Genomic DNA, 55,349 nt, shown 5'->3' with positions numbered 1-55,349 from the left:
GCTTCCAGCGCGCGCACCAGCCAGGCCACGCCGTTGATGCGCTCGATGCCGTAGTCACCCGGGCGCAGCGGCATCGCGCCGCCGAAGGTGACGTGGGTGCGGATCTGCGGACGCTGCAGCCGCACCTTGACCGGCGGCGGCAGCATGGCCATCACGCCGGCGTCGTCGCGGTTGAGGATCATCAGGCCCTTGGCGCCGAAGATGCGCGCCTTCGCGGCCGCGTAGGCCGGCATGTCGCCATGCCAGTCGAGGTGGTCCTGCGTGAGGTTGAGCACGGTCGCGGCCGTGGGCTCGAAGCCCTGCACGCCGTCGAGCTGGAAGCTCGAGAGTTCGAGCACCCACACGTCGGGCAGCGTGCCGGCGTCGAGGTGCACGGCCAGCGTGTCGAGCAGCGTGGGGCCGATGTTGCCGGCCACGGCCACGGTCTTGCCCGCGCGCTCGACCAGCTGGCCGGTGAGCGAGGTGACGGTGGTCTTGCCGTTGGTGCCGGTGATCGCGAGCACGGCGGGCGTGTAGCCCTTGGGCGCTTCGGGCTCGGGTTCGGGCACGAGTTCGAGCTGTGGCGCGGCCTCTTCCTCGACCGCGGCCGACGCCGGGTTGGTGGCGGACAGCTCGGCGATCTTGGCGACGAACTCGGCGGCCTCGCGCGCCGCGGTGGGCACGTAGGGCTTGCCGGGGGTGGGCAGGCGGGAGACGGTGGCGGCGGGCGCGGGCGACTCGGCGGGCGTTTCGGCGGCGGCTGGTGCTGCGCCGTCTTCCGTGGCGGCGTCTTCCGTCGTGGCGCCTTCGGCGACGACGTCTTCGGTGGGCGGCGTCACCGGCACGCTCAGCGATGCGTCGCGCGGCATGGCTTCGGCCATGGCGGGCGGTGTGGCTTCAGCGGCTTCGGTCGGTTCGACGGGAGCGGCGGGTTCGACTTCTACGGCAGTCGCATCGACTGGCAGTGCGGCCTCGGTCGACTCAGCGGCCACGGCCTCCGTGGGTGCAACCGCCTCGGTCGCCTCAACAGCTTCGACGGGCGCGGCCTCTTCGGGCTCGCCTTCGACAACCGCAGCAGCCTCCGGCGCAGGCACTTCCGGCGTCTCGACCACCGCAGCCTCCGCCACAGGAACCTCTTCGCTCAGGGCCAGCTCGGCCTGGGCCGGCGTTTCAACGACAGGCTCGACCACGGCGGTTTCGACCGGCACTTCAGCTTCGGTTTCCACCACCGGCACCTCGACCGTCTGCAGATCGAGCAGCGCACGCGCGAACAGGTCCAGCTCACCGCCGACCACGAGGCCCACGGCCTTGGCGGCGTCGACGACCGGCGCCAGCGTCGCGGGCGACAGGCCCGGCGAGCGGTACACGGCGCGGATCGGCGTGCCTTCGACCAGCGCGGCCGTGAACGGCCCGCCGATGAAGGTGGCGTCGGGCAGTTCGGTCTGCAGCGTCGCGAGCGAGGCCGGTGCCTCGCGCGTGTCGGCCACGGTCACGACCGCGCCGTGGCGCGCGCACCAGCGCGCCATCGCCAGCCCGGACGCGCCGAGGCCGAGGATGAGAACGGGGAGGTCTTTCAGGTGCCGCATGGTTGTGTTGTTACCGCAGCTTCAGCGTCGACAGGCCGATGAGGCACAGCAGCATCGTGATGATCCAGAAGCGCACGACGACCTGCGTCTCGCGCCAGCCGCTCTTCTCGAAGTGGTGGTGCAGCGGCGCCATCTTGAGCACGCGCCGGCCTTCGCCATAACGCTTCTTCGTGTACTTGAAGTACATGACCTGCGCCATCACCGAGATCGCCTCGACCACGAAGATGCCGCCCATGATGAAGAACACGATCTCCTGGCGCACGATGACCGCGATGGTGCCCAGCGCGCCGCCCAGCGCCAGCGCGCCCACGTCGCCCATGAAGACCTGCGCCGGATGGGTGTTGAACCAGAGGAACGCGAGCCCCGCACCAGCCATGGCCGAGCAGAACACCAGCAGCTCGCCCGAACCCGGGATATTGGGGAACAGCAGGTACTTGGAGTACACCGCGCTGCCCGTGACGTAGGCGAACACGCCCAGCGCCGAGCCCACCATCACCACCGGCATGATCGCCAGGCCGTCCAGGCCGTCGGTCAGGTTCACGGCGTTGCTCGCGCCCACGATCACGAGGTACGTGAGGATCACGAAGCCGATGCCGCCCAGCGGGTAGCTGACTTCCTTGAAGAAAGGCACCAGCAGGTTGATCTTGGGCGGAAAGTCGAGGTCGAAGCCCGAGCGCACCCAGGCGTAGAACAGCTCGAGCACGCGCCAGTTGGAGCTCTCGGAAATGCTGAACAGCAGGTAGAAGCCGGCGAGCAGGCCGACCAGCGATTGCCAGAAATACTTCTCGCGCGAGCGCATGCCCTCGGGGTCCTTGCGCACCACCTTGCGCCAGTCGTCCACCCAGCCGATGGCGCCGAAGCCCATCGTGACCCACAGCACGATCCACACGAAGCGGTTCGAGAGGTCGAACCACAGCAAGGTGGCGAACGCAATGGCGAACAGCACGAGCACGCCGCCCATGGTGGGCGTGCCGCTCTTGGTCAGGTGCGTTTCCATGCCGTAGCCGCGGATCGGCTGGCCGATCTTGAGCGCGGCGAGGCGACGAATGACGTACGGGCCGGCCACCAGGCCGACGACGAGCGCGGTCAGCGCGGCCATCAGGGCGCGGAACGTGAGGTAGTTGAAAACGCGCAAGAACCCGAACTCGGGCGACAGCGTCTGCAGCCATTGGGCCAGGGACATCAGCATGGTGTGTTGCGCGGCTCATGCGTCATGACCGGCCTCCTTTTGTTGTTGTGCTTCGATCGCCTGCACCACGCGCTCCATCTTCATGAAGCGCGACCCCTTGACCAGCACGCTGCCCAGCTGCGGCAGGCGGGCGAGCACGGCCGCGCGGAGCGTGTCGAAATCGTCGAAATGGCGTCCATCGACACCATCGTTGTTGTTGAAAGCCGTCGCCGCATGCACGGTCTCGCCGCCCAGCGTGTAGACGGCGTCGAGGCCGCGCTGGCGCGCCCAGGCGCCGACCTCGGCGTGGAATTCCGGCGAGCGGTCGCCGACCTCGCCCATCTCGCCGAGCACCAGCAGGCGCGGCGCGGGCAGGCCGGTGAGCACGTCGATGGCGGCAATCACGGAATCGGGGTTGGCGTTGTAGCTGTCGTCGACCAGCGTGAGCGCGTGCCCGCCGGGCAGCACGACCTCGCTGGCGCGCGAACGGCCCTTGACCGGCTCGAAGGCCGACAGGCCCGCGGCGATGGTGTCGAGCGACACGCCGGCCGCCAGCGCGCAGGCGGTGGCGGCGAGCGCGTTGCCCACGTTGTGGCGGCCCGCGATGTGCAGGCGCGCGTCGAAGGCGCCCAGCGGCGTGCGCACGCGCACACTCCAGGCGCCCTGCTGCCATTCGGCGCTGTCGAGCGAGATGTCGGCGTCGGCGTGCTCGCCGAAGGTCAGGCAGCGGCGCGAACCGCTCTGGCGCGCCAGGTCGGTCCACAGCGAGGTGAAGGTGTCGCCGTAGGGAAACACGGCGGTGCCGTCGTCGGGCAGTTCAGCGAACACGGCGGCGTTCTCGATGGCGACCGCCTCGACGCTGGCCATGAACTCCTGGTGCTCGCGCTGCGCGTTGTTGACCAGCGCGATGGTCGGGCGCGACATGGCGGCCAGCCGCGCGATCTCGCCCGGGTGGTTCATGCCCAGTTCGAGCACCGCCAGCTGGTGCTGCGCGCGCAGGCGCAGCAGCGTGAGCGGCACGCCGATCTCGTTGTTGAAGTTACCGGCCGTAGCCAGCGCGCGGTCGGCGCGGAAGGCGGCGAGCACGGACGCGATCATCTGCGTGACCGTGGTCTTGCCGTTGCTGCCGGTGACGGCGATCAGCGGCAGCTGGAACTGCGCGCGCCAGCCGGCGCCCAGCGCACCGAGCGCGATGAGCGAGTCGGGCACTTCGAGGCCGGCAAGCCCTGCGGCTTCGAGGCCGCCGTGCGCAATGGCGGCCACGGCGCCCTGCTTCTTCGCGTCGGCCAGGAAGTCGTTGGCGTCGAAACGCTCGCCCTTGAGCGCGACGAACAGGTCGCCTGCGGCCAGGGTGCGGGTGTCGGTGTGGACGCGGGCGATCACGGTAGCCGGGTCGCCCACGAGGCGCGACCCCGGCACCCATTGCTGCGCCTGCGCCAGCGTGAGGTTGAGCGGGGTGGAGACGGGCGTCGCCATGGCGGTCATGCGGCACCCCGCTTCGCGAGCGCGTCGAGCGCGTGGGTCTTGTCGGAGAACGGCAGGCGCTGGCCGGCGATCTCCTGCCACTCTTCGTGGCCCTTGCCGGCGATCAGCACCACGTCTTGCGGGGCCGCCTGGGCAATGGTTTCGGCGATGGCGCGCGCACGGTCGACCTGCACGCGGGCCGCCTCGACGCGCGTGAAACCGCGCAGCGCCTGGCTGATGATCGCGTCGGGGTTCTCGTTGCGCGGGTTGTCGCTGGTGAGCACGACATGGTCGGCCTGCCGTTCGGCGACGGCCGCCATCAGCGGGCGCTTGATCGGGTCGCGGTTGCCGCCGCAGCCGAACACGCACCACAGCGCGCCGCCGCGTTGCCTGGCCAGCGGACGCAGGCCGGCGAGGGCCTTGTCGAGCGCGTCGGGCGTGTGGGCGTAGTCGACCACGGCCAGCGGCGCGCCGTCGGTGGGTTGCACGCGGTCCATGCGGCCCGGCACGCTGCTGAGGTGGGCGCAGGCGGCCACAGCCTGGGCGAGCGTGAGGCCCAGCGCGCGCAGGGTGCCGAGCACGCCAAGCAGGTTGGCGACGTTGTACTGGCCGATGAGCCCGGTCGCGAGCCGTTCGGCCGGCGCCGTGCTGCCGTGCTCGGCCACGGTGAACTGCAGGCCCTGGGCGTCGTAGCCGATGTCGCGCGCCACCAGCCGCGCGGGCTTGCCGCCGGCCGAGACGGTCCAGACGTCGAGCGCGCCGATGCCGGCGTCCAGCAGGTTGGCGCACAGGCTGGCGCCGTGCATGTCGTCGATGTTGATCACCGCGGCGCGCAGGCCGGGCCAGCGGAACAGCTCGGCCTTGGCCTGCCAGTAGGCGTCCATGCTGCCGTGGTAGTCGAGGTGGTCCTGCGTGAAATTGGTGAACACGGCGACCGCGATGCGGCAGCCGTCGAGCCGGCGCTCGGCAATGCCGATGGACGAAGCCTCGATGGCGCAGGCACCGAAGCCCTCGGTGACGAAGTCGCGCAGCGCGCGCTGCAGCATCACGGGGTCGGGCGTGGTCAGGCCGGTGTAGGTGAGTTCGGGCGGCACGCCGATGCCCAGCGTTCCGACCACGGCGCAGGGCGACGGCGCGCCGCGCTCGGTGGTGCCGTCGGGGCGCATGGCGCGCACGCCGCCGGCCGCGCGCAGCGTGGACAGCGATTCGGCCAGCCACCATGCGGTGGAGGTCTTGCCGTTGGTGCCGGTCACGGCCAGCAGGTCGAGCTGGGCCGAGGGGTTGTCGTAGAAGGCAGCGGCGATCGGGCCGGTGGCGGCCTTGAGGCCGGGGTAGCTCACGATGCGTTCATCGCCGTCAAAGCCGAAGGCGTCCACGCCCTCGTGCTCGACGAGGCAGGCCACGGCGCCCTGCGCCAGTGCGGCCGCCACGTGCTGGCGGCCGTCGGTGGCGGCACCGGGCCAGGCAATGAAGGCATCGCCCGGGCCGACCGCGCGGCTGTCGGCGAGCAGCGCGCCCTGCACGCGCTCCTTGAGCCAGAACGCGGCGGTGGTGGGGGAAGTGAGTGTCAGCATGTCAGAAGCTCTCGGGGACGTCCTGCGTCTGCACGAGGGGTTTGACCGCCAGATCGGGCGGGACGTTCATCATGCGCAGGGTCTGCTGCACGACTTCGCTGAACACCGGCGCCGCGGCGAGGCCGCCGAAATACTGGCCGTCGGTCGGCTCGTCGATCATCACCGCGACGATGATGCGCGGCTTCTCGATGGGCGCCATGCCGGTGAACCAGGCACGGTACTTGTTGCTGGCGTAGCCCTTGCCGACCTGCTTGTGGGCCGTGCCCGACTTGCCGCCGACCGAGTAGCCCACCGTCTGCGCGCGCGTGCCGGTGCCGCCCGGGCCGGCGGCCATCTGCAGCATCTTGCGCACCGCAAGCGCGTTGGAGGGCGAGAACACGCGCACGCCGACCGGCGGCTCGGTATTTTTCAGGATCGTGACCGGGATGATGGAGCCGTCGTGCGCGAACGAGGTGTACGAATGCGCCATCTGGAACAGCGACGCCGACAGACCGTAGCCGTAGGCCATGGTGGCCTGCTCGACCGGCTTCCAGGTCTTCCACGGACGCAGCCGGCCCGTCACGGCGCCGGGGAACTGGATCTGCGGCTTCTGGCCGTAGCCCAGCGCGGTGTAGGTGTCCCACATCTCGTGGGGCGTCATCTTCTGGGCGATCTTGAGCGCGCCCACGTTGCTCGACTTCTGGATCACGCCCTCCACCGTCAGCGAGCCGTAGTTGTGGGTGTCGCTGATGGTGAAGCCGCCCAGCTGGTAGCGACCGGGCGCGGTGTCGATGATGGTCGAGGGCTTCACGCGGCCGGCCTCCAGCGCCATCGCCACGGTGATGGGCTTCATGGTCGAGCCGGGCTCGAAGGTGTCGGTGAGCGCGCGGTTGCGCAGCTGCTCGCCGGTGAGGTTCTGGCGCTTGTCGGGCACGTAGCTCGGGTAGTTGGCCAGCGCCAGCACCTCGCCGGTGGTGCTGTCGAGCACCACCACGCTGCCGGCCTTGGCACGGCGCGCGGTGACGGCGTCGCGCAGCTTCTGGTAGGCGAAGAACTGCACCTTGCTGTCGACGCTGAGCTGGATGTCGCGGCCCTCGACCGGCGGCACCTGCTCGCCCACGCCTTCGACCACGCGGCCCAGCCGGTCCTTGATGACGCGGCGCGAACCGGCCTTGCCGGCCAGTTCCTTGTTGAACGCCAGCTCGATGCCTTCCTGGCCGTTGTCTTCCACGTTGGTGAAGCCCACCACGTGCGCCGCCGCCTCGCCCTCGGGGTACTGGCGTTTGTATTCCTTGCGCTGGTAGATGCCCTTGAGGTTGAGCGCGGCGATCTGCTTGGCGATGGGCTCGTCGACCTGGCGCTTGATCCAGACGAAGGTCTTGTCTTCGTCTTCGAGCTTCTTGTCGAAGTCCTTCTGCGGCATGCCGAGCAGCTTGGCCACCTGCTTGAGCTTGGCGCGCACCTCGGGGTCGTCGCGCTCCACGTCTTCGGGAATGGCCCAGATGCTGGGCGCCACCACGCTGGACGCCAGGATGAGCCCGTTGCGGTCGAGGATGCGCCCGCGGTTGGCCGGCAGCTCCAGCGTGCGGGCGAAGCGCACTTCGCCCTGGCGCTGGAAGAAGCTGTTGTTGAAGACCTGCACGTACGCGGCCCGCCCCGCCAGCATGACGAAGCCGAAGGCGATGCCGGCGACGATGAACTTGCTGCGCCACACCGGCGTCTTGCTCGCGAGCAAGGGGCTGGTGGTGTAGCGCACGCTGCGGTTGCCGCGGCTCATCGGGCGGGCCTCGCGGCGGTGCCGGGCTTGGGCGGCGTGGTCGGCGGCAGCGGTGCCACGGCCGGGATCACCGAGCCGTCGGGGCGAACGTACTGCGTGATGGCCGGCGAGGCCGTGCGCATCTGCAGCTGTTCCTTGGCCAGCTTCTCCACGCGCAGCGGCGTGGCCTGGGCGCGCTTTTCCACCTGCAGGCGGTCATGCTCGGTTTCGAGCTTGCGCGTCTCCTGCAGGGCGCGGTCGAACTCCGTGTAGAGCTGGCGCGACTGGTACTGGGTGTGCACAAGGTACAAAGCCGTCGCAATGACGGCCAGCAGAAGAAGCAGGTTGATGCGCGCCATGGCTACCCGGCCTCCGTGCGTTCGGCCACCCGGAGGATGGCGCTGCGCGAGCGCGGGTTGCCGCGCACCTCTTCTTCGGACGGCTTGATGCGCTCGAGCGCGTGCAGCTTCATCACCTTGGGCGCGGCGAAGGGCGCGCGGCGGTCGTAGACCTCCTTCGAGTGCTTGGCGATGAACTGCTTGACGATGCGGTCTTCGAGCGAATGGAAGCTGATCACCGCGAGGCGGCCGCCGGGCGCGAGCACCGACAGGCTGGCCTCTAGCGCTTGTTGCAGCTCCTCAAGCTCGGCGTTGATGAAAATCCGAAAAGCCTGAAATGTGCGCGTTGCAGGGTTCTGGCCCTGCTCGCGGGTTTTGACCGTGCCAGCCACGAGCTCGGCCAGTTCGGTGGTGGTTGAAATTGCGCCCCGTTCTTGTCTGCGAGCAACAATCGCCTTTGCAATCTGAACAGCAAACCGTTCTTCGCCATAGTCACGGATCACCTCTGCAATTTGTTGAAGTTCGGCCGTTGCCAGCCACTCGGCCACGCTCTCGCCGCGCGTGGTGTCCATGCGCATGTCGAGCGGACCGTCGAAACGGAAACTGAAACCGCGCACCGGGTTGTCGATCTGCGGCGAACTCACACCCAGGTCCATCAGCAAGCCGTTGACGCTGGCGTCGGGCAATTCGCCCAGCGAGCGGAATCCCTGGTGGCGGATAGAAAAACGCGCATCCGAGATGCGCGCTGCTTCGGCCACCGCTTCTGCATCCTTGTCGAATGCGATGAGCCTGCCTTCCGGCGCCAGCCGCGCGAGGATGGCGCGCGCATGTCCTCCGCGGCCGAAGGTGGCGTCCACGTACGTGCCCGTGGCTGCCGCGCTGCCGGAAAGAAGGGCTTCCACCGCCTCGTTCAACAAGACGGTCGTGTGGGTCAGGGGGGTGTTCACGGGGCTCCTCAGAACGCGAAGTCCTGAAACACATCCGGCATCTCGCCCTGGGTGGCCTCGGCCTCCTTGGCCTCGTAGGTGGCCTTGTCCCAGAGTTCGAAGTGGTTGCCCATGCCCAGCAACAGCGTCTCGCGGTTGATGCCGGTGGCGGCGCGCAGCTCGGGCGACACCAGCACGCGGCCGGTGCCGTCCATCTCGACGTCCATCGCGTTACCGAGGAAGACGCGCTTCCACCACTGCGCCGACATCGGCAGCGCAGCAATGCGTTCGCGGAATTTTTCCCATTCGGGACGGGGGAACACCATCAGGCATCCGTGCGGATGCTTGGTGATCGTGAGCTGGCCGCCTGCCGTGGCGCTCAGGACGTCGCGATGCCGGGTCGGCACGGAGAGCCGCCCCTTGGCATCCAGACTGAGCGATGAAGCGCCTTGAAACACGACCACGAAACCCCTGTGGTGGGAGGTGCCGCGACACCCGGAAGGGGCGTTGCCCGCACTTTTTCCCACTTAACTGCACTTTTTTCCACTGTAGCAGGAAACACTTGCGACGCAACTGGGGCTCGGGGGTATTTTTTGTAATGGAATCAACGACTTAGCGCCGATTTCCAAACCTGGAAATCGGCGAATTGTGTTGAAAATGAAGTACTTAGCTCACGCAGTGAAAGTGATGCGTGAAGGACGACCCCGTTACAGGGGCCGAGGGAGGCGGCTTCAGAGGATGAAGCGCGAAAGGTCTTCGTCGTGACTTAGTGCCGCGAGGCGCTCGTCGACATAAGCGGCATCGATGCGGACCGTCTGGCCCTCGATGCGGGTGGCATCGAAGCTTACCTCATCGAGCAGGCGCTCCATCACGGTCGAGAGACGGCGTGCACCGATGTTCTCGGTGCGCTCGTTCACCTCGAAGGCGATGGCCGCCAGCCGCGTGATGCCGTCGGGCGCGAAGTCGAGCGTCACGCCTTCGGTGGCCAGCAGCGCCTGGTACTGCTTCACGAGCGAGGCGCGGGTCTGCGTGAGGATGCTCTCGAAGTCCGACACCGAGAGCGATTGCAGCTCGACGCGGATCGGAAAGCGCCCCTGCAGCTCGGGAATGAGGTCGCTCGGCTTGCTCAGGTGGAACGCACCGCTCGCGATGAACAGCATGTGGTCGGTGCGCACCACGCCGTACTTGGTGGACACGGCCGTGCCCTCCACGAGCGGCAGCAGGTCGCGCTGCACGCCCTGGCGCGAGACATCGGAGCCCTGCGCTTCGCTGCGCGTGGCGACCTTGTCGATCTCGTCGATGAAGACGATGCCGTTCTGCTCGGCGTTGGCGATGGCCTGCGTGCGGATCTCGTCCTCGTTGACCAGCTTGGCGGCCTCTTCGTCGATCAAGAGGCGCATCGCCTCGGCGATCTTGAGCTTGCGCGTCTTGCGCTTGCCGCCGCCGAGCTGGCCGAACATGCCGCGCAGTTGCTCGGTCATTTCCTCCATGCCGGCCGGGCCCATGATCTCCAGCGGCGCACGCGTTTCGGCGAGGTCGAGTTCGATCTCCTTGTCGTCGAGCTGGTGCTCGCGCAGCTTCTTGCGGAAGGCCTGGCGCGTCGGGTTGGGGCTGTCGAGTGCGGGCGCAGCGCCATCGGCGCCGCGCGCCGGAGGCAGCAGCGCATCGAGGATGCGCTCCTCGGCCGCGTCTTCGGCACGGGCGCGCACCTTCACGCTTTCGGATTCGCGCGTCTGCTTGACGGCGATCTCGGCGAGGTCGCGAATGATGGAGTCGACATCCTTGCCCACGTAGCCCACCTCGGTGAACTTGGTGGCCTCGACCTTGATGAACGGCGCGTCGGCCAGACGGGCCAGGCGGCGGGCGATCTCGGTCTTGCCGACGCCCGTCGGGCCGATCATGAGGATGTTCTTGGGCGTGATCTCGTGGCGCAGCTTCTCGTCGACCTTCTGGCGGCGCCAGCGGTTGCGCAGCGCAATGGCCACGGCGCGCTTGGCGGCGGGCTGGCCGACGATGTGGTTGTCCAGCTCGGAGACGATTTCCTGGGGGGTCATGGACATGGTCAGAGCGCTTCCACCGTGTGGTTCATGTTCGTGTAAATGCAGATTTCTCCGGCGATCGCCAGCGATTTGCGCACGATCTGCTCGGCCGAAAGGTCGGTGTTGTCGATCAGCGCCTTGGCCGCCGACTGGGCGTAGGCACCGCCCGAACCGATGGCGATCACGCCGTCTTCAGGCTCCAACACGTCGCCATTGCCGGTGATGATGAGCGAAGTCGTGGCGTCGGCCACGGCCAGCATGGCCTCGAGCTTGCGCAGCACGCGGTCGGTGCGCCAGTCCTTGGTGAGCTCGACCGCCGCGCGGGTCAGGTGGCCCTGGTGCTTCTCGAGCTTGGCCTCGAAGCGCTCGAAGAGCGTGAAGGCATCGGCTGTGGCGCCGGCGAAACCCGCCAGGACCTTGCCGTGATAGAGCCGCCGCACCTTGCGCGCCGTGCCCTTGATGACGATGTTGCCGAGAGTGACCTGCCCGTCCCCGCCGATGGCGACCTGATCGCCTTGGGGGGTCTTGCGGCGCACGCTCACGATGGTGGTGCCGTGAAACTGTTCCATCGCAGCCATCTGGGGATGGGCCCCGCCAATGCAACCCTTGCGGTCGGACAAACTGCTGGCGGAAAACACGGCCGCGCCGGGGCCGAGGACCCCCTGTGACGGGGTCAGTTCTTGCGGACCGCGACCGTGGCGTGGTCGGTGATGCCGATCAGTCCGAACAGCGCGGCAATCAGCCGGTGGGCGTCGACGAACTGCACCCGCTCACCGTTCGCGTCGCGCTCGCGGACCCAGCTCAGCAGCGTGCCGGCCGCCGTCAGGTCCATGCGCAGCAGGGCCGCGCACGAGATGACCGGTGCCGTCGTGTGGCGCAGGTCGTGGTCCAGGCGCTGCCAGCACGACAGCGAGTCGCCGCGCAGGTCGCCCGCCAGCGCGGCAAAGCCGCTGTCGGTGGACGGGAAGCTCTCGGAATCGCCCCCGACCGACAGCAGCGACCACACCGAGCTCGGCCGGCTCGCCGGCGGCGCGGCCAGCGAGGTGCACTCGCCCTTCGGGTCCTGCCAGGACGGCGGCGACACCTCGTAGGTGATGCAGTAGTTGAGCGCCACCAGCTCGAAGTCGTCAGGCAGGTGCATCATGCGCAGCGCTGCGAGGCGCAGCTGCCACCAGGCGTCGTCGGGATGGCGCTCGTTGTTGGGCGTGGCCGCGGCCAGCACGGCCATGAGCTGCGAGGCGCCGAAGAAGCGCAGCTGCACCGGCGAATCGGACCAGTGCGCGAACAGGATGCGCAGCGGCGCGGCGGCCGGCGGATCGATCTCGGTGAGCGCGCGCCAGTCGAGCGTCCAGACCATGCCGGCCTGCGAGAGCGCGCGCGTGAGCGCCATGAGCCCCTCGCGCGTCAGGTGCGCGGGGCTGGCCCAGTCGGCGGCGCCGGTGGTGTCGGAGGCCGCTTCGGCGTCTTCGCTGGCGGTGACGGCCTTCACGCTGCGCGCGAGTTCGTCGAGCGAGACCCAGTCGGGCCCCATGCGCTTCATGCGCTGCGCGTAGCGCATGCGGGCGGCCGCGAACTTGGCGGCGTCGCCGGTGGCGCGGTACAGGTCGAACAGCGCGCGCCAGCGGGCGTCGTCGCGCTCCAGCGTGACGGCTGCGGTGGCGTCGTCGGCGGAGAACGCACTTTCGGCGGCCAGCGCCTGCAGCAGGATGGCCTCGGCGCCAGTGTCGTCGCCGTGCGCGAAGCGGATCACCGCTTCTTCGAGCGCGCCGTCATGCGCGAGCCGGGACGGCTGCGGCGCAGGCGCGGCGGCTGCGGCAGCAACCGCCGGCGCTGCGGCCACGGGCGCGGAAGCCGCCGGTGCGCCTGGATCGGCCGGCAACTGGTCGCCGCCGCTGTCAACCGGCGGCAGCGTTTCAGCGCCCGCGTCGGGCGGCGGATTGACCAGCGTCTCGCCGTTCGGCCCGCGGCCCTTCCACCACTGCTGCGACATCTGCTCTTCGATCTCGTCGATCTTCTTGAGCGTGAGTGCGCGGCCTTCGGATTTTTCGGAGGTGCTGTTGAGGTTGAACGACGACGGCGTGACCGTCGCCTCGAAGGCATGGGCCGCCGCCTCGCGCTGGCGCAGCTTGCGCAGCATGTCGAACTCGCGGCGGCGCACGAAGTCGTTGCGCTGGCGTCGCTCGATCATTTCCTTCAGCATCTCGCGGCTGTAGGTCTGCTCGGGCAGCGACGAGTCGGAGGACGGCGCGTCCAGCTCCGACCAGTCTTTCAGGGGATTTCGAACGAACTTGGCCACCTTCGAGAAAAGGCGGCCTGACTCTTCCTTTGGCATTCAGAGAAGGTTATCGAAAGCGCGGGTTCCGTTCTACCGTGCAGCCGTTCAATCCCCGAACATTTTCTGCTTCAGCTCGCGGCGCTGCTGCGCTTCGAGCGAGAGCGTGGCGGTCGGGCGGGCCAGCAGGCGGCCGACGCCGATGGGCTCGCCGGTCTCGTCGCAGTAGCCGTAGTCGCCGGCGTCGATGCGCTGGATCGACTGCTCGATCTTCTTGAGCAGCTTGCGTTCGCGGTCGCGCGTGCGCAGCTCGAGCGCGTGCTCTTCCTCGATGGTGGCGCGGTCGGCCGGGTCGGGCACGACCACGGTGTCTTCGCGCAGGTGCTCGGTGGTTTCACCGGCGTTCTCGAGGATGCCGCGCTTGAGTTCTTCGAGCTTCAGGCGGAAGAACGCCATCTGCTTGTCGTTCATGTACTCGTCGTCGGGCATCGCGATGACCTCGGCGTCGCTCAGCTCGGCGGGCGTCTTGGTCTTCCAGTTGTTGGCCAGCTTCGGGTCTTTCTTGACGGCCAGGGGCGGCGGCGGCACCAGCGCGGTGGAAGGTGCCTGCGAGAAGCTGGATTTGGCGGCGGTCGAGGCCACGGATTGCGGCATCGAGGGCACGGTCAGTTGCGACAGCCGGGACACGCGGCCACCACGCGCAGCGGGAGCGGGCGTAGCGGGGATCGAGGGTGTCGCCGGGGCGGAAGAAGAGGCGGCAGCCGTTTTTTTCATGGGGGTCGGGGGAGCAGAAAGGGCGGCCGCAGGACGGCCGACCGGTTGGGATGACGTAGGCGCCGCGCCCGCGGACTTGGTTGCGGGCTTGGCGGACTTCTTGGCAGCCGCGGTCCCGGTCTTGGCCGGGGTTGCCGCAGGCTTCTTGGCAGCGCTTTTCTCTTTCGCGGCAGAGGCAGCAGCAGCGGTGGCAGAAACCTTCTTCGTCGCGGGTACAGCCTTCACAGCCGTCGCCTTCTTTGCGGCGGGCTTGGTGGCTGGCGTGGCCTTGGCGGCGGGTTTCTTCACGGTGACTGGCTCCTTGTACGAACTGGAACGCGCTTTCACTGGGTGTCTCCTCCCAAGGGAACCGTTGCGGGTGTCAGGCCGCGTCGGCTCACGTTGTCGGGGGCGTCCTCAAGTGGTGAACCCCGGGGTTATACCCCCGAAAGCCCGCCAAAAACCCTTGGCGCCCCGTGCCGTAAGTCATATCTCGCCCCTGTGGACGAAGCATGGCTCCCGGAACAGGCGCGCGATTGTATAGAGAACTCGAAACGCAAGGCCATCGGGTGACGCACTGCCCTGCTCCGGTAGCATCGCCCGGCGCCGCCACAGGGGGTGGCGCAGGCACGCCGCGGGTCGGGGAGACACCGCGGCGGCCCTTCAAACAACCGATCGGAAAATAATCTTGAGCAAAAAAGCAGTATTGGGAGTCCTGGCCGCGGCCATCGCCGTCGCCTACGGCGGCAGCACCTGGTGGGCCGGCACGCAAATCAAATCGAGCTATGACGTCGCCCTGGGCGAACTGCCCAAGCAGACCGCGCTGGTGCGCGTGATCGAGCGCAGCTACGAACGCAACTTCCTCGGCGCCGTGAGCACCGTGACGCTCGAACTGGGTTGCCCGGCCGAAGCCGAAGCCGCCACCGCCCCTGCCGCGTCGGCACCCGCCGCCGCGCCGGCCGCCGCCACGACCGATGTCGCCGAGGCCGCGACCGAAGGCGACGAAGAAGAACCCGCCGAAGACGACAGCGACGCCGCGGCCACCCCGCCCAAGCCCGTGCGCATCACCATCCGCGACACCATCCGCCACGGCCCGATCGCCGGCGCCACGCTGGCCGCGGCCGTCATCGACAGCGAACTGGTGCTCGACGCCAAGGCGCAGGCCGAGGCCGAGAAGCTGTTCGGCAAGGCCAAGCCGCTGACCGCGCGCACCAAGGTCGGCTTCGGCGGCGGCTTCACCAGCGACTTCACCGTCGCGCCCGCCAAGCTGGCCGAAGAAGGCAAGGGCGAGTTCGCCTGGCAAGGCGCGCAGGCTCGCCTGGACATGAACGCGGCCCGCACCCACGTGCGCTACGACATGACGATGCCCGGCCTGGACGTCAGCACCGCCTCCAAGGGCGTGCAGCTGAAGATGGGCAAGTTCACCGCCAAGGCCGACATGGACGGCAGCGCCGGCTGGATGCTCGCCACCGGCAAGTCCGAAGGCCGCCTCGACAGCTTCGAGTTGAACGCGCCCAAGGGCCTGGGCCTGGGCGCGGGCACCGAGGCCGCCCCCGCCAAGGCGATCAAGGTGCTGCTGCAAAGCATCGACCTGACCGGCGAAGCCACCATCAAGGACGGCCTGTACGCCTCCGAAGGCGCCTTCAAGGGCAAGGGCAAGGTCAACGAGACCGCGATCGACAAGTTCGAGATCGCCAGCAGCGCGCGCCGCATCCAGGCGGCCGGCTACAAGAAGCTGGCCGACGCCTGGCTGCAGTCGACCGCCGGTGCCGGCTGCGGCCAGCGCAGCAAGGCCCAGAAGGACGCGATGCAGGCGCTCATCGAACAGCTCGCGCCCGACCTCAAGGCCATGGCCAAGCACAGCCCCGAAGCCGGCCTGGACCGCATGCTGGTCGAGATCGGCGGCCACAGCGCCGAGCTCAGCTACTCGGTGGCCCTCGCCGGCGTGACCGACGAAGACCTGCAACTGCCCGGCAACGCGCTGGTGCTCAAGCGCGGCGTGCTCAAGGCCAACGCGCGCCTGCCCGTGAAGTGGATCGAGAAGCTGGCCGAGACCGGCGCCGAGAGCGGCCGCACGCCGCCGCCTGAAATGCTCGCGGGCCTGATCGAACAGGGCGAAGCCAACGGCTACGTGAAGCGCACGGGCGACGACCTAGTCAGCCAGGTCGAGTTCAGCGAAGGCCAGCTCAAGCTCCTGGGCAAGCCGATGGGGAATTTCGGCAAGTAAGCACGGCCCGTCCCATGAAAAACGGCGCTGACCGCGAGGCCAGCGCCGTCTTTATTTGTTTGTCCGGCTCAGGCGAACGTGCTCAGACCAGGCACTGCTCCAGACCCTGCTCCAGGATCTCGCGCGGCAGCTCGATGCCGATGAACACCATGCGGCTCTGGCGCGCCTCGTCCTTGCCCCACTCCGGGCCCAGGTCGCTGCCCATGAGCTGGTGCACGCCCTGGAAGATCACCTTGCGCTCGGTGCCCTTCATGTTCAGCACGCCCTTGTAGCGCAGCATGCGCGGGCCGTAGATGTTCACGATGGCGCCCAGGAAGTCTTCCAGCTTGGCCGGGTCGAAGGCGCGGTCGGCCTTGTAGACGAAGCTCTTGACGTCGTCGTCCGTGTGGTGATGGTGGCCGTGGCCCTCGTGCTTGTGCGAGGGGTGGTCGCAGGCCTCGCCATGCGCGTGGTCATGGTCGTGATGGTCATGGTCGTCTTCCTTCAGGAAGTCGGGGTCGATGTCCAGCTTGGCGTTCAGGTTGAAGCCGCGCAGGTCGAAGATGTCCTTCAGCGGCACGTCGCCGAAGTGCGCCTTCTGCTGCGGCGCGCGCGGGTTCATGTGCTTCAGGCGGTGGATGAGCGCGTCGGTCTCTTCGGCCGACACCAGCTCGCTCTTGCTGATGAAGATCTGGTCGGCAAAGCCCACCTGGCGGCGCGCTTCCTGGCGGTCGTTCAGTTGCTGGGGCGCGTGCTTGGCATCGACCAGCGTGAGGATCGAGTCGAGCAGGTAGCTCTCGGCGATCTCGTCGTCCATGAAGAAGGTCTGCGCCACCGGGCCGGGGTCGGCCAGGCCGGTGGTCTCGATCACCACGCGGTCGAAGTCGAGCAGGCCCTGGCGCTTCTTGGCGGCCAGCAGCTGCAGCGCTTCGCGCAGGTCTTCGCGGATGGTGCAGCAGACGCAGCCGTTGCTCATCTGCACGATCTGCTCCTTCGACTCGGTCACAAGGATGTCGCTGTCGATGTTCTCTTCGCCGAACTCGTTCTCGATGACCGCGATCTTCTGGCCATGGGCCTCGGTCAGGATGCGCTTGAGCAGCGTGGTTTTGCCCGAGCCGAGAAAGCCGGTCAGGATGGTCGCGGGAATGAGGGCCATGGAAAAGTGCTCCGGAAACGGAAAACAGAAAAAGGCGGGGGATTGGCGGGCAGTTTAGCCAATGCCACTGAGTTGCGTTGCCGACGGGGTCAAGCCCTCGTTCACAGCGGCTTTCTGACCACCACCAGCCCCTTCAGGTACTCCCCTTCCGGGAATTCGATGGTCATCGGGTGGTCGGGCGCGGCGCCCAGGCGTTCGGCGATGTAACCGTCCACGCCCGCGTCGAGCCCGGCCGAGGCCACGATCTTGTGGAACAGGTCGGCGCTGATGCCGCCCGAGCAGGAAAACGTGAGCAGCACGCCGCCCGGCTCCAGCAGCTTGAGCGCCAGGCGGTTGATGTCTTTATAGGCACGCGCCGCGCGCTCGGCGTGCGCCACCGTGGGCGCGAACTTCGGCGGGTCGAGCACGATGGCGTCGAAGGTGCGGCCCTGGTCGATGAACTCGCGCAGCACCGTGTTCACGTTGGCGTCGAGAAACTCCGTGGCAATGCCCTGCCCTTCGAAGCCGTTGAGCGCCAGGTGCGCGCGCGCCCGCTCGAGCGCGGGCTGCGACGAATCGACCGACACCAGCGAGGCGCCCTCGAGCGCCCCGGCGGCCTTCAGGCCCGCGAGCGCCGCCACGGTGAAGCCGCCCGTGTAGCAGAAGCAGTTGAGCACACGCCGAAAACGCCGGTGCTGCGCCAGCTCGGCAAAGCGCTGGCGGCTGTCGCGCTGGTCGAGGTAGAAGCCGGTCTTGTGGCCGGTGGCGATGTCCAGCGACAGCTGCCAGCCGTGCTCGCGGATGGTGATCTGGGTCTCGCCCTCGCCACGCAGCCAGCCCGTGACCGGCTTCAGGCCCTCGCGCTCGCGGCCGCTGGCGTCGGAGCGTTCATAGAGCTTGGTAAGCCCCGTGGCCTTGAGCAGCGCATCGGCCAGCACGTCTTTCCAGCGCTCCACGCCGGCCGACAAAAACTGCGCCACCAGCGTGTCGCCATAGCGGTCGACGATCAGCCCCGGCAGGCCGTCGGCCTCGCCGTGCACCAGCCGCACGCCGTCGCTCTGCAGGTCGAAGAGGCCGCGCGCATGCACTGCGCGCGCACAGACCGTGGAAAAAAAAGCAGCGTCGATGCGCTGCTTCTCGTCAAAGCTCCAGGCCCGTGCCCGGATCTTGGAGGTGGGGCCGAAGGCCGCCCACGCGAGAAAGTGGCCGTCGTGCGACTCCACGCGCACCGTTTCCCCCGAGTCCGCGCCGCCGCGCGCAATGGCGGATTCGAAGACCCAGGGATGGCGGCGTTGGAGCGAGCGCTCCTTGCCCGGCTTGAGGCGGAGGGTTTTCATGGGAGATGAATGAAAGAAGAAATGAAAGACGAAAGAAAACGAGGCAGGCGACGGATGGCGGTTACTTGCCGTCCTTGTCCGGCCGGGCCTTGGCGCGCGGATGCGCCGCGTCGTAGACCTTGGCCAGGTGCTGGAAGTCCAGCCGCGTGTAGACCTGCGTGGTCGCGATGTTGGCATGGCCCAGCAGCTCCTGTACTGCGCGCAGGTCGCTGCTCGACTGCAGCACGTGGCTCGCGAACGAGTGGCGCAGCATGTGCGGATGCACCGGCGCGGCCAGGCCGGCCTTCAGGCTGCGCTCGCGCAGCAGCTTCCACACGGCCTGCGACGACATGCGAGCGCCGCGCGCACTGACGAACAGCGCCGGCTCCTGGCGCTCGCCGCGCACCGCGAGCCAGTCGCGCAGCGCCTCGGCCGCCTTGCTGCCCACGGGCACGCTGCGCCGCTTGCTGCCCTTGCCGAGCACATGGGCTTCCATCGCATCGAGGTCGACCCAGCCGAGCGCCGTGGCGCTGGCCTGCGCATCGAGCCCCGTGAGCTCGCTCACGCGCAGGCCGCAGCCGTAGAGCATTTCGACGATGGCGCCGTCGCGCGCTTCGGTCCAGGGGTCGGCCTCAGGGTCGTAAAGCTCGGCCAGGCGCACCGCGTCGTCCACGCCCAGCGCCTTCGGCAGCGGGCGGCCCGCCTTGGGCGCGTGCACGTCCTGCACCGGGTTGAAGCCGATCAGCCCTTCATGGCCGAGCCAGCGGTAGAAGCTGCGCCAGCACGACAGCACCAGCGCAATGCCGCGCGGCTCGCGCCCGGCGCTGTGCAACTGCGCCATCCAGCGGCGGATGTGCGCCGTCTGCACGCGGTCCAGCGGCAGGTTGGCCTCGGCGGCGTGGTCGGTCAGCGCGCGCAGGTGGAAGGCATACAGCTCGACCGTGCGCGGCGCGAGCCGACGCTCCACGCGCACGTGTTCGAGGTATTTGTCGATCCATTCCATGGTGTCGTCGTGCTCCGTGCGCCGCGCGGGGCCGCGCTAGCTAGAACAGATAACCGAGCGATGCATTGTTCACGATGGCGGCGGGCTCGCGCAATGCGCCCTTGAACAGCATGCCCCAGCGGCGCCAGCACGAGGTGGGCGCGGCGGCATACTGCACGTCGAAGGCCTGGTCGAAGCCGCTGGCACGCACCAGCCGCTCGATGCGCCACAGGTGGTACGGCTCCGACACGATGATCACGCTGCGCGCGCCGTTGGCTTCGAGCACCGTGCGCGACAGCGACAGGTTGGCGCGCGTGGACGACGACACCGACTCCAGCACCATCGGCCCCGTGTAGCCCTCGGCCGTGGCGTGGTCGCGCATCACCTCGGCCTCGATGCGGCCGTCTTCGACATCGACGCCGCCCGAGAACACCAGCGTCTGCGCGCGACCGGCGCGCGCCAGCACGATGCCCTGGTCGACCCGGCCCGTGAGGCAGGGGTTGGGCTTGCCGTCGAGGTAGGCGCGGTTGCCCAGCACCAGCGCCACGTCGGCCGCGCGCGGCAGCGGGCCGGCCAGTGCGGCCTCGGCACGCTGCCAGATCACGCCCGCGATGGCGACATACGTCAGCACGCCGGCCAGCAAGACCACGCACAGGCCGGTCAGCCAGGGCCGGCGGCGCCACCCGCGTCGCGCGGAACGGCTCAAGGGCGCAGCCGCGACAGCGCGCCCGACGACAGCTCGGCGATGCGCTCGAGAAAGTCCGTGCCCATTTCGGCGTTGAAGCGCTGCGCGTCCGGCGAGGCCAGCACCAGCAGGCCGAAGGCCGGCGACTCGGCGTCGGGGCGCAGCGGAATCAGCGCGATCGACGCGGCGCCCTGCGGCTCGGGCAGCCAGTTGGCCGCCTCGAAGCCCGCGTTGAGCCCGCAATAAGGCGAGGTCAGCGAGGTGGCCAGCGCCTTCACGTCGTCGCTCACCCACTGGGCATAGGCTTCGTTCAGGTACTCGGTGCCGCAGTCCCACACCTTGATCGCCGTTTGCGGCACCAGGAACAGCGACTGCAGGTCGACCGCGATGCGGTACGGCAGGCTGCGCGGGTCGCGCGTGGTCAACAGGCCCTTGGTCCAGCGCTGCAGGCGGTCGGCGATGACCACGTTTTCGGTGCCGTGGCGCACCATGTCCATCAGGCGGTGCTCCAGCGCCTTGATCTTCTCGCGCAGCATCTCGGCCTGGCGCTCCTGCAGGCTCACGGCGCGGTTGCCGTGCGGGCTGGTGAGCTGCACCTGCGCCAGCAGCTGGGCGTGGCGCTCGAAGAAGTCGGGGGTGTTCGACAGGTAGTTCGCGATGTCGTCTTCGGTGATCGGGTTCATGGCGTTGTTGTCGTGGGTGAATTGGGTCATGGCTGTTCCGAAATGTCGGGCACGTCGATCTCGCCCTCGAACACCGTCGTGGCCGGTCCTGTCATGAGCACCGGCCGGCCGTCGCCCTGCCACTCGATCGTGAGAATGCCGCCGTGCGTCTGCACGTCAACGCGGGAATCCAGCAGCCCCAGGCGGATGCCCGCCACCACCGCCGCGCAGGCGCCCGTGCCGCAGGCCAGCGTTTCGCCGGCGCCGCGCTCGAACACCCGCAGCTTGATGTTCGACCGGTCGACCACCTGCATGAAGCCCGCGTTCACGCGCTGCGGAAAACGCGGGTGGTGCTCGATCTGCGGGCCCTGCTCGGCCACCGGCGCGGTGTCGACGTTGTCGACCACCTGCACCGCGTGCGGGTTGCCCATGGACAGCACCGCTACCGAAACGATAGCGCTGCCGGCCCGGGTGCCCAGCGCCAGGTGCCATTTCTGCCACGCGCCTTCGTGCTGCGGGTCGAGCCCGGCCGTGTCGAAGGGCACGCGCGCCGGCTCGAAGACCGGGGCCCCCATGTCGACCGTCACGCGGCCGTCGTCGCCCATGCGGGGTTCGATCACGCCGGCCAGCGTCTGCACGCGCACGTCTTTCTTCTCGGTCAGGCCGTGCTCGCTCACGAAGCGCATGAAACAGCGCGCCCCGTTGCCGCACTGCTCCACCTCGCCGCCGTCGGCGTTGTGGATCACGTACTGGAAGTCGATGCCCTCGGCGGGCGACGGGCGCACCGTGAGGATCTGGTCGGCGCCGACGCCGAAATGGCGGTCGGCCAGGAAGCGGTACTGCGCGGCCGTGAGGCCCAGCGTGCCGCGCGTTTCGTCCAGCACGACGAAATCGTTGCCGGCTCCCTGCATCTTGGTAAAGCGGATTCGCATCGCCGGATTATCGCCACCGGCGCCGCCCTTCGCGCCGAAAGGGCCGCAGGGCGCGGCCCTTTCGACACACCCGGCCTCAGCCCTGGATGAACGCCAGCAGGTCGGCGTTGACCTGCGCCGCGTGCGTGGTGCAGGTGGCGTGCGGCGCGCCGGCGTACAGCTTGAGCTGGCTGCCCTTGATCATTTCGGCCGCCAGCTTGCCCGTGGCCTCGAAGGGCACGACCTGGTCGTCGTCGCCGTGGATCACGAGCGTGGGCACGTCGATCTTCGCCATGTCGGGGCGGAAGTCGGTCTCGGAGAACGCCGTCACGCAGTCGATGGTGGCCTTGATCGAGGCCTGCAGCGCGATCTGCAGCGTCTGCTTGAACACGCCCTGCGACACCTTCGCGCCCGGGCGGTTGGTGCCGTAGAACAGCGTGCTGAAGTCGTCGATGAACTGCGCCCGGTCGGCGGCCAGCCCGGCGCGGATGCCCGCGAAGAGCGACGCCTCGGGGCCCACGGGATGGTCGGCGGTCTTCATGAACAGCGGCGTCACCGCGCTGATGAGCGCCAGCTTCGCCACGCGCGCGCTGCCCTTGCGCGCGATGTAGCGCGTGACGTCGCCGCCGCCCATCGAGAAGCCCGCCAGGATCACGTTTTTCAGGTCGAGCTTTTCGATCAGCTCGGCGATGTCGTCGGCGAAGGTGTCGTAGTCGTAGCCGGTCCAGGGCTGGCTGGAGCGGCCGAAACCGCGGCGGTCGAACGCGATGACGCGGTAGCCGCGCTCGGCGAAGAACAGCATCTGGGCGTCCCACATGTCGGCACTCAACGGCCAGCCGTGGCTGAAGACGATGGGCTGGCCGCTGCCCCAGTCCTTGTAATAGAGCTCGGTGCCGTCGCGAAGGGTCAGTGTGGTCATGGTTTTTCCTTGAGATGGACGAAAGGGTGAAAGGGAAAGAGAAAGAAGAATCCGCGCCGCTCAGAGCGCCAGGAAGTGATGCACCTCGGGCTTGCCCGGGCCGATGTGAAAGCGCAGCGCCTCGGCCTGCAGGTCGGCGTCGGCGTGCGACACGCGGTGGTGCTGGCGCAGGTGCTCGGCCCACGACTCCACGAGGAACCACTCCATCACGCGCTCGGCGTCGGCCGTGTGCTCGTGCACGCCCCAGGCGTAGGCGCCGTCGCGGCGGCGCTCCAGCGACAGCCGCTTCATCGCATCGAGGAACGCCGGCCGGTCTTCCTTGCGGATGCGGTACTCGACCTGGATCATCACGGGCCCGCGGTCGTGCGCCACCGGCTCGGCCAGCAGCGGCTCGGGCCAGTGGTTCGAGGCCTGCAGGTCGGCCTCGCCGGCGGGCAGCCGCACGCGGTGGAACACCAGCCCCATCACCACCAGCCCCACCGCCCCCGCCACCAGCGTGGCCGGCACGCCGATCTGCTGCGCCACCAGGCCCCAGCCCAGGCTGCCGGCGGCCATGGCGCCGTTGAACACCGTGAGGTACACGGCCAGCCCGCGCCCGCGCACCCAGTTCGGCAGGATCGACTGCGCCACGCCATTGAGTGTGGTGAGCGCGATGATCCAGCCCAGACCCAGCACGCCCAGCATCGGCACCGCCAGCCATTGCGGCGGCGCGAACACCAGGGCGCCCATCACCGCGGCCGTGAGCAGCGAGGCCAGCAGCAGCATGCCGTCGGCATCGAGCCGCGCACGCAGCCGCGGCATCACCAGCGCGCCGCCGATGGCGCCCGCGCCCACGGCGCCGAGCAGGATGCCGTAGAAGCTCGCCGTGCCGCCCAGCATCTGGCGCGCCACCAGCGGCAGCAGCGCCCACACCGAGCTGGCGAACAGGAAGAACACCGCCGCGCGCAGCAGCACCACATGCAGCTCCTTGCTGGCCCGCGTGTAGCGCAGGCCGGCGCGGAAGGCGCCGAAGAAGTTCTCGGACAGCCCGCTGTCCACCGCCGCCGGGCGCTTCCACCACAGCAGCGCCGCGATCACGAACACATAGCTCAGCACGTCCAGCCCGTAGGTGGCGGCCGCGCCGAAGCTCGCCAGGATCAGCCCACCCGCGGCCGGCCCGATGGAGCGCGCGATGTTGATGCCCAGCGAGTTCAGCGCCACCGCGCCCTTGAGCTCGCTGCGCGGCACCAGCTCCGGCACGATCGACTGCCAGGTCGGCCCCATGAGCGCCGCGCCGATGCCGCCCACGAAGGTCAGCGCGATCAGGTACTCGACCGTGAGCGTGCCCGTGTGCGAGAGCACCAGCAGCGTGCCGCTCACCGCGGCCAGCAGCACCTGCACGAAGATCAGAAAGCGCCGGCGGTCGAGGATGTCCGACAGCACGCCCGCCGGAATCGCCAGCAGGAAGATCGGCAGCGTCGCCGCCGTCTGGATCAGCGCCACCGCCGTCGGGCTGGCCGACAGGTCGGTCACCAGCCACGAGCTGGCCACGTCGCGCATGAAGCTGCCGATGTTGCCCAGCACCGTGGCGGCCCACAGCACGGCGAAGACCGGCTGGCGCAGCGGCGCGAAGGCGCCGGCGGCTTTGGCTTGGGGCTCAGTCATCGTGGCGCTCCTTGAGATCAAGCCAGGCGACGAGCACGAAGCCGCCGACCAGGCCCAGGTGTTCGAAGAAGGAGTTGGCCGCCATGAAGCGTTCCTGCCCCAGCGGCATCTCCCAGAAACGCAGCGCGACGAAGGTCGCCATGAGCGTGAAGCCGCCCAGCGCGAGCGCGCCGAGCCAGCGCCAGAAGCCGGTGAGGATGAGCGCCGCGGCGCCCAGCTCCAGCACGATCACCGCCACGGCCAGCGGGCCGGCCGGCGCCAGGCCGAAGTGGTTCATCTCGGCGATGGCGGCGTTGAAATCCAGCGCCTTGTTCAGGCCGCCCTGCAGGTAGGCCGCGCACAGCAGCAGCAAGGCGATCCAGCGCACGGCGGGCGACAGGGTCCAGTGCATGGCCTTCATCACACCGCCCAGCAGGCGCAACCCAGCGCGCCCCAGAAGCTCTTCAGGTCGGCAATGGGCAGCTTGCTGCTCCAGGCCGTCGCGTGGCTGTGGCCGTGCACGTTGCAGTCGTTGGCGCAGGCGCACGACATCGCGGCGTTGCGCATCACCTTCTGCAGCGGCGCGCCCTCGGCGGTGTCGGCCCAGCCGGCATAGCCGCCGAAGGTGCGCGCGGGCGACCAGTCGGGCATGGCGGGCGGCAGGCCGCCTTCGTCGTGCGCGGCGAACGGGCCGGCGCCGTAGACCACCTTGCCGCCCACCATCGTGAGCAGCGCCGTGGTGTCGGCAATCTCCGATTCGGCGCAGGCGAAGAAGTCGCGGTCGGGCACCACCAGGTCGGCCAGCTGGCCTTCCTGGATGCGGCCCTTCTTGCCCTCCTCGTTCGAGAACCAGGTGACGTTCTCGGTCCACATGCGCAGCGCCGCCTCGCGGTCCAGGCAGTTGCGCTGCGGATACAGCTGCATGCCGCCCACCGTCTTGCCCGTGACCAGCCACGACAGCGACACCCACGGGTTGTACGAGGCCACGCGCGTCGCGTCGGTGCCGGCCGACACCTTCAGGCCGCGCTCCAGCATCTTCTTGACCGGCGGCGTGGCCTCGGCCGCGCCGGGGCCGTAGCGCTCCACGAAATACTCGCCCTGGTAGGCCATGCGGTGCTGCACCGCCACGCCGCCGCCCAGCGCGGCGATGCGGTCCATCGACTTCTCGGAAATCGTCTCGGCATGGTCGAAGAACCAGTTCAGGCCGGCCAGCGGCGTGTCCTTGTTGACCCTCTCGAACACGTCGAGCGAACGGCTGATGGTTTCGTCGTAGGTCGCGTGCATGCGCCAGGGCCAGCGGTTCTGCGCCAGGATGCGCACCACGCCTTCGAGGTCGCCTTCCATCTCGGGCGCCATGTCGGGGCGCGGCTGGCGGAAGTCTTCGAAGTCGGCCGCCGAGAACACCAGCATCTCGCCCGCGCCGTTGTGGCGGAAGTAATCGTCGCCCTGCTTGTACCTGGAGTTGGCGGTCCAGTTCAGGAAGTCGTCCTTCTCGGCCTTGGGCTTCTGCGTGAAGAGGTTGTAGGCCAGGCGGATCGTGAGCTGCCCGTCGTCGTGCAGCTTCTGGATCACCTCGTAGTCGTCGGGGTAGTTCTGGTTGCCGCCGCCCGCGTCGATGGCGCCGGTCACGCCCAGGCGGTTGAGCTCGCGCATGAAGTGGCGCGTGGAGTTGAGCTGGTAGTCGAACGGCAGCTTCGGCCCCTTGGCCAGCGTGGCGTACAGGATGGCCGCGTTCGGCTTGGCCAGCAGCAGGCCGGTGGGGTTGCCGGCGCTGTCGCGCACGATCTCGCCGCCGGGCGGCGCGGGCGTGTCCTTGGTGTAGCCCACGGCGCGCAGCGCGGCGCCGTTGAGCAGCGCACGGTCGTACAGGTGCAGGATGAACACCGGCGTGTCGGGCGCCACCGCGTTCAGCTCGGCCAGGGTCGGCAGGCGCTTCTCGACGAACTGGTGCTCGGTGAAGCCGCCCACCACGCGCACCCACTGCGGCGCGGGCGTGATCGCCACCTGGCGCTTGAGCATGCCCATGGCATCGGCCAGGCTCTTCACGCCGTCCCAGCGCAGCTCCATGTTGTAGTTCAGGCCGCCGCGAATGATGTGCAGGTGGTTGTCGATGAGGCCCGGCAGCACGCGCTGGCCCTGCAGGTCGATCACGCGGGTCTGGCTGCCGGCCAGCGGCAGCACGTCTTCGGCGCGGCCCACGCGGGTGAAGCGGCCGTCCTTGATGGCCACCGCGTCGGCCGTGGGGTTGGCACGGTCCAGCGTGGTGAAGCGGCCGTTGCGCAGGATGAGGTCGGGGGTCTGGGTGGTGGCCATGGTGGATGCGGGTGCGAGGGAGGTGGCTGCAAAGGCGCCGAGGGCGCCCAGGAAGTGGCGGCGTTGCGGGTCGGGGGCGTTCATGCGTCGCTCCGCTCGGACGGGCGGCTGCCGGCGGCGGCGGACTTCACCGCCCCGGGCTGCGCGCAGGTCGGCAGCTCGCCGAACACGTGCGGCTTGACCTGGTCATGCAGCCACGAGGTGGCGGCCGGCCGGTCGAACACCTGCCGCACCAGCGGCGGGATCTGCTCGCCGAGCAGGATGCCCAAGAGGCCCACCAGGGCGATCACCGGCGGCGCCGGCGAGCGCACCTGGAAGAGCGCGTAGATCACGCCGACCAGCAGGCCGAGCGCGAGGGAAACGACATAGGTCTTCATGGTCGGTCGGCCTTGCGGGTGCTCTGCGCTCAACCCTCGTGGGCGCCGAACATCGTCTTGGCGTACGTCACGCCCAGACCGTAGGCGCCGCCCACCTTCTTCGCAATACCGGTCGTCAACTCGTAGGTGTCGCCACGCGCCCAGTCGCGCTGCAGCTCCAGCAGGTACTGCAGCGAGGTCATCGGCTGCGCGCCGGCCTGCACCATGCGCTCCATCGCGCGGTTGTGCGCCTCGGTGGACACGTCGCCGCAGGCGTCGGCAATCACGTACACCTCGAAGCCCTGGTCCAGCGCCGACAGCGCCGGGCCCACGATGCACACGCTGGTCCACAGGCCCGCCAGCACGATGCGCGGCTTGCCGATGGCGTTCACGCGCTCGATCACGGCGGCGTCTTCCCAGGTGTTCATCGAGGTGCGGTCGAGCATCTTCTGGCCGGGGAAGGCGTCGGTGATCTCGCTGAACATCGGGCCCGAAAAGCTCTTCTCGGCCACGGTCGTCAGGATGGTCGACACCTTGAAGCCGGCCGCCGCCTGCGCCACCAGCGCGGCGTTGTTGCGCAGGTTCACGGCGTCGATCGAGTGCGTGGCAAAGGCCATCTGCGACTGGAAGTCGATCATCACCAGCGTGTGGTCGGTGGGGGTGAGCAGCTTGGCGCCGGCGGTGGGGGTGGCTTGGACGGTCATGAAAGGCTCCTTCGGCAAAGTTGGGTGCGTGGATATTCGATTCGGTTCACAATCGCTTTCAGAGGGAATCTCCTTGGCGTGGGCTGAATCATCCGGTGCACACAGGGCCCCATCGACGAAACTTTTCACCATCAATGATCGAAGTTTTCGATCATTCCTTTTTGCTGCGAGGAACGCCCCGTGCTCAAGCTCACCCTGGAAGCCATCGAGGTCGTCGACGCCATCGCGCGCCACGGCTCCTTTGCCGCCGCCGCCGCGCGGCTGAACAAGGTGCCCTCCACCATCTCCTACGCCGTGGGCAAGCTCGAAGAGCAGCTGGGCATGCTGCTGTTCGAGCGCAACGGCCCGCGCGTGACCCTCACCGCCGCCGGCGAGGAAATGCTCAAGGAAGGCCGCTGGCTGCTCGGCGCCGCGAGCGACCTCGAATCGCGCATGCGGCAGATTGCCACCGGCTACGAATCAGAGCTGCGGCTGGTGCACGACTCGCTCATTCCCACGCAGGCCTTCATGGACGACATCCGCGCCTTCGAAGACCTGCGCTGCGGCACGCGGCTGCGCATCGGCTGCGAGGCGCTCACCGGCAGCTGGGAGGCGCTGCGCGAGGGCCGCGCCGACATCGTCGTGGCCGCGGGCGAAGGCCCGGCCGGCGGCGGCCACCAGGCCGTGGCCGTGGGCAGCCTGGCGTTCGCCTTCTGCGTCGCGCCCACCCACCCGCTGACGCGGCTGAAGCGCCCCGTGCAGCGCGGCGACCTCATCGACTGCAACGCCATCGTGGTCGGCGACACCGCGCGCACCCTGTCGGACCGCACCGTGGGCCTCATGGCCGGCCAGCCGCGCATCACGGTGCCGTCGATGGCCGCCAAGGTCGCCTGCCAGGTCGCCGGGCTGGGCCACGGCTTTCTGCCGCGCGCCTGCATCGCCGACGAGCTGGCGCGCGGCACGCTGGTCGAACTGCCGACCGAGGAACCGCGCGCGCCCGAAGCCTTCTGGCTCGCGTGGAAGACCGGCGCGCAGGGCCAGGCGCTGCGCTGGTGGCGCGAGCGGCTGCACCGCACGCTCGTGCCCGCGCTGCTGCCGCGTTCGTTCCTCTGAAGAAAAAAGAGAGGTTGCCGCTCAGCCGCCGGCGCGCAGCTTGTCGAGCGCCCGGTCGAGAAACGCCAACCGGTCTTGCCCCCAGAAACGCTCGCCGTTCAGGATGAACGTGGGCGCGCCGAATACGCCCGCTTCCACCGCGTCGGCGCTGTTGGCGCGGTACACGGCCAGCACCTCGGCCGACTGCTCCAGCGCCTGCAGCGCCGCACCGTCGTAGCCGTTTTCGTCGGCGATCGCGATACGCACCGCGGCCTGCGCCGTGTCGCGCTCCTCGGCCCACAGCGCGCGCAGCAGCGCGTGCGACAGCGGCTGCGCGTCCAGTCCCTGCAGCTGGGCGGCGATCACCATCCAGCCGGGGTACTTGTTCCAGTTCGGGTCGGTCGGCGCGCCCTTCGGGTAGTGCGCGGGCTCCAGGTTCATCGGCATGCCGAGGTAATCGCGCCAGCGCGACAGCTCCAGCGCGTGGTACGTGCGGCGCGGCTCCGGGCGCGTCTTCAGCGGAATGCCGCCGGTCTGCGGCACCACCGCCTGGAAGTCGTAGGGCTTGAGCGTGAGCTGCACATGGTGGCGGCGCACGATGTCTTGCAGTTGCGGGCCGCCGAGGTAGGCCCAGGGCGAGGAAAGGCTGTAGTAGCAGTCGATGGCGATCATGCGGGGATTATCTTCAGCCCCCGCCCGGCGCGCCGCGCGCTGCGGCCATACACCTCGCAACGCACCGCCTCGCGAACGCGGTGAAACTACGCCCCTTGCGCGTTGCTGTGTGGTTGTGCATCGGCCGGGCCCTGCCCTTGCGATGCGCCGCCGCCACTTTTCCGGGAGCCCTGATTTGCAGAAGAACACCCAAGCCAAGATTGCCCGCATTGCCCTGTCGGCCTCTGCCGCCGCCATTGGCAGCCTGGCCGCCTACTGGACCCTGCTCGCCACGCGCCAGGGCCACATTCTTTTCAACGCCCGCAAGCTGCCCGTGGTGCATCTGTCGGACGACTTCTCGACCTACTCGCACCCCGTGCCCGGCGGCATGGTGCGCGGCTACGTGTACCACCCGCAGGGCGAAGACGCGCTGCAGGACCTGTTCATCTACTTCGCCGGCCGCGGCGAAGACGTGCGCGCCACCGCGCAGATGCTGCACTGGCTCCCCGAGGGCTTCGGCTTTGCGGCGCTCAACTACCGGGGCGTGGCCGACTCGCAGGGCGCGCCTTCGGAAATTGCCTCCGTGGCCGACGCCGCCCAGTTCGCCAGCCACCTGCGCCGCGCCTTTCCGCAGGCGCGCCTGCACGTGGTGGGCCGCAGCCTGGGCACCGGCGTGGCCATCCAGCTCGTGGCGCGGCAGGAATTTGCGAGCCTGCAGCTCATCACCCCCTACGACTCGCTGCTCGAAGTCGCCAAGAAGCGCTTTCCGCTCGTGCCGCTGTCGCTGTTGCTGCGCCACCGCTTCAACTCCATCGAGCACAGCAAGGAAGTCGCCGCCAAGACCCAGGTGCTGCTCGCCGCGAAGGACGACGTGGTGCCCCACGAACGCTCCGAAAAACTCATCGCCGCCTGGCCCACGCCCGTGAGCGTGCAGACCGTGTCGAACTCGGACCACCACAACATCACCGGGCTCGAGGAGACCTGGCTGATGCTGGTGGACTTTGCGTTGACGGCGGTGCTGCCGGAGACGAAGGCGGCGTAGGCAGCGCAAGCGGCCAGGGCTTTCTCAAAGCTCCCGGCAATAGCTGCTGACAGGCTCCCGCGCCAACTCCCGCGCCAGCGCATCCCAGGCCCCCGACGCCACCGCGCCCGCAATGTGCGCCTGGTGGTGCGCCTGCGACGCCCATGATTCAACCAGCGTGAAAACGCAGTCGTTGTCGCTGCGCCCGAACAGCCGCACGCCCCGGCACCCATCCGCCGATGGCAGCGACTGCTTGACCTGGTTCATGAGTTCCGCGAACGCAGACGCGCGCTCGGGCTTGGCTTCGAAAGTGATGATGACGTTGATCGGGTCCATGGACATTTCTTCTTCGCGTTGGCTTGTGGATTCAATGAATGAAAAGAGAGAGCAGGCAGGTTAGCCAGCCCCCTCCCCCGCGCCTAGGCACGAAGCTGCGAAGAAATTGACCATGGCTGCGAAGGACGCAGGCAGCCACGCCGGGGTCACCCAGGCATCACGCCGCCTGCATGCGCCGCACGTACTCCGCAGGCGTCGTCTCGAACCGTCTGCGAAACGCGCGGTTGAAATGCGCCGCGCTCTCGAACCCCACCTTGGCAGCCGCATCGCCGGGGCGCAGCCCGGCGCCCAGCATCAGCGAGCGCGCCTCTTCCAGGCGCAGGTCGCGAATGCAGCGCATCGGCGTGACACCGGCCACCTCGCGAAAGCTGTGCGCGAAGTGCGACGGGCTCATGTGGACGTGGCTCGCGATCTCGGCCACCGACAGCGGCCGGCCCAGATGGCGGCGCATGAAGGCGATGGCCGTCTGTATGCGGGCGCCGGCCTTGGTGACGGCGCCCGCGCTGCGGATGGCGGCGGCGGCCTCGGAGCGCAGCAGCCGCAGCACGATTTCCTCGACGGCCAGCGGCGCGAGCGTGCGGCGGTCCACCGGGTCATCGGCCGCCAGCAGCAGGCGGGCGAAGGCCTCGACCACCTCCGGCCCCACCGGGGCCGTGAAGTGCTCGCACACGCGGGCGGGCTCGGCCGGCAGCGCATCACCACCGCCTTCGGCCAATGCGAGGACCGACTTGACCAGCACATCGGGCGGCAGGTCCAGATGAATGGCCAGGTACGGCGCCGCGGCGCTCGCCCCGACGACCGTGCCGAGGCACGCGACCTCGGCCCCGAGCACCAGGCACTGCATGGCGCCGTAGGCCAGCGAACGGCCGCCGCCGAGGTGCGCGGTCTTGCGGCCCTGCAAGACCACCACCACGCCCGGCGTGAGGCGCTGGGTTTTCTCGTAGCGGATCGGGTGCGAGAAGCGGTAGCAGCGCAGGCCCGGGTACAGCGCGTCGGTGCGGCCGTCCGCAGGGGTTCGCACTGCGACCATGTCGCGCAGGCGGGTCCAGGCGGCGGAAATGAAGGTGGCCTCTTCGGGTTTGTTGTTGTTGCTGTCGTCGGCGGCAATGGGCGCAACTGGCATCGGCTTTGTCGTGGAGAAGAGAGAACGCGGGAAAGCGAACGGGATGCGCAGCGTAGCCGGTCAGCGCGCGCCCGTGAGCGTGCAGACCATGTCGAACTCGGACCACCACAACATCACCGGGCTCGAAGAGACCTGGCTGATGCTGGTGGACTTTGCGTTGACGGCGGTGTGGCCGGAGACGAAGGCGGCTTGAGGGCTGCGGGCCGGTCATGAGGCAGGGGCTTCACGCCGGCCGCCGGGGGCTAGGCCGGCTTGAGCGCGGGTTGCGCTTGCAGCGCATCGCGTACGGCGCCGGCTGTTGCGTTGACGGTGGCGATGCGGGTCATCAACGCTTCGTTGAGCAGGCGCAGCAAGGCGCTCAGTTCGGTGCGGGTGGGGGTGAGCTCTTCGCTGTCGTTCAGGGCGCTGGTGTCTACGAGCTTTTCTAGGGCGGTGTAGGCGCGCATTACAGCGTTGAGGTTGTCGGCGTCGTCGCAGGCTTGCAGGACGAGATCGTCGAGGGCAGCGGAAGAAATGCGAGATTGCGCGCAGGCGCGAGCGGATTCAGCCATGTGATGGACTCCAAGATTCGCAGAGGTTCATCAGGCTTCCAAACCCGGCCGCGCCATCAGACGCGGCTCGGCAGTATATCTAGGGCAACCTAGTCGCTAAAGCCCGGTAAGTCAGCCCATTGAGGACCAAAGACCCCACCGCAGCCGACGCACCGAAGAGGTCGGGAGGAGCAACCCTCTTAAGCGCAATCGGATTGATCATGGGAATCAAAAACCACAGCCCAAAGAAAAACGCCGCCGGGTCGAACCCGACGGCGTCAATCAAGCCACCTAGCGGATTACTTTTTGGCCGGAACCCGCTGCGTCAACGCGGAGGCCGCTGCAGTTTTTGCAGCCGAACTGCTCTTCGGATTCGACAATACTTTGCTTGCCGCAGTCGCTGCGCGCGCAGATGTGGTTTCGTTACGGGGAAGGGGTTTGTTTGCCATGAGGCACCTATAGAAGTCGATTGAGTAGGGTGGTGGTCTCGGACAAGCCGCACCAAGAAGGCGGGGCAGGTCGAAACCTGCCCGCATACAATCGCCCCACCTGAACTCCAACGTCAGGTGGTCACGCGACAGGTAATGACATGGTTCTTTGCGGCACCAGTCCTCTCTTCTTTCGCATGACCAAGCTCACATGCTGAGCGTCCTCGGCGGACACAGTTGGAAAAGAAGGGCTGGGCGCTACAACGTCCAGCCTTTCGCCTTTGGAGGTCATCAATTCACCACCGGGTTGTCGTGCCCTAGAGCGGTGATGAAGGTGCATAGGCGCGCAGCTTCATCCTTAGTCATGTCTCGCGGCACGATGATTTGAACCAAGAAGTTCGACCGCAACGGGAACGGCATCATTAGGCTCGACTCGGTCGCAGCACTCAGTTTGTGCTGAGGAGGCTCCGGGGTCGGAGCTGGACCTGCGATCTCGGGTGCTGGCAACTGCTTGAGTGGCACCCTCTTCCCTGCCTTGTTCGCGCTGTCGCTCTTGATCGCCGGACCACGAAGCACGCCTTTATATGTAGTGGGGCTGTTCTTGTACTTCGTGTATTCAGCCAGGACAGCAATGACACGCTTCTGATACTGGTTTAGCGAGTCCGGCGACAACAGGCCGGGATGACGGTTGTTGAATCGCAGCACTTCCGAAGGAACGTCGATACCCGTCAAGTCATCGTCGGCGCTGAAGTCCTCCAGAATTTTTGCAAATGCAACCTGCCATCCACGTCCAGTGTTCGAGTTCACCAGACCCTTGTCGATGGCATAGCCCAACCATTCGGTCACCTTGGCTTTCGTTGTCTCAGTCATGGCATCGGGTCCTTTCAGATCGCGATGCTATACACCATCACGCGGCCACACAAGCATTTTTTTCACATGAACGTGGCACACAGATTCCCAAATCCATCGAACACATTCAATACGAGAACACGTTACCAATAACGAGTCGCGATTTTTTTTGTTTAAAATCAACAAGTTAGCAGACTTTTATGGCAGAACAACTCGACTCATTCCTGTATAGAAAACACAAACCAAATGGAGAACAAAAATTTCTCACCCTCTCTTGTCTATGAGAAGGAGAGAAACAAGAGAGCTTCATTGTTCATTTTTTCTTTCTCTCCAGTATCAGAACGCTAGAGCTCTCAGCCGCCGCAGAAACTACCAGTCTCTACTAGTAGCAGTTGCTGAAGTGCAGTTCAGTCTCGGATAAGCACAAGGGAAGCGATCCTCTCGCAACGGTCCTTGATGAGGCCGTTGGAGAAGAATCATCGAAACGGGAAATATGCGCGTCCCGATACTTGCCTCGCAAGCAACTATCTTCTGCCACAACCCCCATTTATCCGCAAAGGTAACCGCAAGACACTCCTCCTCATCCCACAAGGAGTGCTCTCATGCCAATCGCCTTACTCGCGCTGACCCTCAGCGCCTTCGCCATCGGAACGACCGAGTTCGTCATCGTTGGCCTCATTCCCACCGTCGCTGCCGACCTCGGCATCGGCCTTCCCTCGGCGGGCCTCTTGGTCAGCCTCTATGCGCTGGGCGTTGCCATTGGCGCGCCGGTGCTCACGGCCCTCACGGGCAAGCTGCCGCGCAAGGCGCTGCTGCTCGGGCTGATGGCGCTGTTCACGGTCGGCAACCTGCTGGCGTGGCAGGCGCCCAGCTATGAATCGCTGATTGCCGCCCGCGTGCTCACGGGGCTGGCGCACGGGGTGTTCTTCTCGATCGGCTCGACCATTGCCACCGGCCTGGTGCCGAAGGAAAAGGCGGCGAGCGCCATCGCGATCATGTTCACGGGCCTCACGGTGGCGCTGGTCACGGGCGTGCCGCTGGGCACGTTCATCGGGCAGCACTTCGGCTGGCGCGAGACCTTCCTGGCGGTGTCGGCGCTGGGCGTGATCGCCTTCGTGGGCAGCTGGATCTTCGTGCCGGGCAACATCCGCCACACGCCGCCGGCCTCGCTGGCGCAACAGGCCAAGGTGCTGGCCGAGCCGCGCCTGCTGCTGGTGTATGCCAAGACGGCCATCGGCTACGGCGGCTCATTCATTCCGTTCACGTTCCTGGCGCCGATCCTCACCGACGTGTCGGGCTTCAGCGCCGGCGCGGTGGGCTGGGTGATGCTGGTGTACGGCATCTCGGTGGCGGTGGGCAACATCTGGGGCGGCAAGCTGGCCGACCGCATGGGCCCGATTCCGGCACTGAAGATCATCTTTGCGCTGCTGGCAGCCGTGCTGCTGGTCTTCAACTTCGCGGCGCCGCACAAGTGGCTGGCGCTGGTGGCGGTGCTGATGTGGGGCGCGGTGGCGTTCGGCAACGTGCCGGGGCTGCAGGTGTACGTGGTGAAGCAGGCCGAACGCTTCACGCCGCAGGCGGTGGACGTGGCCTCGGGCCTGAACATCGCGGCCTTCAACCTGGGCATTGCCGGCGCGGCCTGGGCCGGCGGCTTGATCGTGACGCACCTCGGGCTGATGCACACGCCCTGGATCGGCGCGCTGGTGGTGCTGGTGTCGCTGGCGCTCACGCAGTGGAGCGGCTCGCTCGACCGCCGTGCCGGCATTCCGGTGCGCGCCTCGGGGCCGGTGCCGGTCGGGCACTGAGCTTTCCTCTTCTCTTCTTTTTCTTTCTTTGAACACAAGGCACACACACGCCATGACCACGAACAACAACCCTCCCATTCCCGCCTTCGGCCTCGGCACCTTCCGCCTGCAGGGCCAGGTGGTGATCGACTCGGTGCAGAACGGCCTCGACCTGGGCTACCGCACGATCGACACGGCGCAGATCTACGGCAACGAAGCCGAAGTGGGCCAGGCGATTGCCGAAAGCGGCGTGGCCCGCAGCGAGCTCTTCATCACCACCAAGATCTGGACCGACCACTACGCGAAAGACAAGCTGGTGCCCAGCCTGAAAGACAGCCTCGCCAAGCTGCGCACAGACCATGTGGACCTGACGCTGATCCACTGGCCCTCGCCCGCCAACGCGGTGCCGGTGGCGGAGTTCATGGGCGCGCTGGCCGAGGCCAAGGCGCTGGGGCTCACGAAGCAGATCGGCGTGTCGAACTTCAACATCGCGCTGATGCAGGAGGCCATTGCCGCCGTGGGCGCGCCGGCCATCGCCACGAACCAGATCGAGCTGCACCCCTACCTGCAGAACCGCAAGGTGGCGGCCTTCGCGCAGAGCCAGGGCATCCGCATCACGTCGTACATGACGCTGGCCTACGGCAAGGTGCTGAACGACCCGGTGATCGGCGCCATTGCCACGGCGCACGGCGCCACGCCCGCGCAGGTGGTGCTGGCCTGGGCGATGCAACTGGGCTACGCGGTGATTCCGTCGTCGACCAAGCGCGCGAACCTCGAAAGCAACCTGAAGGCACAGCAACTGACGCTGACCGAGGCCGAGATGGCGCAGATCGCCGCGCTCGACCGGGGCGAGCGGCTGACCGATCCGCAAGGGCTGTCGCCGGCGTGGGATTGAAGCGCTGGCACCGGGCGTAGCGCCGCGCGGCAGAATGCAGTGACCCCTCGGGGCGCCCTCATGGGCGCCCTTTTTCTTCTGCTTCTTTTCGCTTGCCAGCCATGACCGACCTCCACACCCGCATCTCCGACAGCTTCAACGCACAGGGCCTGATGGCCACGCTCGGCGCGCGGCTGGTGCATGTGGGCGACGGCGAGGTGCACATCGAGATGCCGTTTTCAAAAGCGCTGTCGCAGCAGCGCGGCTATGTGCATGCGGGCGCGGTGACGAGCATCGTCGACAGCGCCTGCGGCTACGCGGGGCTCACGAAGGCGCCGCAGGGCTGCGACGTGGTGACGGCGGAGTTCAAGATCAACTTCATGCGGCCCGCACTGGGCGAGCGCTTCCTGGCGGTGGGCCGGGTGCAAAGCTCGGGCAAGCTGCTCGCGGTGTGCACGGGCGAAGTGCGTGCCTTCGCGAAGGCGGGCGACACGGACTACAAGGTGGTGGCGATGATGCAGGCGACCATCGTGAACGTGCCGCAGTGAGCGAACGGCACAACGCTTCGCGCGGCTAGCAGCGCGGCGTGGCGTTGACTTCGCTGGGCTGTTCTTGTTGCTGTTGCTGCTTCTGCTGCTCGGCGATCACCGCGCGGCACAGGGCCTGCAGTTCGGCCGCGACGATGTCAGGCGCCTTGCGCAGTTCGGCAATGTCGCGCTCGCCGACGCAGTGGCCTTCGAGGCGCACGTAGATGCGACTGAAGTTGCCCCCGAGCGCGCGGGCAATGTCGCGCAGGCAATCGGCCACGCTGGCAAAGCCGGTGTGGCTGTACGAGCTGGGCGGGATCACGCCCTTGGAGCGCGGCGCGCGCACGGAATACAGGTACGACGCGCCTTCAGACCGCAGCTCCACCACGGGCTGCAGACCGCGCTGAACCTCGCCGTTGCCTTGCTTTCCTTGCATGGGGCGGAGTGTAAATCTGGCGAAGGCAGAATCTGTCGACCAGGCCGAAGGCCGCTTCGCAAGGGGTGGCTCTTCTTCATTCTTGTCACGGCGACGCGCTCACATTGCATCCGCCATTCACACTTTGATTCATGGCCAATCGCTCCTACCTCTACAGCCTCACCAACCGGCCCGCGGCGTACACGGACCGGCCCGAAACCATCTCGGGCCTGTCCGAATGGAACTACGACATTCCGTTCATGTACCGGCTGCTGATGTCGGGCGATCCGCAGTTGTGCGCGTCGCTGATCTCCGACGGGCTCGACAGCGACGAGGGGGATGAGAAGGTCCGGCTGTACGCGATCAGCGGTCGCTTCGAGCCGGGCTTTGCGCGGGTGAAGCGGCTCATCGACATCATGCGGTTCCTGGCGGCGCAGGCGCCGGTGCCTGCACCCGCTGCGGCGCCCGTCGTGGCCGCGCCGAAGGCCACGTCGTTCGTCGACCGGCTCAAGGGCTGGTTCTCGCCGTCCGCCGCACCGAAGGCACCGCCTGCGACTGCCGCGCGCGCAGCGGCCACACCCGCCACGGGCTCGACGCAGCTGCCGGGCTGGCTGGACGAGACCCTGGCTTTTCTCGAAGCCCACCGCAACGAGCACCTGCTGCTGGAGACGGTCGAGCTCGACACCATGACCGAATCGGAAGAGGCCCCGCTGCGGGCCTGCGTGGAGAAGGAGCTTGCCCGCTGCCAGCAGGCCGGCGCCGCGCTCGATGCGCTGCCGCAAGACATCGCGGCAGCGGCGCAGGTGCTGCGCGAAGCCGGTGCGACAAAGCAGGCGGCCCCGCTCGATGCGTTCTTCGGGCTGCGCTTCGACGACGACTGCGACAGCACGCGCAGCCGCGCCACGGAATATCCGCTGGGGCTGCAGTGGTACGACGTGCTGTATTTCGGCCTGCTCAACCGTGCCGAGTTCGAAGCGGCCACGCGCGGCGACGCGGCAGCTGCCGCGTAGCGCTTGCTTCAGTCGCCGCGCCGCGGCTCGGCCCACGCCGAGAGGATGCGCACGGCCTCGGCGTCCATCTTCTGTTCGGCCGGCTGCGCACGCACGGCCAGCGGTGCGCCGGCTTCGGTGCGCAGCACGTCGACGTCGATGGGGTGGCGCGCCGCCACGGTCACGCCTTGGAAGGCTTCGCCCGACTGCGCGAGCGTGGCCGCGTAGTACAGCTGGCCGATGCCCGCGATGTGCATGGCCGCCACGCACATGGCGCAGGGCTCGCACGAGGTGTAGAGCTCGCAGCCCGACAGGTCGACGGTGCCCAGCCGGCGGCAGGCATCGCGAATGGCCTCGACCTCGCCGTGCGAGGTGGGGTCGTGGTGCGCGACGGAATGGTTGAAGCCCTCGCCCACCACCTCGCCGTTCTTGACGACGACCGCGCCGAAGGGCTCGGTGCCGGGCTCCTGGAGCGCCCGGGCCGAAAGGGCCAGGGCGCGCTGCATGAAGTGTTCGTTGTACATGGGTCGGATCTCCTGGGTGCTCAGAAGGTGTGAATGAATCCGGCGTGGCCGAGCAGCCCGCCCAGGCGCGTCCCCTCAAGGCGCAAAGCGCAGCCATAGCTTGGGCTATGGCGAGCATTTGCAACGCCGAGGGGGCGCGTCTGGGCGGGATGAGCGGACATGGCGGGTTCGTTCACACCTTCTCAAGCCTTGCGGGCCTGCTCGATGGGGGACGGCGCGGATGCAGTCTGCGCGCCGAACAGGCCAGCCGTGGCACTCGCGTAGCGGCGCGGGTCGAAGCGCAGCACGGCGGGCAGCAGCAGCACGGTGACGGCGGCCAGGTAGGCCCAGGCCATGGTGAAGCCGCCGGTCTGCTCGCGCACCCAGCCGGTCACGAAGGGCGCGAGCGCCGCGATCATGAAGCCCACGCCCTGCATGAAGCCGGCGAGCGCGCCGGCTTGCGCGGGGTCGGGCCGGTGGTCGAGCGCGAGCACCATGCACAGCGAGAACGCACCACCCAGGCCGGCGCCGAGCACGACGGCAATGACGGCCGCCGGCACGGGCAGCGCAAGCCCGAGCGCCGCAAAGCCCGCCAGTTGCGCCAGCAGCGCGCCGACCAGCCAGCGCCGCAGGTCGCGCTGGCCGCCGCGCCGCGCGAGCGCCGGCAGGGTGAGCGCGCCGACGACCTGCGCCAGCGTCATGAGCGCGAGCACGGCGCCGCCCTGCTGCGCCGTCCAGCCGCGCTCGGCATGGAAGTAATGCGGCAGCCACGCGACAAGGCTGGTGTAGCCGCCGTTGATGAGGCCGAAGCACAGCGCCAGCAGCCACGCGCGGCGGTGGCCGAAGCAGCGCAGCCAGGCGCGGTCGAGCGACGGATCGGCGGTGCGCACGGATGACGACGCGGACGGCAGCTGCCGCGCACCGCGCAGCCAGGCCGCCAGCGCCACCACCGCGAGCACCGCCCACATGGCGAGGCCAGCGTGCCAGTCGAGTTGCGCCTCGCCGCCCACGGCGCGCGCGAGCCACGGGCTGGCCATGGCGCCGAGCCCGCCGCCGCCCATGATGGCGGCCGAGTAGAGCCCGGTCATGAGACCGAGCCGCGCGGGGTAGGCCTGCTTGACCACGCCGGGCATGAGCGCCTGCACCAGCCCCACGCCCGCGCCCGCGAGCGCGGCGCTCCACAGCAGCGCCGCGGCGCCGCCCGCCACGTAGCGGCCGGCGCAGGCCAGCGCGATGGCGCCGAGCCCGAGCGCGATGCCACCGCGCGCGCCGAGGCGCTGGCCCACGGCCGCGCCCGACAGCGACACGGCGCCCATCGCGAACATCGGCAGCACGGTGAGCAGCGCGACGGCGTGAAAGCCGATGCCGGTGGCGGCGCGGATCGGTTCGAGCAAGGGGCTGCTCGACGTGAGAAAGGCGCGCAGGTTGAGCGCCACCAGCACCACCACGCAGGCGAAGAAGACCGGGCCCGCGCCGGTGCGCGGGTTGTCGGATGCAGGGCGTGCGGCGCGGCTCACGCGGGCACGGCGCCGGGCACGAGCGTGCCGTGGCGCGCGACCACGCGGCCGCCCGACACCACGAGCTTGCGCACGGGGCGGCTCACCACGGCCTGCGCGGGCGTTTGCGCGTCGACCAGCACGAGGTCGGCGCGGCAACCCACGTCGAGCCCGTAGGCCGCGAAGCCGCAGCCGCGCGCGCCGGAATGGGTGACGGTGTCGAGCGCCACTTCGAGCTCGTCGTCGCGGCGCAGGTTGTAGCGCAGGCCGATGAGCATGGCGCGCTCGAGCATGTCGGGGTTGCCGTAGGGCGACCAGGTGTCGCGGATGCCGTCGTTGCCGCCCAGCACAGTGACGCCGGCGGCGCGGCACGCCATGAGCGGCGGCACGTTGCGCGAGGCCGGCGCGCTGGTGACGAGCACCACGCCGAGCTTCGCCATGCGCGCGAGCAGGACGTCGCGCTCGCGTTCGCTCACGTCGCCCAGGCAGAAGCCGTGGCTGATCGCGACCTGGCCCTGCATGCCGAGCGCCTCGGTGCGCTGCAGGATCAGCTCGAGCGAGAAGGCGCCCATGGCGCCGGGCTCGTGCAGGTGGATGTCGACGGGGCGCTGGTGCTTGTGGGCGATGCCGAAGAGCACGTCGAGCGACTTCACGGGGTCGCCGTCGATGGCGCAGGGGTCGAGGCCGCCGAGCACGTCGGCGCCCAGGGCCAGCGACTGGTCGAGCAGCTCGGCCGTGCCGGCGCGCCCGAGCAGGCCCGACTGCGGAAAGGCGACGACCTGGATCTGCTGCACCTCGCGCAACGTCTCGCGCGTGCGCAGCGTGCCTTCGAGGTGGCGCAGGCCGGCCTGGGTGTCGACGTCGACGTGCGTGCGCAGGCGCGTGGTGCCGAGCGCGAGAAAGGCCTTGGCCAGCACCAGCGACTGCGCGGCGGCGTCGTGTCCGCTGGCGTGGCGGAAGGCGCGCTCGTTCTCGATCTTGTCGGTGAGGTTCGTGCCGACCTCGTTGCGGTACCAGTCCATGCCCCACATGGTCTTGTCGAGGTGGGTGTGGCCTTCGACGAGGCCGGGCAGCAGCAAGGCGCCCTCGCCTTCTTCGACGGTGGCGCCGGCCGGCGCGGCCAGCGCCGCGCCGATCTCGGCAATGCGGCCGTCGTGCACACGCACATCGACAGGAGACGCACCCAGGGGGCGCACGTTGCGGATCAGGAGCTGGGTCATTCGGTTTCGTTCGTGGGTCAGAGACAAGAGAAGACCGGTCAGGCGGGTTGCGCCGCCACGGTGCGCGGCAGCATGCGCGGCGTGACGAGCGCCACCGCCACGAAGACCAGCGCGTTGACCGCCAGCGCCACCAGCCCGGTGTTGAGCGACTTGAAGACCACGGGCGCCGCCGGGAACAGCGTGCCGAGGTTCGCGCCGGTGGTCATCGTGAAGGCCAGCACCGCACCGCCCGCGAGGATGCCCGCAAAGGCGGCGTGCTTGCTGCCGAAGGGTTTCTTCATGAGGCTGAACAGCAGCGAGGGCAGCAGCTGCGTGAGCAGGCTCGACGCGAAGATGGCCACGGCCACGATGGTGGTGCCGCCGCGCAGCACGAAGTACACGGCCACCAGCGCGAACACGGGCAGCACGCCGCGCGCCACGCGCGAGACCTGCTTGTCGGTGGCGTGGGGCGCGAAGCCTTCCTTGTAGACGTTCTTGCCGATCACGGTGGAAGCGGTGAGCAGGATCATCGAGCCCGGCACCAGCGCGGTGAGCACGCCCGTGCCGCCGATCACGCCCACGAACCACGGGTCGAAGGTGTGCTTCACGAGGCCAAACAACGCCAGGTCGACCTCGGAGCCCTTGAGCCCCGGCACCTGCAGGATGGCCGCGAAGCCCACCAGGAACAGGAAGGCGATGACCACCTGGTACAGCGGCATCAGGATGGTGTTGCGGCGCACCGCGCTCGCGCTGCGCGCGGCATACACCGAGGTCAGGTTGAACGGGTACAGGTAGTAGCCCAGCGCCGTGAGCAGGATGGTCGAGTTGTACCAGGTGAGGTTCAGGCCCTCTTTCGGCAACTCGAAGAAGCTGGGGTTGGCCGCGTGGATGGCGCTGAACATCGGCGTGACGCCGCCGTAGTAGTGCCAGGGCAGGTACACGCCCAGGAACACGGCGAGCACGAGGATCAGGATGTCCTTCACGATGGCGATGCTGGCCGAGCCGTGGATGCCCGAGAACAGGATGTAGCTGACCATCACCAGCGTGCCGATCCAGATCGCCACCTGCGGCGCGATGGAGCCGTACGAGGCCTCCGACACGATGATGCCCAGCCCGCGCAGCTGGATGGTGAGCAGCGCCACCATGCCCATGAGCGCCACGACGGACACCAGCACGCCGAGCGGGCGGCTGTCGTACTTGTGGGCGAAGAAGTCGGAGAACGACACCAGCTTGTGCGCGGTGGCGTAGCGCCAGATGGCCGGCAGCATCCAGAAGGCCATGAGGTAGGCCAGGCCGCCGTAGGCCAGGATGTAGAAGGCCGGCGAGCCCTTGCTGTACGACCAGCCGCTGGCGCCCAGGAAGGTGAAGGTCGAGAACGACTCGCCCGCCATGAGCAGGAACACCATGATCGTGCCCAGCCCGCGCCCGCCCAGCGCCCATTGCTCCAGGCTCATGGTGCGCCCGCGCCGCGCGAGCACGGCCAGGCCGAGGGCGCCGGCCACGAAGAGCGCGATCACGCCGAGTGCGGCGTTCATCGCGCGTCTCCTGCAGCCTGCGCGTCTTGCGCGTCGAGGTCGCCTTCGGCGCGGTCGATCACCACCATGACCAGCGAGGTCAGCACCAGCCAGCTCACGTTCCAGACCATCAGGAAGGGCATGCCGAGCACGAAGGTGGGCGCGACGGACGACAGCCATCCCCCGCTGAAGAAGGCGGCGACCGGCAGCAGGGCCAGCCATTTGGCGAGTTTCATGGGATGTCTCTGTGTGTTCGGATGGTTGGAAATTAGATCTTCTTTTGGTTAACCATTTTATATATTTTGGTTAACCAAACGGCGCGAATGGTACGGAGCCCGGCGGGCCGCGTCAATCCGGGGGCTTTCCCGGAGGTGGCGGGGTGCAGGCAATAATCCGCAGGCCCATGCCTGCCGCCACCCGCCGATCCGCCGCGCCCGCCCCTTCGACCGAACCCATCGAGTCCGCTGACGACGCGAACGTGGACGAGCGCGTCTACGCCGCCGTGTCCAAGGCGCTGCTCAGCGGCAAGCTGCGCCCCGGCACGCCGCTGCGCGAGCGCGCGCTGGCCGAGGCGCTGGGCTGCACGCGCGGCGCGGTGCGCAAGGTGCTGGCGCGGCTGGGCTCCGAGAAGCGGCTGGTGCTGGAGCACAACCGCGGCGCCTTCGTGCCCAACCCGTCGATCGACGACATGCGCGGCATCTACCGCGCGCGCCGCATCGTGGAGGCCGGGCTGGTCGCCACGCTGTTCGGCCGGCTGGCGCGCGAGCAGGTGGCCACACTGCGCAAGCACGTGCAGGCGGAGCAGAAGGCGTTCAAGGAAGGCCGGCGCGAGGACGCGATCCGCCTGGCGGGCGACTTCCACCTGCTGCTGGCGCAGATGGCGGGCAGCGACGAGCTGCTGTCGTACATCCGCCGGTTGATCTCGAACACCGAGCTGTACAAGGCGCTGTACGACTCGGCCGAGGCCGCGAGTTGCGCGCCGCGCGAGCATGAACAGATCATCGAAGCGCTCATGGGCGACTCGCTCGACGCCGCGCTGGCCGTGGCGCTGGAACACCTGGACGAGCTGGAGCAGCGCGTGATCGCGGGCGCGGCGGCGGAGCAGGAAGTCGACCTGGCGGCGCTGCTGAACGGCGCTGCGCCGGCGCGAAGCCACGGGCACGATCACTGAGGCTTCGCGCCCACATTTCGCCCACATTTCGTCCACGAGCGAAGTGTCGAGGGGCCGGTCTCGCGAAGATCGGCGCACCATGCCAACGACCTCGCTCGCCGCCTCAGTCCGACCCCACGCCCCTGCCCTCGAATGGGCGCTGCTCGCGGTGCTCGCGACCTGCTGGGGTGCCTCGTACACCTTCATCAAGATCGGCGTGGCGACGATCCCGCCGGTCACGCTGATCGCGGCACGCACCCTGATCGCGGGGTTGCTGCTGCTCGCGGTGCTGCGCCTGCGCGACGTGCGCTTGCCCAAAGACGGCGCGACGTGGCGGCGCTTCGTGCTGCAGGCTTGTCTGAACAGCGTGCTGCCGTTCACGCTGATCGCGTGGGCCGAACGCAGCGTGGATGCGGGGCTGGCGACCATCCTCAACTCGACCTCGCCGATCTTCATCTTCCTGCTGGGGTGGGGCCTGGGCGGGGCGGGAAAGCCCACGCTGCAGCGGCTCTTCGGCGTGGGGGCGGGGCTGGCGGGCATCTGCCTGATCGTGGGCTTCGAGGCCCTGCAGGGGCTGGGGCATTCGCTGCTGGCACAGCTGGCGCTGGTGGTGGCCGCCGTCTGCTACGGCTGCGCCGCGATGTTCGGCCGCGTGTTCAAGGGCCTGGACCCGATGGTGCCCGCGGCCGGCTCGCTGCTGAGCGGCGCGGCCCTGCTCGTGCCCGCGAGCCTGGCGATCGACAGGCCCTGGACGCTCGCCCCCTCCGCCGCCTCGATGCTCGCCGTGCTGGCGCTGGCGGTGCTGTCCACGGCGCTGGCCTTCACGATCTACTTCCGGCTGATCAAAACGCTGGGGCCGATGTCGACCTCGGCGCAGGCCTACCTGCGCGTGCCCATCGGCGTGACGATCGGGGTGGTGTGCCTGGGCGAGACACTGGCGCCCACGGCGTGGGTCGGGCTGGCCTGCGTGGTGGTGGGCGTGGTCGCGATGACGATGCCCGACACACAACTTTTGCGCCGGGGCCTTCGTTTTTTACGCGGCTTTTAGACCCGCGCTTCTACGCTGCCGGCTCCTCCATCCGTTAGCGAATTCTTTCGATGAAACACCTCCTTCGCACCGCCTTGCCGGTGCTCGTTCTTCCCACCCTGTTCGCCCTGCCGATGCTCGCCAACGCGCAGCTCACGGGCAACGTGGCGCTGACCACGAACTACAAGTTCCGCGGCCAGGACCAGGACATGCTGGGCAAGAACGATTACGCCAAGACCCGCGGCTTCAAGCCCGCCGTGCAGGGCGGCTTCGACTACGCCTTCGGCGACAGCGGCTTCTACATCGGCAACTGGAACTCCAGCGTCAACTGGCTCAAGGGCAACAGCCTCGAGAGCGACCTCTACGGCGGCTACAAGTTCAAGGCCGGCCCGCTCGACATGGACGTCGGCGCCCTCACCTACCTGTACCCGGGCAATTCGACGGGCAACACGACGGAGCTGTACGCCAGCGCGGGCTACACCGACGCCACGCTCGGTTCGTTCACGCTGAAGTACTCGCACACGGTGTCGAAGGACTACTTCGGTTATGCCGGCGCCAAGACCGGCTCGGGCCGCACGGGCCGCAACACCGGCTACCTGAACCTGGCCTACAGCAAGGAGATCGTGCCCAAGGTCACGCTGAAGGCGGCCGTGGGCTACACGAACATGTCGAGCGACATCCGCAGCCTGGGCTACAGGAGCTACGTGGACTACAACGTCGGCGCCACGTACGACTTCGGCAGCGGCCTCACGCTCACGGGCTCGGTGCAGGGCGCGAACAAGAAGAGTTCGTACGTTTCCGTGGCCAACCCGGGCTACGACTACGGTTTCGGCACCGTCGGCCAGACGACCTACTCGCCGAACAAGGCGCGCTTCATCCTCACGCTGACGAAGACGCTCTGATCAATCGATGCTGATGTTCGCCGCCTTGGCGACTTCGGCCCACTTCACGCGGTTGGCGTGCACGGTCTTCTTGAACTGCGCGGGCGACTCGATGCGCACGGTGTTGCCCTGGCTCTCGAAGCGCTCGCGGATCTCGGGCTGCTCGAGCACGGTCTTCACGGCGGCGTTGAGCTTGTCGACGATGTGCGCGTCGGTGCCCTTGGGCGCGAAGATGCCGAACCAGATGGCGCTGTCGAAGCCCTTGGTGCCCGGCAGGCCGCTGGAGGCGATGGTCGGCACTTCCTTCACGGCCGGCACCGCCGTGGCGGTGGTCACGCCCAGCAGGCGCACCTTGCCGGCCTTGTAGTGCGGCAGCACGGTCTGCACCTGGTTCATGATGCAGCAGGTCTCGCCGCGCACCACCGAGGTGATGGCCTCGGGGCCGCCCTTGTAGGGCACGTGGACCATGTTCAGGCCCAGGCGCGAGTTGAACTCGGCAAAGGCCATGTGCGTGCCCGCGCCGTTGCCGGTGGAGGCGTAGTTGTACTTGCCGGGGTTGGCCTTCACCAGCTCGACGAACTCCTTGAGCGTGCGCACGTTGATCACGTCGGGGTTGATGGTGAGCACGTTCGACACGTCGAGCACGGGCGCCACGGGCACGAAGTCGGCCTCCACGTCGAAGGGCAGCTTCTTGTAGAGCGCGGCATTGCTGCCGTGCGTGGCGGCGGTGCCGAACGAGAGCGTGTAGCCGTCGGGCTTGGCATGGGCGACGTACTCGCTGGCGATGTTGCCGGCGGCGCCCGACTTGTAGTCGATGATCACGGGCTTGCCGAGCTGGCGCGACAGCGGCTCCTGGATGGCGCGGGCGACCACGTCGACGCCCGAGCCGGCCGGGAAGCCCATGATCAGTGTGACGGGTTGTTGCGGCCAGTCGGGCTGGGCCAGCGCCAGGGTCGATGCGGCAGCGGTGCAGAGCAAGGCGCCAGCGGCCAGCAGGGCGCGACGCGGGAAGGGAGAATGGGCCATGTCGGTCTTTCTTCGAGGCGGACGGTGCAGGCGCCGATTGTGGCGCGCGGCTGATATCTGTTTGCACATGTGCTTATGCACCGCGCCCCTTGCCTCTCCATAATCGCTCCATGGTCCGCCCCACACAACAACTCCACACCCATCGCGAACCGGTGCCCGTGCGCGCCGCCGCCACCGTCCTGCTGCTGCGCGACACCGACGCCGGCCTGGAGGTCCTCATGACCCGCCGCTCGGCCACCGCGAGCTTCGCGCCCGGTGCCTACGTCTTTCCGGGGGGCCACATCGACGCGGCCGACGCCGCCGCCGCGCGCATCGCGGCGCGCCGCGCCACGCAAAGCGACACGCAGCACACGCAGGCCATCGCCGCGATCCGCGAGGCCTTCGAAGAACTCGGCATCCTGCTGGCCCGCCATGCCGACGGCCGCGCGGTGAGCGCCGGCGAGGTCGCCGCCATGGACCGCAACGCCACCGCCGGCACGGCCTTCGCCGACCAGTGCGCCGCGCGCGGCCTGGTGCTGTCGGCCGACGAGGTCTTCACCTTCGCGCACTGGATCACCGACCGCGACCTGCCCAAGCGCTTCGACGTGCCCTTCCTGGTGGCGCGCATGCCCGAGGGCCAGGAGCCCACGGCCGACGAGAGCGAGCAGTTCGAGCCCTGCTGGGTGCGCCCGGCCGACGCGCTGGCGCGCCACGAGGCGGGCAGCTTTTTCATGATCTTCCCGACCATCCGCACGCTGCAGCGCATGGCGGCCTATGCGACGGTCGATGCGGTGCTCGCGGCCTGCGCGCCCGGCGCCGACGGCCAGGAGAAGCCACTGTGGACCAGCTGCCCGCGCGCCGGCCTGCTCAAGGGCGAGGACGCGCGCTACATGGAACACGAGTCGCCCTTCGGCGAGCTCGCGCTGGTGTGCCCCGACGGCCAGATCGCGCACGCGCTCGACTGGCAGAGCACGCAGCCCGTGGCGCTGCTGAAGAACGTGCAGCGCCTCACCGCACCGAACCCCAGCGCCATGACCGGCCCGGGCACCAACACCTACCTCGTGGGCGATGCGGCCACCGGCTACCTTGTGATCGACCCGGGCCCGAACGACGCGACGCACCTGGCGCGGCTGATGGAGGCCACGCAAGGCGACATCCGCCTGATCGTCTGCACGCACTCGCACGCCGACCACTCGCCAGGCGCCGCGCCGCTGCAGGCGCAGTGCGCGGCGGGGCGCAAGCCGCCGATCCTCGGGCTGTCGTCCGCACCCACGGCACGTTCCACCGCGCGCTTCAGCGCCGAGCGCGAGCTGGCCGACGGCGAACGGCTGGTGCTCTCGGGCACCGCGCCCGACGGCACGCCGCTCACGCACACGCTGCGCGCCATCCACACGCCCGGCCACGCGGCCAACCACCTGTGCCTGGTGCTCGAAGAAGACGGTCTGCTGTTCTCGGGCGACCACATCCTCAACGGCAGCACGACGGTGGTCGATCCGCCGGATGGCGACATGACGGCCTACCTCGATTCGCTCGACAAGCTCGACGCGGCCTGCGCGGCCGGCGGCATCGACTTCATCCTGCCGGCGCACGGCTACGTGATCGGCTTTGCGCGCACGGCCATCGCGCACCTGAAGGCGCACCGCCTCAAGCGCGAGGCCAAGATCGCCGCCGCGATGCAGCGGCTGCCCGACGGCACGCCCGAGCAGTGGCTGCCGCTCGCCTACGACGACGTGCCCGAGCGCATGTGGCCAGTGGCGGCGCGTTCGCTGGCGGCGCACGTGGCGCGCATCCGCCAACTGGCCGACGCGCGATGAACCGCTCGAACCGCCCCTCGGCGCCCGACGACGAAGGCGTGCGCCTGGCCAAGCGCGTGGCCGCGATGGCCCAGGTGTCGCGCCGCGAGGCCGAGCTGCTGATCGAGAACGGCGCGGTGCGCGTGGACGGCGTGCCCGCCCTGCTGCCGCAGTCGCGCGTGCAGCCGCACCAGCAGGTCGAGATCGCCGCCGGCGCGCGGCCCGAGCCCGTGGTGCCGGTGACGATGGTGCTCTACAAGCCCGCCGGCATGCCGACCGACAACGCGCACCAGCTGCTGGTGGCCGCGAACCACCACGAGCCCGAGCGCGAGGGCCAGCGCTTCCTGCCGGCACACGCGCGCGGCCAGCGCTGCATGACGCCGCTCGAAACCGGCGCCAGCGGCCTCGTGGCCTACACGCAGGAATGGCGCATCGAGCGCAAACTGCAGGAAGACGCAGGCATCCTCGAACACGAAGTGATGGTCGACGTGGCCGGCCCGGTGAGCCCCGAGGTGCTGGCACGGCTGGAGCGTTCGCCCGCGCGCGTGAGCATCGGCCGGCAGTCGCCCGAGCAGACCGGCCTGCGCTTTGCGCTAAAGGGCGCGCGGCCCGGGCAGATCGCGCACATCTGCGACGGCGTGAACCTGCGCATCGTCGCCATGCGGCGCCTGCGCGTGGGCCGCGTCTCGCTGGCCGGGCTGCAGCCGGGGCAGTGGCGCTACCTGGCGCCGAACGAGCGTTTTTGAAAGCGGCTTGAGGACGACGAGGCAGCACCGCAAACTGCCACCTGAAGACAGCGGCCCCGCGCCGCACACGGGAGATACCAGCACCATGAAGTTCGGCACACCGATCCGCACCCTGGCCTGCACCCTGCCCCTGACGCTGCTGGCGGGCTGCAGCTACCTCACGGCCTTGCTGTTCCCGGACGCGCCGGTCGGTTCACCGACCGAAGCGACGACAGCCGCCCCACCCGCCGTGGTTTCCAAAGACGGCCTCGCGCCGATCACCGCGGTGCAGGTGGAACGCATCCGCGAAGCCGTCGGCGGCAAGCCACCGAGCCCCGCGGTGGGCAAGGTGGTGGGAAGCGCGTCGCCGACCATCGAATCCTTCTTGCGCACCGAAGGCTGCATCACGGCGCGCAACGGCGCGGTGCTCAACCCCTTCGCGGCGCCCGGCCGGCTGTTCGACGGCACGGGCTTCCAGGGCGGGCCGATGGCCGAGATGCAGTACCACGACAAGACCGCCTGCGTGACGGTGCAGCGCATCCAGAACTGGAAGCTGGTGTCGCCCCGGCTGCTGCGCTTCGACGTGGTCTACGTGGGCGACGACGGCGAGGAGCGCGCCATCAAGCGCCACGAACTCATGCGCCAGCCCAAGGGCGGCTGGCTGTTCACGCGCTGAGCGTTGTGGCCGGCGAGCGGCACGTGCCGCTCAGCGGACGGTCGTGGCGGGCTTGCCTTGTTGGCTTTGTGCGAGCGCGTCATCGGCCGGCTCCCAGCCGCCACCGAGCGCCATGAACAGCACGACCTGGTCGTCGGCCAGTTGCGCGTCGCTGGCGGCCAATGCGGCGTCGGCGCCGGCCAGTGCGCGTTCGGCGTCGAGCGCGTCGAGGTAGGCGGTGCGGCCGTTGCGGTACAGCTGGCGCGCCTGCGCGGCGACCTTGGCGCTTTCGTCGCGCGAGGCCTGCAGGGCGGCGCGGCGGTCGAGCTCGCGGGCGTAGGTGCCGAGCGCGGTCTCGGTCTCGCGCAGCGCGGTGAGCACGGTGCCGTCGAACTTCGCGAGCGCGGCGCGCGTGCCGGCCTCGGCCTGTGCGATGCGGGCCTGCGCTGCGCCGGTGTTGGGCACGGTCCACGAGATCAGCGGGCCCACGCTCCAGGCCAGCGTGTCCTGGCGGCCGAAGCCGGTCGCATGGCCGGCCGACGAGCCCGAGAGGCCCAGCGTGACCTTCGGATAGAGGTCGGCCGTGGCCACGCCGATGCGCGCGGTCGATGCAGCGAGGCTGCGCTCGGCCTGGCGGATGTCGGGGCGGCGGCGCAGCAGCGCGGCGCCGTCGCCCACCGGCAGTGCGCCGGCCACGCGCGGTGGCGTGGTGCAGTCGGCCACCTCGCGCGGAAAGTCTTGCGGCAGTGCGCCGGTGAGCGTGGCCAGGCGGTAGAGCGCGCCCTGGCGCTGGGCCTTCAGCGGCGGCAGCGCGGCGTCGAGCTGCGCGAGCTGGGCGCGCGCACGGCCGGCGTCGATGGCGCCGGCGCGGCCCGCGCGCTGCAGGCGCTCGGTGACGTTCACGGCGTCTTGCTGCAGCGCGACCGACTTCTGCGCGATCTGCAGCCGCAGGCCGGCCGAGCAGGCTTCGGCGTAGGCACGCGCGGTGCCGGCCGCGACGTTCACGCGCACGAGGTCGAGCGCAGCTTCGGCCGCCTGGCTGCTGGCGGCCGAGGCCTCGATGGCGCGGCGGATCTGGCCGAACAGGTCGACCTGGTACGACAGCGACGCGCCCGCGCTGTAGTTGAAGGTGTTCGGCGGCTCGTAGCCCTTCTGCAGCAGCGACAGGCCCGAGACGTGGCCGAACGAGGGCCCGGCGTTCACGCCGATGGAGGGGTACTTGGCGCCGGCCACTTCGGTTTCGATGGCACGTTCGCGCTCGAGGTTGGCGACGGCCTGGCGCAGGTCGGTGTTGTGCGCGAGGGCCTGGGTGACGAGCCGGTCGAGCAGCGGGTCGTGGTACAGGCGCCACCAGTGCGCGGGCAGCGGCGCAGCATTCGCCGGTGCTTCGGCGAAAGGCTTGGCCGCAGCGGGCTGGCTGGCCAGCGCCTCGGGCGGCTGCCGGTAGTCGGGGCCGACCGCCGCGCAGGCCGCGAGCCCGGCCGCGACCGCGAGCGAAGCCATGCGAAAGGCGAAGCGGGTCATGGCGGTCATCCCTTCTTCGGCGTGGCGGCCGCGTGGGCCGCGTCGTGTTCGAGGACCTGCACCGTGACCGTCTGGCCGGCCACGAGGCGCGCGCCTTCGGGCAGCGGGTCGAGCTTCACGCGCACCGGGATGCGCTGCGCCAGCCGCACCCAGTTGAAGGTCGGGTTCACGCTGGGCAGCAGGTTGGCGCTGGTGGAGCGGTCGCGGTCGGCGATGCCGGCGGCCACGCTGTCGACCGCGCCTTCGAGCACCGCGCCGCCGCCCATCGGCGTCACGCGCACGCGGTCGCCCAGGTGGATGCGCGGCAGTTTCGTTTCTTCGAAGTAGCCTTCGACGTAGAACGACTGCGCATCGACCAGCGCGAGCACCGGCCGGCCCGCGGCGGCGTAGCTGCCCTGGCGCAGGTCGAGGTTGGTGACGAGGCCGTCGGCCGGTGCGCGCACTTCGGCGCGCTGCAGGTTCAGGCGCGCCGAATCGAGCGCCACCTCGGCCTGCGCGACGGCAGCCTGCGCCTGCTCGACGCGAGCGCGGGTCTGTTCGCGCGACTCTTTCGACACCAGCTCGTCGAGCCCCGTGTTGCGCGCGTTCTCGCGCTGGGCCTGGGCGCTCACGGCGCGCTGCGCGGCGAGCGCGGCCTGCGCCTGGCGCACGGCGAGGTCGTAGCGCGCGCGGTCCACCTCGAACAGCAGCGTGCCGGCGGCGACCGGCTGGTTGTCGCGGATCGGCACGGCCGTGACGAGGCCCGAGACGTCGGGTGCGATCTGGACCACGTTGGCGCGCACGCGTCCGTCGCGCGTCCACGGTGCGAGCTCGTAGTGGTCCCACAGGCGAAAGCCCGCCCAGACGGCGGCGGCCACCACGGCCACGGTGAGGAGAACGCGCAGCAGGCTCTGGGCCCGGGGGTTGTCTGCGAAGGGGTTGGCTTTCATGGAAATCTCTGTGTGGTTTGCGTTGTCATTGCAGGTGCGCCGTGAGGCGGCTCAGGCCGTACAGCAGCAGCAGGTACAGCGCCATGTCGAACAGCGCCGGGTGCCACACCCAGCGGTACAGGCCGGTGGCGGCGAGCAGCCGGCGCACGCCCCACAGGGCGAGCAGCGCGGCGCCGGCCAGCAGCATGAGCCAGGGCACGTAGAGCCCGTAGAAACTGGCTTCGCCGATCATGCGGAAGCTCCTTGCGGTGAAGAAGAAGACACGCCTGCCAGCGAAGGCGGTGCGTCGGGGAACAGGTTGCGGCGCAGGCCGACCAGCGCGGTGACGGCGGCGCGCGACGCGGTGGAGCTGTCACGCGCAGCGAGCACCGCCGCCAGCGCCTCGTCGATCTGCGGCAGCAGCGCCGCCGGACGCGGTGCCATGCGGCCTTCGCCGCGCTGGCGGAAGAAGCGCGCGATGCCGCCGAGCAGCGCGGCCGAGGTGGCCATCGGCAGCTGGGCGCGCACGCGCTGCAGCACGGCGATGTCGGCGCCCATGCGCAGGTCGCGCAGCGCGTCGTTGGCGGCCACGCCCTCCACGGTGCCGCCGGCCTGCGCGATGCGCGGCGCCAGCAGGCCGATGCGGTCGAGCATGCGCACGGCGTAGGCGTCGCTCTGCGCGTACTGCGGCTGGGTGGAGGCGGCCATGTCGCCGAGCTCGCGCCAGGTGGCGCGCTGGATGCGGCGTGCGCTCCAGTCGGCGCCCACCGAGCGCACCAGCCGCGTGACGCGCGCGGCCATCACCACGCCGACGATCTGGCCGGTCATGCTGTTGATGAAGCTCACGAGGTCGGCGCTGGCGGTGTCGTGCATTGCCAGCGTGCCCGACACGCCGAAGACCAGCGCCATCGCGGCCATGAAGTGCGTCGGGCGCGGCAGGTACAGGCCCAGCACCAGGAACAGCGGCGCGCAGACCAGCGCGAGCATGCCGAAGTCCTGCACCGTGGGCATGAGCACCAGCACGTAGACGGCCGAGATGGGAATGGACCACAGCGTCCACTTCAGGAAGCCGTGCATCGCGGGCACGGGGTCGTCCATGGTGGCGAAGAAGCAGCAGAAGACGGCGGCCATCATGGTGGCGGCCGAGCCCATGGTCCAGCCCGTGAGGATCCAGAACGCGCCGCACACGCAGATGGCGATGACGGCGGCCAGCGCCGACAGCAGCGCCATGCCGTGGTCGCGGTGCATCGCGCGCTGGCCGAGCGCGGCCGTGCGGCGCAGCGGCGCGCCGCCCTTCAGGCCTTCGTCGATGTCGCGGCGCAGCCGGGCGCAGGCGGTCCAGCCGTCGACCAGCTCTTCGAGCCGGCCTGCGAGGCCGATGCGCAGTGCGCGGGCCCAGGGGCTGAGCCCCGTGTCCTGCGCGCTGCCCAGCGCGGCGATCGCCTGGCGCAGCGCCTGCAGGCGTGCGGAGGCATCGACGGCCGGGTCGCTTTCGTCGCGCAGCCATTGCGCGGCCAGCGCAAGCACGGCGGTGACGTCGGGCGCGAGGCGGCCTTCGGCTTGCGCCAGCGCCTGCAGCCGGTCTTCGACGGCCGACAGCGCGGGCGTGAGCGCCGCCACGCGGTCCTGCATGGCGCGGATCGCGCCGGCGGTCCAGCGCAGGTGCGTGGTGTCGAAGGGCACGTGGGTCGAGAGCAGGCGCAGCTGCGTGATGTCGCCGGCGAGGCGGCGGCGGTCGTCGTCCAGGCGCTTGGGGTCGGCGTCCTTGGGGGTGCTGCGGTCGCCGGGCTGGAACAGGTCGCCGATCCACTGGCGCGCGTCTTTCAGCGTGCGGTCGAGCAGGCCCAGCACGGTGGGCGCGAGCCCCGCGGGCAGCACGAGGCTGTGGACCAGCGTGGCGCAGAAGATGCCCAAGCCGATCTCTTCCACGCGCGCCACGGCGGTGTCGAACAGCACGAGCGGCGTCTGCACCGACGGAAAGCCGATCAGCGCCGCCGTGTAGCCCGCGAGCATGAAAACGTACGAGCGCGGCGTGCGGTCGAGCAGCGACACATACAGGCACAGCCCGACCCACAGCGCGAGCACCAGCGTGAGCAGCTCGGGCGCGTTGGACAGCGCGGGCACCATCAGCACGGTGGCGACGCTGCCGATGAGCGTGCCGCAGAAGCGGAACACCGCCTTGGAGCGCACGGCACCGGCCAGCGGGTGGGCGACGACATAGGTGGTCATGAGCGCCCAGAACGGGCGCGGCAGGCCGGCGCGGCTGGCCAGGTACATCGCCAGCATCGCGGCGGCGAAGCTCTTGACGGAAAAGAGAACTTCCGCGCGGGTGAAGCGCGGCAGCGCCATCGACATCGCCATTTACGAGCCGCGCCCTTCCTGCTGCAGGCTCTGCATGCCGGCGGCACTGCGGCCGAGCTTGGCCTCGAGCGCGCCGAAGACGCGCAAGGTGGCGGCGATGTCCTCGTCGGGAATGCCTTCGAACAGCGCGGCGCGCATCTGGCGCAGCGCGGCCTCGATGGGCTCGCAGACGGCGCGGCCGGCGGGCGTGAGGTGCAGCGTCTTGGCGCGGCGGTCGGCCGGGTCTTCGCGGCGCTCGACGAAACCGGCCTCGACCAGCTGGTCGAGCGAGCGCACCAGCGACGGCCCTTCGATGCCCAGCGCCTCGGCCACCGTGCCCTGGCGCACACCGTCTTCCATGCGCCCGAGCACCACCACCGGCCAG

Annotated in this window: 55 protein-coding genes (2 of these 55 running past the window's edge); 14 read left to right on the top strand and 41 right to left on the bottom strand. The window is 69.0% G+C overall.

Annotated elements, in window-relative coordinates:
- From murD to dksA, 12 genes are all read right to left on the bottom strand, one after another.
- On the bottom strand, positions 1–1,565 hold the 5' portion of the coding sequence (murD, locus tag AC07OX_RS14820; RefSeq protein ID WP_495261905.1) for a UDP-N-acetylmuramoyl-L-alanine--D-glutamate ligase. The gene continues 718 nt to the left of window position 1, outside the view; 1,565 of the gene's 2,283 nt are visible here — the first part of the coding sequence; its start codon is at positions 1,563–1,565; the stop codon falls past the left edge of the window.
- A gap of 10 nt (positions 1,566–1,575) precedes the next feature.
- Entirely contained in the window at positions 1,576–2,754 is a 1,179-nt protein-coding gene (gene mraY / locus AC07OX_RS14815; RefSeq protein WP_070060130.1) for a phospho-N-acetylmuramoyl-pentapeptide-transferase, read from the bottom strand.
- A gap of 15 nt (positions 2,755–2,769) precedes the next feature.
- Positions 2,770–4,209: a UDP-N-acetylmuramoyl-tripeptide--D-alanyl-D-alanine ligase gene (locus AC07OX_RS14810; protein ID WP_495261998.1), complete on the bottom strand. Its 1,440-nt coding sequence runs from the start codon at positions 4,207–4,209 to the stop codon at positions 2,770–2,772.
- Between the two features lie 5 nt (positions 4,210–4,214).
- Complete coding sequence (locus AC07OX_RS14805; RefSeq protein WP_495261904.1) at positions 4,215–5,771, bottom strand: UDP-N-acetylmuramoyl-L-alanyl-D-glutamate--2,6-diaminopimelate ligase; 1,557 nt, start codon at positions 5,769–5,771, stop codon at positions 4,215–4,217.
- Between the two features lies 1 nt (position 5,772).
- Complete coding sequence (locus tag AC07OX_RS14800) at positions 5,773–7,527, bottom strand: peptidoglycan D,D-transpeptidase FtsI family protein (RefSeq protein ID WP_095743607.1); 1,755 nt, start codon at positions 7,525–7,527, stop codon at positions 5,773–5,775.
- Positions 7,524–7,865 (bottom strand): cell division protein FtsL, encoded by a 342-nt coding sequence (gene ftsL, locus AC07OX_RS14795; RefSeq protein WP_495261903.1) that lies wholly within the window; start codon positions 7,863–7,865, stop codon positions 7,524–7,526. The genes AC07OX_RS14800 and ftsL overlap by 4 nt, the downstream gene beginning before the upstream one ends.
- Positions 7,866–7,867: 2 nt before the next feature.
- Positions 7,868–8,791 (bottom strand): 16S rRNA (cytosine(1402)-N(4))-methyltransferase RsmH, encoded by a 924-nt coding sequence (gene rsmH / locus AC07OX_RS14790; RefSeq protein ID WP_062474238.1) that lies wholly within the window; start codon positions 8,789–8,791, stop codon positions 7,868–7,870.
- A gap of 8 nt (positions 8,792–8,799) precedes the next feature.
- Positions 8,800–9,228, bottom strand: a complete 429-nt coding sequence (mraZ, locus tag AC07OX_RS14785; RefSeq protein WP_056576192.1) for a division/cell wall cluster transcriptional repressor MraZ — start codon at positions 9,226–9,228, stop codon at positions 8,800–8,802.
- Between the two features lie 273 nt (positions 9,229–9,501).
- Entirely contained in the window at positions 9,502–10,830 is a 1,329-nt protein-coding gene (gene hslU / locus AC07OX_RS14780; RefSeq protein ID WP_139702997.1) for an ATP-dependent protease ATPase subunit HslU, read from the bottom strand.
- Between the two features lie 2 nt (positions 10,831–10,832).
- Positions 10,833–11,378, bottom strand: a complete 546-nt coding sequence (hslV, locus tag AC07OX_RS14775; protein ID WP_042578379.1) for an ATP-dependent protease subunit HslV — start codon at positions 11,376–11,378, stop codon at positions 10,833–10,835.
- Between the two features lie 104 nt (positions 11,379–11,482).
- Positions 11,483–13,141 carry an STAS domain-containing protein gene (locus AC07OX_RS14770; protein WP_495261902.1) on the bottom strand — a complete coding sequence of 553 codons (1,659 nt, stop codon included), beginning with the start codon at positions 13,139–13,141 and terminating at the stop codon, positions 11,483–11,485.
- A 48-nt stretch (positions 13,142–13,189) separates the two neighbouring features.
- A complete protein-coding gene (dksA, locus tag AC07OX_RS14765) occupies positions 13,190–14,080 on the bottom strand; it encodes an RNA polymerase-binding protein DksA (RefSeq protein ID WP_409574652.1) in 891 nt (296 codons plus the stop codon).
- A gap of 442 nt (positions 14,081–14,522) precedes the next feature.
- Here dksA and AC07OX_RS14760 point away from each other — a divergent pair, with 442 nt between their 5' ends.
- The gene (locus AC07OX_RS14760) at positions 14,523–16,061 is read left to right on the top strand and encodes a YdgA family protein (RefSeq protein WP_495261901.1); all 1,539 of its coding nucleotides are present in this window, start codon (positions 14,523–14,525) and stop codon (positions 16,059–16,061) included.
- 82 nt (positions 16,062–16,143) lie between these two features.
- On the opposite strand, the gene AC07OX_RS14755 is transcribed toward AC07OX_RS14760, so the two are convergent.
- The 12 genes from AC07OX_RS14755 to AC07OX_RS14700 form a co-directional block, all read right to left on the bottom strand.
- Positions 16,144–17,196, bottom strand: a complete 1,053-nt coding sequence (locus AC07OX_RS14755) for a CobW family GTP-binding protein (protein WP_062474247.1) — start codon at positions 17,194–17,196, stop codon at positions 16,144–16,146.
- A gap of 101 nt (positions 17,197–17,297) precedes the next feature.
- Positions 17,298–18,512 carry a class I SAM-dependent rRNA methyltransferase gene (locus tag AC07OX_RS14750; RefSeq protein WP_495261900.1) on the bottom strand — a complete coding sequence of 405 codons (1,215 nt, stop codon included), beginning with the start codon at positions 18,510–18,512 and terminating at the stop codon, positions 17,298–17,300.
- Positions 18,513–18,573: 61 nt separating this feature from the next.
- Positions 18,574–19,494, bottom strand: a complete 921-nt coding sequence (locus AC07OX_RS14745; RefSeq protein ID WP_070060138.1) for a tyrosine recombinase XerC — start codon at positions 19,492–19,494, stop codon at positions 18,574–18,576.
- A 40-nt stretch (positions 19,495–19,534) separates the two neighbouring features.
- The gene (locus tag AC07OX_RS14740) at positions 19,535–20,179 is read right to left on the bottom strand and encodes a YdcF family protein (protein WP_495261899.1); all 645 of its coding nucleotides are present in this window, start codon (positions 20,177–20,179) and stop codon (positions 19,535–19,537) included.
- Positions 20,176–20,871, bottom strand: coding sequence for a DUF484 family protein (locus tag AC07OX_RS14735; RefSeq protein ID WP_062474254.1), 696 nt, complete (start codon positions 20,869–20,871; stop codon positions 20,176–20,178). Before AC07OX_RS14735 ends, AC07OX_RS14740 begins: the two co-directional genes overlap by 4 nt.
- Entirely contained in the window at positions 20,868–21,752 is an 885-nt protein-coding gene (gene dapF, locus AC07OX_RS14730) for a diaminopimelate epimerase (RefSeq protein ID WP_495261898.1), read from the bottom strand. The genes AC07OX_RS14735 and dapF overlap by 4 nt, the downstream gene beginning before the upstream one ends.
- A 76-nt stretch (positions 21,753–21,828) precedes the next feature.
- Positions 21,829–22,650 (bottom strand): alpha/beta fold hydrolase, encoded by an 822-nt coding sequence (locus tag AC07OX_RS14725; protein WP_139702990.1) that lies wholly within the window; start codon positions 22,648–22,650, stop codon positions 21,829–21,831.
- 60 nt (positions 22,651–22,710) lie between these two features.
- A complete protein-coding gene (locus AC07OX_RS14720; protein ID WP_070060141.1) occupies positions 22,711–24,294 on the bottom strand; it encodes an MFS transporter in 1,584 nt (527 codons plus the stop codon).
- Positions 24,287–24,685: a DoxX family protein gene (locus AC07OX_RS14715; protein ID WP_495261897.1), complete on the bottom strand. Its 399-nt coding sequence runs from the start codon at positions 24,683–24,685 to the stop codon at positions 24,287–24,289. Before AC07OX_RS14715 ends, AC07OX_RS14720 begins: the two co-directional genes overlap by 8 nt.
- Before the next feature lie 8 nt (positions 24,686–24,693).
- A complete protein-coding gene (locus AC07OX_RS14710) occupies positions 24,694–26,586 on the bottom strand; it encodes an amidohydrolase (protein WP_495261997.1) in 1,893 nt (630 codons plus the stop codon).
- Positions 26,587–26,666: 80 nt separating this feature from the next.
- Positions 26,667–26,963 (bottom strand): DUF1427 family protein, encoded by a 297-nt coding sequence (locus AC07OX_RS14705; protein WP_159273859.1) that lies wholly within the window; start codon positions 26,961–26,963, stop codon positions 26,667–26,669.
- 29 nt (positions 26,964–26,992) lie between these two features.
- Positions 26,993–27,646 (bottom strand): hydrolase, encoded by a 654-nt coding sequence (locus AC07OX_RS14700; protein ID WP_062474264.1) that lies wholly within the window; start codon positions 27,644–27,646, stop codon positions 26,993–26,995.
- 180 nt (positions 27,647–27,826) lie between these two features.
- On the opposite strand from AC07OX_RS14700, the gene AC07OX_RS14695 reads away from it, so the two are divergent.
- Positions 27,827–28,738, top strand: a complete 912-nt coding sequence (locus tag AC07OX_RS14695; protein WP_447741090.1) for a LysR family transcriptional regulator — start codon at positions 27,827–27,829, stop codon at positions 28,736–28,738.
- Positions 28,739–28,759: 21 nt separating this feature from the next.
- On the opposite strand, the gene AC07OX_RS14690 is transcribed toward AC07OX_RS14695, so the two are convergent.
- Positions 28,760–29,389 carry a 2-hydroxychromene-2-carboxylate isomerase gene (locus AC07OX_RS14690; RefSeq protein ID WP_070060143.1) on the bottom strand — a complete coding sequence of 210 codons (630 nt, stop codon included), beginning with the start codon at positions 29,387–29,389 and terminating at the stop codon, positions 28,760–28,762.
- Positions 29,390–29,564: 175 nt separating this feature from the next.
- Between AC07OX_RS14690 and AC07OX_RS14685 the strand changes: the two genes are divergently transcribed.
- Positions 29,565–30,410, top strand: coding sequence for an alpha/beta hydrolase (locus AC07OX_RS14685; protein ID WP_235944225.1), 846 nt, complete (start codon positions 29,565–29,567; stop codon positions 30,408–30,410).
- Between the two features lie 24 nt (positions 30,411–30,434).
- Here AC07OX_RS14685 and AC07OX_RS14680 read toward each other — a convergent pair whose 3' ends face one another.
- Both AC07OX_RS14680 and AC07OX_RS14675 read right to left on the bottom strand, forming a co-directional pair.
- Positions 30,435–30,725, bottom strand: coding sequence for a putative quinol monooxygenase (locus tag AC07OX_RS14680; RefSeq protein ID WP_495261896.1), 291 nt, complete (start codon positions 30,723–30,725; stop codon positions 30,435–30,437).
- 157 nt (positions 30,726–30,882) lie between these two features.
- Positions 30,883–31,848: an AraC family transcriptional regulator gene (locus AC07OX_RS14675; RefSeq protein WP_495261895.1), complete on the bottom strand. Its 966-nt coding sequence runs from the start codon at positions 31,846–31,848 to the stop codon at positions 30,883–30,885.
- A gap of 43 nt (positions 31,849–31,891) precedes the next feature.
- On the opposite strand from AC07OX_RS14675, the gene AC07OX_RS14670 reads away from it, so the two are divergent.
- The gene (locus tag AC07OX_RS14670) at positions 31,892–32,041 is read left to right on the top strand and encodes a hypothetical protein (RefSeq protein ID WP_495261894.1); all 150 of its coding nucleotides are present in this window, start codon (positions 31,892–31,894) and stop codon (positions 32,039–32,041) included.
- A gap of 49 nt (positions 32,042–32,090) precedes the next feature.
- Here AC07OX_RS14670 and AC07OX_RS14665 read toward each other — a convergent pair whose 3' ends face one another.
- Together AC07OX_RS14665 and AC07OX_RS14660 are read right to left on the bottom strand one after the other, a co-directional pair.
- Entirely contained in the window at positions 32,091–32,399 is a 309-nt protein-coding gene (locus AC07OX_RS14665; RefSeq protein WP_495261893.1) for a hypothetical protein, read from the bottom strand.
- A gap of 698 nt (positions 32,400–33,097) precedes the next feature.
- A complete protein-coding gene (locus AC07OX_RS14660; protein WP_495261892.1) occupies positions 33,098–33,676 on the bottom strand; it encodes a hypothetical protein in 579 nt (192 codons plus the stop codon).
- 581 nt (positions 33,677–34,257) lie between these two features.
- On the opposite strand from AC07OX_RS14660, the gene AC07OX_RS14655 reads away from it, so the two are divergent.
- The 3 genes from AC07OX_RS14655 to AC07OX_RS14645 all read left to right on the top strand — a co-directional run bounded on the left by AC07OX_RS14655 (position 34,258) and on the right by AC07OX_RS14645 (position 36,861).
- Positions 34,258–35,460: an MFS transporter gene (locus tag AC07OX_RS14655; protein ID WP_062474273.1), complete on the top strand. Its 1,203-nt coding sequence runs from the start codon at positions 34,258–34,260 to the stop codon at positions 35,458–35,460.
- Positions 35,461–35,512: 52 nt separating this feature from the next.
- The gene (gene dkgB / locus AC07OX_RS14650) at positions 35,513–36,334 is read left to right on the top strand and encodes a 2,5-didehydrogluconate reductase DkgB (protein WP_495261891.1); all 822 of its coding nucleotides are present in this window, start codon (positions 35,513–35,515) and stop codon (positions 36,332–36,334) included.
- A 101-nt stretch (positions 36,335–36,435) separates the two neighbouring features.
- Complete coding sequence (locus AC07OX_RS14645; RefSeq protein WP_070060148.1) at positions 36,436–36,861, top strand: PaaI family thioesterase; 426 nt, start codon at positions 36,436–36,438, stop codon at positions 36,859–36,861.
- A 25-nt stretch (positions 36,862–36,886) separates the two neighbouring features.
- Here the strand turns inward: AC07OX_RS14645 and AC07OX_RS14640 are convergent, their stop codons facing one another.
- Complete coding sequence (locus AC07OX_RS14640) at positions 36,887–37,276, bottom strand: hypothetical protein (RefSeq protein ID WP_495261890.1); 390 nt, start codon at positions 37,274–37,276, stop codon at positions 36,887–36,889.
- A 131-nt stretch (positions 37,277–37,407) separates the two neighbouring features.
- Between AC07OX_RS14640 and AC07OX_RS14635 the strand changes: the two genes are divergently transcribed.
- Positions 37,408–38,265: a DUF7822 domain-containing protein gene (locus tag AC07OX_RS14635; protein ID WP_495261889.1), complete on the top strand. Its 858-nt coding sequence runs from the start codon at positions 37,408–37,410 to the stop codon at positions 38,263–38,265.
- A gap of 8 nt (positions 38,266–38,273) precedes the next feature.
- On the opposite strand, the gene AC07OX_RS14630 is transcribed toward AC07OX_RS14635, so the two are convergent.
- The 5 genes from AC07OX_RS14630 to AC07OX_RS14610 all read right to left on the bottom strand — a co-directional run bounded on the left by AC07OX_RS14630 (position 38,274) and on the right by AC07OX_RS14610 (position 43,192).
- On the bottom strand, positions 38,274–38,768 hold the full coding sequence (locus AC07OX_RS14630; RefSeq protein ID WP_495261888.1) for a nucleoside deaminase: 495 nt from the start codon (positions 38,766–38,768) through the stop codon (positions 38,274–38,276).
- A 182-nt stretch (positions 38,769–38,950) separates the two neighbouring features.
- Entirely contained in the window at positions 38,951–40,264 is a 1,314-nt protein-coding gene (locus tag AC07OX_RS14625) for a cyanate transporter (protein WP_495261887.1), read from the bottom strand.
- Positions 40,261–41,463: an amidohydrolase family protein gene (locus AC07OX_RS14620; RefSeq protein WP_495261886.1), complete on the bottom strand. Its 1,203-nt coding sequence runs from the start codon at positions 41,461–41,463 to the stop codon at positions 40,261–40,263. Before AC07OX_RS14620 ends, AC07OX_RS14625 begins: the two co-directional genes overlap by 4 nt.
- A gap of 38 nt (positions 41,464–41,501) precedes the next feature.
- Positions 41,502–42,977, bottom strand: coding sequence for a sodium:solute symporter family protein (locus tag AC07OX_RS14615; protein ID WP_495261885.1), 1,476 nt, complete (start codon positions 42,975–42,977; stop codon positions 41,502–41,504).
- Positions 42,974–43,192, bottom strand: coding sequence for a DUF3311 domain-containing protein (locus tag AC07OX_RS14610; protein WP_095743584.1), 219 nt, complete (start codon positions 43,190–43,192; stop codon positions 42,974–42,976). Before AC07OX_RS14610 ends, AC07OX_RS14615 begins: the two co-directional genes overlap by 4 nt.
- Before the next feature lie 167 nt (positions 43,193–43,359).
- Between AC07OX_RS14610 and AC07OX_RS14605 the strand changes: the two genes are divergently transcribed.
- From AC07OX_RS14605 to AC07OX_RS14595, 3 genes are all read left to right on the top strand, one after another.
- Positions 43,360–44,127: a GntR family transcriptional regulator gene (locus AC07OX_RS14605; protein ID WP_495261884.1), complete on the top strand. Its 768-nt coding sequence runs from the start codon at positions 43,360–43,362 to the stop codon at positions 44,125–44,127.
- A 79-nt stretch (positions 44,128–44,206) separates the two neighbouring features.
- Positions 44,207–45,154, top strand: a complete 948-nt coding sequence (locus AC07OX_RS14600) for a DMT family transporter (protein WP_495261883.1) — start codon at positions 44,207–44,209, stop codon at positions 45,152–45,154.
- 50 nt (positions 45,155–45,204) lie between these two features.
- Positions 45,205–46,035: a TorF family putative porin gene (locus tag AC07OX_RS14595; RefSeq protein ID WP_495261882.1), complete on the top strand. Its 831-nt coding sequence runs from the start codon at positions 45,205–45,207 to the stop codon at positions 46,033–46,035.
- On the opposite strand, the gene AC07OX_RS14590 is transcribed toward AC07OX_RS14595, so the two are convergent.
- Positions 46,036–47,040, bottom strand: a complete 1,005-nt coding sequence (locus AC07OX_RS14590; protein ID WP_095743580.1) for a Bug family tripartite tricarboxylate transporter substrate binding protein — start codon at positions 47,038–47,040, stop codon at positions 46,036–46,038.
- A 110-nt stretch (positions 47,041–47,150) separates the two neighbouring features.
- Here AC07OX_RS14590 and AC07OX_RS14585 point away from each other — a divergent pair, with 110 nt between their 5' ends.
- The 3 genes from AC07OX_RS14585 to AC07OX_RS14575 all read left to right on the top strand — a co-directional run bounded on the left by AC07OX_RS14585 (position 47,151) and on the right by AC07OX_RS14575 (position 50,213).
- Complete coding sequence (locus tag AC07OX_RS14585; protein ID WP_495261881.1) at positions 47,151–48,833, top strand: MBL fold metallo-hydrolase; 1,683 nt, start codon at positions 47,151–47,153, stop codon at positions 48,831–48,833.
- Positions 48,830–49,558 (top strand): RNA pseudouridine synthase, encoded by a 729-nt coding sequence (locus tag AC07OX_RS14580; RefSeq protein WP_159278590.1) that lies wholly within the window; start codon positions 48,830–48,832, stop codon positions 49,556–49,558. Before AC07OX_RS14585 ends, AC07OX_RS14580 begins: the two co-directional genes overlap by 4 nt.
- Positions 49,559–49,643: 85 nt before the next feature.
- Positions 49,644–50,213 (top strand): hypothetical protein, encoded by a 570-nt coding sequence (locus tag AC07OX_RS14575; protein WP_159278591.1) that lies wholly within the window; start codon positions 49,644–49,646, stop codon positions 50,211–50,213.
- A gap of 30 nt (positions 50,214–50,243) precedes the next feature.
- Here AC07OX_RS14575 and AC07OX_RS14570 read toward each other — a convergent pair whose 3' ends face one another.
- The 5 genes in view from AC07OX_RS14570 to AC07OX_RS14550 are tightly spaced (at most 25 nt apart) and all read right to left on the bottom strand, a layout consistent with a single transcriptional unit that may run on beyond the window.
- Entirely contained in the window at positions 50,244–51,725 is a 1,482-nt protein-coding gene (locus tag AC07OX_RS14570; protein WP_495261880.1) for an efflux transporter outer membrane subunit, read from the bottom strand.
- Positions 51,722–52,645, bottom strand: coding sequence for an efflux RND transporter periplasmic adaptor subunit (locus AC07OX_RS14565; RefSeq protein WP_095743575.1), 924 nt, complete (start codon positions 52,643–52,645; stop codon positions 51,722–51,724). The genes AC07OX_RS14570 and AC07OX_RS14565 overlap by 4 nt, the downstream gene beginning before the upstream one ends.
- 25 nt (positions 52,646–52,670) lie before the next feature.
- The gene (locus AC07OX_RS14560; RefSeq protein ID WP_062483051.1) at positions 52,671–52,877 is read right to left on the bottom strand and encodes a DUF1656 domain-containing protein; all 207 of its coding nucleotides are present in this window, start codon (positions 52,875–52,877) and stop codon (positions 52,671–52,673) included.
- Positions 52,874–54,985, bottom strand: coding sequence for an FUSC family protein (locus AC07OX_RS14555; protein WP_495261879.1), 2,112 nt, complete (start codon positions 54,983–54,985; stop codon positions 52,874–52,876). The genes AC07OX_RS14560 and AC07OX_RS14555 overlap by 4 nt, the downstream gene beginning before the upstream one ends.
- Positions 54,986–55,349, bottom strand: partial view of a MarR family winged helix-turn-helix transcriptional regulator gene (locus AC07OX_RS14550; protein WP_307583336.1) — the 3' portion only. Its footprint extends 95 nt past the window's final position; the window shows 364 of its 459 coding nt (coding positions 96–459); its start codon lies off the right edge, out of view; it ends in the stop codon at positions 54,986–54,988.

It is taken from the genome of Variovorax sp. GW821-FHT09D07 (assembly GCF_059416345.1).
Note: the sequence above shows the minus strand (reverse complement) of the source record. Positions and strands in the feature narration are given on the sequence as shown.

Coding starts and splice junctions, on each gene's coding strand:
- mraY (WP_070060130.1), bottom strand. CDS start 2,754: ATGCTGATGTCCCTGGCCCAATGGCTGCAGACGCTGTCGCCCGAGTTC.
- AC07OX_RS14810 (WP_495261998.1), bottom strand. CDS start 4,209: ATGGCGACGCCCGTCTCCACCCCGCTCAACCTCACGCTGGCGCAGGCG.
- AC07OX_RS14805 (WP_495261904.1), bottom strand. CDS start 5,771: ATGCTGACACTCACTTCCCCCACCACCGCCGCGTTCTGGCTCAAGGAG.
- AC07OX_RS14800 (WP_095743607.1), bottom strand. CDS start 7,527: ATGAGCCGCGGCAACCGCAGCGTGCGCTACACCACCAGCCCCTTGCTC.
- ftsL (WP_495261903.1), bottom strand. CDS start 7,865: ATGGCGCGCATCAACCTGCTTCTTCTGCTGGCCGTCATTGCGACGGCT.
- hslU (WP_139702997.1), bottom strand. CDS start 10,830: ATGTCCATGACCCCCCAGGAAATCGTCTCCGAGCTGGACAACCACATC.
- hslV (WP_042578379.1), bottom strand. CDS start 11,378: ATGGAACAGTTTCACGGCACCACCATCGTGAGCGTGCGCCGCAAGACC.
- AC07OX_RS14770 (WP_495261902.1), bottom strand. CDS start 13,141: ATGCCAAAGGAAGAGTCAGGCCGCCTTTTCTCGAAGGTGGCCAAGTTC.
- AC07OX_RS14755 (WP_062474247.1), bottom strand. CDS start 17,196: ATGGCCCTCATTCCCGCGACCATCCTGACCGGCTTTCTCGGCTCGGGC.
- AC07OX_RS14750 (WP_495261900.1), bottom strand. CDS start 18,512: ATGAAAACCCTCCGCCTCAAGCCGGGCAAGGAGCGCTCGCTCCAACGC.
- AC07OX_RS14745 (WP_070060138.1), bottom strand. CDS start 19,494: ATGGAATGGATCGACAAATACCTCGAACACGTGCGCGTGGAGCGTCGG.
- AC07OX_RS14735 (WP_062474254.1), bottom strand. CDS start 20,871: ATGACCCAATTCACCCACGACAACAACGCCATGAACCCGATCACCGAA.
- dapF (WP_495261898.1), bottom strand. CDS start 21,752: ATGCGAATCCGCTTTACCAAGATGCAGGGAGCCGGCAACGATTTCGTC.
- AC07OX_RS14725 (WP_139702990.1), bottom strand. CDS start 22,650: ATGACCACACTGACCCTTCGCGACGGCACCGAGCTCTATTACAAGGAC.
- AC07OX_RS14720 (WP_070060141.1), bottom strand. CDS start 24,294: ATGACTGAGCCCCAAGCCAAAGCCGCCGGCGCCTTCGCGCCGCTGCGC.
- AC07OX_RS14715 (WP_495261897.1), bottom strand. CDS start 24,685: ATGCACTGGACCCTGTCGCCCGCCGTGCGCTGGATCGCCTTGCTGCTG.
- AC07OX_RS14710 (WP_495261997.1), bottom strand. CDS start 26,586: ATGGCCACCACCCAGACCCCCGACCTCATCCTGCGCAACGGCCGCTTC.
- AC07OX_RS14705 (WP_159273859.1), bottom strand. CDS start 26,963: ATGAAGACCTATGTCGTTTCCCTCGCGCTCGGCCTGCTGGTCGGCGTG.
- AC07OX_RS14700 (WP_062474264.1), bottom strand. CDS start 27,646: ATGACCGTCCAAGCCACCCCCACCGCCGGCGCCAAGCTGCTCACCCCC.
- AC07OX_RS14690 (WP_070060143.1), bottom strand. CDS start 29,389: ATGATCGCCATCGACTGCTACTACAGCCTTTCCTCGCCCTGGGCCTAC.
- AC07OX_RS14680 (WP_495261896.1), bottom strand. CDS start 30,725: ATGGACCCGATCAACGTCATCATCACTTTCGAAGCCAAGCCCGAGCGC.
- AC07OX_RS14675 (WP_495261895.1), bottom strand. CDS start 31,848: ATGCCAGTTGCGCCCATTGCCGCCGACGACAGCAACAACAACAAACCC.
- AC07OX_RS14670 (WP_495261894.1), top strand. CDS start 31,892: ATGCGCAGCGTAGCCGGTCAGCGCGCGCCCGTGAGCGTGCAGACCATG.
- AC07OX_RS14665 (WP_495261893.1), bottom strand. CDS start 32,399: ATGGCTGAATCCGCTCGCGCCTGCGCGCAATCTCGCATTTCTTCCGCT.
- AC07OX_RS14660 (WP_495261892.1), bottom strand. CDS start 33,676: ATGACTGAGACAACGAAAGCCAAGGTGACCGAATGGTTGGGCTATGCC.
- AC07OX_RS14655 (WP_062474273.1), top strand. CDS start 34,258: ATGCCAATCGCCTTACTCGCGCTGACCCTCAGCGCCTTCGCCATCGGA.
- dkgB (WP_495261891.1), top strand. CDS start 35,513: ATGACCACGAACAACAACCCTCCCATTCCCGCCTTCGGCCTCGGCACC.
- AC07OX_RS14645 (WP_070060148.1), top strand. CDS start 36,436: ATGACCGACCTCCACACCCGCATCTCCGACAGCTTCAACGCACAGGGC.
- AC07OX_RS14640 (WP_495261890.1), bottom strand. CDS start 37,276: ATGCAAGGAAAGCAAGGCAACGGCGAGGTTCAGCGCGGTCTGCAGCCC.
- AC07OX_RS14635 (WP_495261889.1), top strand. CDS start 37,408: ATGGCCAATCGCTCCTACCTCTACAGCCTCACCAACCGGCCCGCGGCG.
- AC07OX_RS14630 (WP_495261888.1), bottom strand. CDS start 38,768: ATGTACAACGAACACTTCATGCAGCGCGCCCTGGCCCTTTCGGCCCGG.
- AC07OX_RS14620 (WP_495261886.1), bottom strand. CDS start 41,463: ATGACCCAGCTCCTGATCCGCAACGTGCGCCCCCTGGGTGCGTCTCCT.
- AC07OX_RS14615 (WP_495261885.1), bottom strand. CDS start 42,977: ATGAACGCCGCACTCGGCGTGATCGCGCTCTTCGTGGCCGGCGCCCTC.
- AC07OX_RS14610 (WP_095743584.1), bottom strand. CDS start 43,192: ATGAAACTCGCCAAATGGCTGGCCCTGCTGCCGGTCGCCGCCTTCTTC.
- AC07OX_RS14605 (WP_495261884.1), top strand. CDS start 43,360: ATGCCTGCCGCCACCCGCCGATCCGCCGCGCCCGCCCCTTCGACCGAA.
- AC07OX_RS14600 (WP_495261883.1), top strand. CDS start 44,207: ATGCCAACGACCTCGCTCGCCGCCTCAGTCCGACCCCACGCCCCTGCC.
- AC07OX_RS14595 (WP_495261882.1), top strand. CDS start 45,205: ATGAAACACCTCCTTCGCACCGCCTTGCCGGTGCTCGTTCTTCCCACC.
- AC07OX_RS14590 (WP_095743580.1), bottom strand. CDS start 47,040: ATGGCCCATTCTCCCTTCCCGCGTCGCGCCCTGCTGGCCGCTGGCGCC.
- AC07OX_RS14585 (WP_495261881.1), top strand. CDS start 47,151: ATGGTCCGCCCCACACAACAACTCCACACCCATCGCGAACCGGTGCCC.
- AC07OX_RS14580 (WP_159278590.1), top strand. CDS start 48,830: ATGAACCGCTCGAACCGCCCCTCGGCGCCCGACGACGAAGGCGTGCGC.
- AC07OX_RS14575 (WP_159278591.1), top strand. CDS start 49,644: ATGAAGTTCGGCACACCGATCCGCACCCTGGCCTGCACCCTGCCCCTG.
- AC07OX_RS14570 (WP_495261880.1), bottom strand. CDS start 51,725: ATGACCGCCATGACCCGCTTCGCCTTTCGCATGGCTTCGCTCGCGGTC.
- AC07OX_RS14565 (WP_095743575.1), bottom strand. CDS start 52,645: ATGAAAGCCAACCCCTTCGCAGACAACCCCCGGGCCCAGAGCCTGCTG.
- AC07OX_RS14560 (WP_062483051.1), bottom strand. CDS start 52,877: ATGATCGGCGAAGCCAGTTTCTACGGGCTCTACGTGCCCTGGCTCATG.
- AC07OX_RS14555 (WP_495261879.1), bottom strand. CDS start 54,985: ATGGCGATGTCGATGGCGCTGCCGCGCTTCACCCGCGCGGAAGTTCTC.